The sequence below is a fragment of the Streptomyces sp. NPDC104202 genome, from assembly GCF_055584185.1.
This window is the reverse complement of the sequence record NZ_JBVJMN010000068.1, coordinates 1-43,171: the sequence shown is the minus strand read 5'-3', so window position 1 is coordinate 43,171 and position 43,171 is coordinate 1. Positions and strand designations below refer to the sequence as shown.

At 72.1% G+C, this 43,171-nt stretch carries 39 protein-coding genes and 1 riboswitch; of the genes, 10 read left to right on the top strand and 29 right to left on the bottom strand.

The features are described from left to right. Window positions 1-161: 161 nt before the first annotated feature. The 6 genes from ACZ60W_RS31890 to ACZ60W_RS31865 form a co-directional block, all read right to left on the bottom strand. Window positions 162-908: an endonuclease/exonuclease/phosphatase family protein gene (locus tag ACZ60W_RS31890; RefSeq protein ID WP_469758875.1), complete on the bottom strand. Its 747-nt coding sequence runs from the start codon at window positions 906-908 to the stop codon at window positions 162-164. 77 nt (window positions 909-985) lie between these two features. Beyond that, entirely contained in the window at window positions 986-1,927 is a 942-nt protein-coding gene (locus ACZ60W_RS31885; RefSeq protein WP_366302397.1) for an ROK family glucokinase, read from the bottom strand. A 66-nt stretch (window positions 1,928-1,993) separates the two neighbouring features. Next, the gene (locus ACZ60W_RS31880; protein WP_469758874.1) at window positions 1,994-2,434 is read right to left on the bottom strand and encodes a DUF5304 domain-containing protein; all 441 of its coding nucleotides are present in this window, start codon (window positions 2,432-2,434) and stop codon (window positions 1,994-1,996) included. Between the two features lie 41 nt (window positions 2,435-2,475). Continuing rightward, on the bottom strand, window positions 2,476-3,609 hold the full coding sequence (locus ACZ60W_RS31875) for an ArsA family ATPase (protein ID WP_469758873.1): 1,134 nt from the start codon (window positions 3,607-3,609) through the stop codon (window positions 2,476-2,478). A 31-nt stretch (window positions 3,610-3,640) separates the two neighbouring features. Beyond that, a complete protein-coding gene (locus ACZ60W_RS31870) occupies window positions 3,641-4,081 on the bottom strand; it encodes an SRPBCC family protein (RefSeq protein ID WP_469758872.1) in 441 nt (146 codons plus the stop codon). A gap of 89 nt (window positions 4,082-4,170) precedes the next feature. Further along, entirely contained in the window at window positions 4,171-4,938 is a 768-nt protein-coding gene (locus ACZ60W_RS31865) for a metallophosphoesterase family protein (protein ID WP_469758871.1), read from the bottom strand. Window positions 4,939-5,193: 255 nt separating this feature from the next. Here ACZ60W_RS31865 and ACZ60W_RS31860 point away from each other — a divergent pair, with 255 nt between their 5' ends. Continuing rightward, window positions 5,194-6,990 (top strand): AMP-dependent synthetase/ligase, encoded by a 1,797-nt coding sequence (locus ACZ60W_RS31860; RefSeq protein ID WP_469758870.1) that lies wholly within the window; start codon window positions 5,194-5,196, stop codon window positions 6,988-6,990. Between the two features lie 78 nt (window positions 6,991-7,068). Here ACZ60W_RS31860 and ACZ60W_RS31855 read toward each other — a convergent pair whose 3' ends face one another. Next, window positions 7,069-8,211 (bottom strand): glycosyltransferase family 4 protein, encoded by a 1,143-nt coding sequence (locus ACZ60W_RS31855; RefSeq protein ID WP_469758869.1) that lies wholly within the window; start codon window positions 8,209-8,211, stop codon window positions 7,069-7,071. An 85-nt stretch (window positions 8,212-8,296) separates the two neighbouring features. Here ACZ60W_RS31855 and ACZ60W_RS31850 point away from each other — a divergent pair, with 85 nt between their 5' ends. Further along, window positions 8,297-9,571, top strand: a complete 1,275-nt coding sequence (locus tag ACZ60W_RS31850) for a glycosyltransferase 87 family protein (RefSeq protein WP_469758868.1) — start codon at window positions 8,297-8,299, stop codon at window positions 9,569-9,571. Here the strand turns inward: ACZ60W_RS31850 and ACZ60W_RS31845 are convergent. Then, a complete protein-coding gene (locus tag ACZ60W_RS31845; RefSeq protein ID WP_469758867.1) occupies window positions 9,532-10,860 on the bottom strand; it encodes an MATE family efflux transporter in 1,329 nt (442 codons plus the stop codon). The genes ACZ60W_RS31850 and ACZ60W_RS31845 overlap by 40 nt on opposite strands. Window positions 10,861-10,961: 101 nt before the next feature. Here ACZ60W_RS31845 and ACZ60W_RS31840 point away from each other — a divergent pair, with 101 nt between their 5' ends. Continuing rightward, on the top strand, window positions 10,962-11,513 hold the full coding sequence (locus tag ACZ60W_RS31840) for a PadR family transcriptional regulator (RefSeq protein WP_469758876.1): 552 nt from the start codon (window positions 10,962-10,964) through the stop codon (window positions 11,511-11,513). 59 nt (window positions 11,514-11,572) lie between these two features. Here the strand turns inward: ACZ60W_RS31840 and ACZ60W_RS31835 are convergent, their stop codons facing one another. From ACZ60W_RS31835 to ACZ60W_RS31815, 5 genes are all read right to left on the bottom strand, one after another. After that, the gene (locus ACZ60W_RS31835) at window positions 11,573-12,799 is read right to left on the bottom strand and encodes a hypothetical protein (protein ID WP_469758866.1); all 1,227 of its coding nucleotides are present in this window, start codon (window positions 12,797-12,799) and stop codon (window positions 11,573-11,575) included. 35 nt (window positions 12,800-12,834) lie between these two features. Further along, entirely contained in the window at window positions 12,835-13,860 is a 1,026-nt protein-coding gene (locus ACZ60W_RS31830; protein ID WP_469758865.1) for a C40 family peptidase, read from the bottom strand. A 197-nt stretch (window positions 13,861-14,057) separates the two neighbouring features. Further along, window positions 14,058-15,095, bottom strand: a complete 1,038-nt coding sequence (locus tag ACZ60W_RS31825) for a C40 family peptidase (RefSeq protein ID WP_469758864.1) — start codon at window positions 15,093-15,095, stop codon at window positions 14,058-14,060. Between the two features lie 257 nt (window positions 15,096-15,352). Then, window positions 15,353-16,717 (bottom strand): NYN domain-containing protein, encoded by a 1,365-nt coding sequence (locus tag ACZ60W_RS31820; RefSeq protein WP_469758863.1) that lies wholly within the window; start codon window positions 16,715-16,717, stop codon window positions 15,353-15,355. A 33-nt stretch (window positions 16,718-16,750) separates the two neighbouring features. Beyond that, the gene (locus tag ACZ60W_RS31815; RefSeq protein ID WP_017238847.1) at window positions 16,751-16,993 is read right to left on the bottom strand and encodes a hypothetical protein; all 243 of its coding nucleotides are present in this window, start codon (window positions 16,991-16,993) and stop codon (window positions 16,751-16,753) included. A 158-nt stretch (window positions 16,994-17,151) separates the two neighbouring features. Between ACZ60W_RS31815 and ACZ60W_RS31810 the strand changes: the two genes are divergently transcribed. Both ACZ60W_RS31810 and ACZ60W_RS31805 read left to right on the top strand, forming a co-directional pair. Further along, window positions 17,152-17,886: a rhomboid family intramembrane serine protease gene (locus ACZ60W_RS31810; protein WP_469758862.1), complete on the top strand. Its 735-nt coding sequence runs from the start codon at window positions 17,152-17,154 to the stop codon at window positions 17,884-17,886. Beyond that, the gene (locus ACZ60W_RS31805; protein ID WP_017238849.1) at window positions 17,883-18,164 is read left to right on the top strand and encodes an Lrp/AsnC family transcriptional regulator; all 282 of its coding nucleotides are present in this window, start codon (window positions 17,883-17,885) and stop codon (window positions 18,162-18,164) included. The genes ACZ60W_RS31810 and ACZ60W_RS31805 overlap by 4 nt, the downstream gene beginning before the upstream one ends. A 72-nt stretch (window positions 18,165-18,236) precedes the next feature. On the opposite strand, the gene ACZ60W_RS31800 is transcribed toward ACZ60W_RS31805, so the two are convergent. The 6 genes from ACZ60W_RS31800 to ctaE all read right to left on the bottom strand — a co-directional run bounded on the left by ACZ60W_RS31800 (window position 18,237) and on the right by ctaE (window position 25,431). Further along, on the bottom strand, window positions 18,237-19,634 hold the full coding sequence (locus ACZ60W_RS31800) for an aminotransferase class V-fold PLP-dependent enzyme (RefSeq protein ID WP_469758861.1): 1,398 nt from the start codon (window positions 19,632-19,634) through the stop codon (window positions 18,237-18,239). 226 nt (window positions 19,635-19,860) lie between these two features. Further along, a riboswitch (SAM riboswitch) is annotated at window positions 19,861-19,977 on the bottom strand. A gap of 86 nt (window positions 19,978-20,063) precedes the next feature. Then, entirely contained in the window at window positions 20,064-21,128 is a 1,065-nt protein-coding gene (gene trpD, locus ACZ60W_RS31795) for an anthranilate phosphoribosyltransferase (RefSeq protein ID WP_469758860.1), read from the bottom strand. A gap of 130 nt (window positions 21,129-21,258) precedes the next feature. Then, on the bottom strand, window positions 21,259-22,881 hold the full coding sequence (qcrB, locus tag ACZ60W_RS31790) for a cytochrome bc1 complex cytochrome b subunit (protein WP_469758859.1): 1,623 nt from the start codon (window positions 22,879-22,881) through the stop codon (window positions 21,259-21,261). Next, window positions 22,878-23,930, bottom strand: a complete 1,053-nt coding sequence (qcrA, locus tag ACZ60W_RS31785; protein ID WP_469758858.1) for a cytochrome bc1 complex Rieske iron-sulfur subunit — start codon at window positions 23,928-23,930, stop codon at window positions 22,878-22,880. The genes qcrB and qcrA overlap by 4 nt, the downstream gene beginning before the upstream one ends. Further along, window positions 23,927-24,736 (bottom strand): cytochrome bc1 complex diheme cytochrome c subunit, encoded by an 810-nt coding sequence (gene qcrC, locus ACZ60W_RS31780; RefSeq protein WP_469758857.1) that lies wholly within the window; start codon window positions 24,734-24,736, stop codon window positions 23,927-23,929. The genes qcrA and qcrC overlap by 4 nt, the downstream gene beginning before the upstream one ends. A gap of 74 nt (window positions 24,737-24,810) precedes the next feature. Further along, window positions 24,811-25,431 carry an aa3-type cytochrome oxidase subunit III gene (gene ctaE, locus ACZ60W_RS31775; RefSeq protein WP_469758856.1) on the bottom strand — a complete coding sequence of 207 codons (621 nt, stop codon included), beginning with the start codon at window positions 25,429-25,431 and terminating at the stop codon, window positions 24,811-24,813. A 202-nt stretch (window positions 25,432-25,633) separates the two neighbouring features. Between ctaE and ACZ60W_RS31770 the strand changes: the two genes are divergently transcribed. Continuing rightward, a complete protein-coding gene (locus ACZ60W_RS31770) occupies window positions 25,634-26,035 on the top strand; it encodes a hypothetical protein (RefSeq protein ID WP_469758855.1) in 402 nt (133 codons plus the stop codon). Between the two features lie 5 nt (window positions 26,036-26,040). Here ACZ60W_RS31770 and ACZ60W_RS31765 read toward each other — a convergent pair whose 3' ends face one another. The 4 genes from ACZ60W_RS31765 to ctaC all read right to left on the bottom strand — a co-directional run bounded on the left by ACZ60W_RS31765 (window position 26,041) and on the right by ctaC (window position 30,510). Beyond that, window positions 26,041-27,294 carry a L,D-transpeptidase gene (locus tag ACZ60W_RS31765; RefSeq protein ID WP_469758854.1) on the bottom strand — a complete coding sequence of 418 codons (1,254 nt, stop codon included), beginning with the start codon at window positions 27,292-27,294 and terminating at the stop codon, window positions 26,041-26,043. A gap of 122 nt (window positions 27,295-27,416) precedes the next feature. After that, window positions 27,417-27,815, bottom strand: a complete 399-nt coding sequence (locus tag ACZ60W_RS31760) for a cytochrome c oxidase subunit 4 (RefSeq protein ID WP_366302420.1) — start codon at window positions 27,813-27,815, stop codon at window positions 27,417-27,419. Then, the gene (ctaD, locus tag ACZ60W_RS31755; protein ID WP_469758853.1) at window positions 27,812-29,548 is read right to left on the bottom strand and encodes an aa3-type cytochrome oxidase subunit I; all 1,737 of its coding nucleotides are present in this window, start codon (window positions 29,546-29,548) and stop codon (window positions 27,812-27,814) included. Before ctaD ends, ACZ60W_RS31760 begins: the two co-directional genes overlap by 4 nt. Then, complete coding sequence (ctaC, locus tag ACZ60W_RS31750; RefSeq protein ID WP_366302422.1) at window positions 29,545-30,510, bottom strand: aa3-type cytochrome oxidase subunit II; 966 nt, start codon at window positions 30,508-30,510, stop codon at window positions 29,545-29,547. The genes ctaD and ctaC overlap by 4 nt, the downstream gene beginning before the upstream one ends. Before the next feature lie 485 nt (window positions 30,511-30,995). Here ctaC and ACZ60W_RS31745 point away from each other — a divergent pair, with 485 nt between their 5' ends. Beyond that, window positions 30,996-32,384: an aminotransferase class V-fold PLP-dependent enzyme gene (locus ACZ60W_RS31745; protein ID WP_469758852.1), complete on the top strand. Its 1,389-nt coding sequence runs from the start codon at window positions 30,996-30,998 to the stop codon at window positions 32,382-32,384. Window positions 32,385-32,469: 85 nt separating this feature from the next. On the opposite strand, the gene ACZ60W_RS31740 is transcribed toward ACZ60W_RS31745, so the two are convergent. After that, the gene (locus ACZ60W_RS31740) at window positions 32,470-33,444 is read right to left on the bottom strand and encodes a carbohydrate kinase family protein (RefSeq protein ID WP_469758851.1); all 975 of its coding nucleotides are present in this window, start codon (window positions 33,442-33,444) and stop codon (window positions 32,470-32,472) included. Window positions 33,445-33,574: 130 nt separating this feature from the next. Between ACZ60W_RS31740 and ACZ60W_RS31735 the strand changes: the two genes are divergently transcribed. Further along, window positions 33,575-33,781 (top strand): hypothetical protein, encoded by a 207-nt coding sequence (locus tag ACZ60W_RS31735; protein WP_469758850.1) that lies wholly within the window; start codon window positions 33,575-33,577, stop codon window positions 33,779-33,781. 66 nt (window positions 33,782-33,847) lie between these two features. Next, complete coding sequence (locus tag ACZ60W_RS31730) at window positions 33,848-35,335, top strand: hypothetical protein (RefSeq protein ID WP_469758849.1); 1,488 nt, start codon at window positions 33,848-33,850, stop codon at window positions 35,333-35,335. Between the two features lie 113 nt (window positions 35,336-35,448). Here the strand turns inward: ACZ60W_RS31730 and ACZ60W_RS31725 are convergent, their stop codons facing one another. Next, window positions 35,449-35,805 (bottom strand): HesB/IscA family protein, encoded by a 357-nt coding sequence (locus ACZ60W_RS31725; protein WP_015033024.1) that lies wholly within the window; start codon window positions 35,803-35,805, stop codon window positions 35,449-35,451. 247 nt (window positions 35,806-36,052) lie between these two features. On the opposite strand from ACZ60W_RS31725, the gene nadA reads away from it, so the two are divergent. After that, complete coding sequence (gene nadA, locus ACZ60W_RS31720; protein WP_469758848.1) at window positions 36,053-37,231, top strand: quinolinate synthase NadA; 1,179 nt, start codon at window positions 36,053-36,055, stop codon at window positions 37,229-37,231. 73 nt (window positions 37,232-37,304) lie between these two features. Here the strand turns inward: nadA and ACZ60W_RS31715 are convergent, their stop codons facing one another. From ACZ60W_RS31715 to pspAA, 4 genes are all read right to left on the bottom strand, one after another. Next, window positions 37,305-40,454: an efflux RND transporter permease subunit gene (locus ACZ60W_RS31715; protein ID WP_469758847.1), complete on the bottom strand. Its 3,150-nt coding sequence runs from the start codon at window positions 40,452-40,454 to the stop codon at window positions 37,305-37,307. Between the two features lie 187 nt (window positions 40,455-40,641). Further along, window positions 40,642-41,337: a response regulator gene (locus tag ACZ60W_RS31710; protein WP_469758846.1), complete on the bottom strand. Its 696-nt coding sequence runs from the start codon at window positions 41,335-41,337 to the stop codon at window positions 40,642-40,644. Then, complete coding sequence (locus tag ACZ60W_RS31705) at window positions 41,334-42,572, bottom strand: sensor histidine kinase (RefSeq protein ID WP_469758845.1); 1,239 nt, start codon at window positions 42,570-42,572, stop codon at window positions 41,334-41,336. The genes ACZ60W_RS31710 and ACZ60W_RS31705 overlap by 4 nt, the downstream gene beginning before the upstream one ends. A gap of 153 nt (window positions 42,573-42,725) precedes the next feature. Next, on the bottom strand, window positions 42,726-43,004 hold the full coding sequence (gene pspAA / locus ACZ60W_RS31700) for a PspA-associated protein PspAA (protein WP_469758844.1): 279 nt from the start codon (window positions 43,002-43,004) through the stop codon (window positions 42,726-42,728). Window positions 43,005-43,171 lie beyond the last annotated feature (167 nt).

The following is a 43,171-nucleotide window of genomic DNA, read 5'->3' as shown; positions in this document are numbered from 1 at the left end:
CCCCCCACCCCCCCCCCCCCCCCCCCCCCCCCCCCCCCCCCCCCCCCCCCCCCCCCCCCCCCCCCCCCCCCCCCCCCCCCCCCCCCCCCCCCCCCGGTGGTGTTCCCCGCCTCGCTCGGGAGGCGGGGATGCCGGGTACGGCGGTGAGGGGCGTGCGGCGGTCAACCCGTCGCGGGGACGCGGACGGCGGCCAGCACCGGGAGGTGGTCGGTCGCGGCCCGCAGGTCCGCGGGGTCGAGCGCGAGGGGGACGCCGCAGCCGAGGAACCCGACGCCCGGGGTCGCGAGGATCGCGTCGATCCGCCCGTGCGGCGCGGCGGCGGGAAAGGTGTGCTCGCCGCCCCACGGGGCGGCCTCCCAGCCGTCCCGGAGCCGCTCGGTGAGCCGGGTGAAGGCGGGACCGCCGGGGCGTTCGTTGAGGTCGCCGGCGACCAGGGCGTACGGGGTGCCCAGGGCGGCGACACGGTCGAGGACCATCCCGGCCTGCGCGTACCGCTCGTCCGCGCGCAGGCCCAGGTGGCAGCTGATCAGTCCGACGCGGGCGCCCGCGAAGCGGACGACGGCGGTCGCCAGGCCGCGGCGGTGGAGGCCGGGGGTGAGCGGCAGCAGCACGTCCTCGGTGCGTTCGACGGTGGCGCGCAGGGAGCAGAGCAGCAGGGGCCCGGCGGCGGGGGCGCCGCCGCCGAGGACGACGAGTTCGCTGCGGGCCGCGAGCCGGGCGGCGTGCTTGCGCCAGCGGAAGAAGCGCGGGGCCTCCTGGACGAGGACGACGTCCGGGGCGCAGGCGCGGACGACCCGGGTCAGGGCGTCCTCGTCGTCGCGCATCGAGCGGACGTTGTAGCTCATGATCCGCAGGACGGCCGAACCGTCGTCCTCGGTGCGGGATGCGGGCAGCTCGCTGATCGCCATGCCGGGCAACATACGCCGACCGCCCGCCGGGTCCGGGTGGGACGCGGCGGGCGGTCGGCGGGTGCTTCGTGCGGCGGTCAGCCCTGGCGTGCCAGGTCCGCGGCGCCGACGAGACCGGCCTTGTTGCCGAGCTGGGCGGCGAGGACCTGGGCGTGCGGACGCCACTGTCCGCCGATCAGCCAGCGCCGGAAGGACTTGCGGATCGGGTCGAGGACGAGGTCGCCCTCGTCCGAGACGCCGCCGCCGACGATGAAGGCGGAGGGGTCGAAGAGCGAGGCGAGGTCGGCGAGACCGGCGCCCGCCCAGCGGGCCAGCTCGCGGAAGGAGTCGACGGCGACCGCGTCGCCGGCGCGGGCGGCCTGGCTGACGTGCTTGCCCTCGATGCCCTCCGGGGTGCCGTCGCCGAGGCCGAGCAGGATCTCCGCCCGCTCGGGGGTGGCGTTGGCGCGCTGCCGGGCGTACCGGACGAGCGCACGGCCGGAGGCGTACTGCTCCCAGCAGCCCTGGCTGCCGCAGCCGCACAGCAGGCCGTCCGGGACGACCCGGATGTGGCCGAACTCGGCGGCGACGCCGAAGCGACCGCGGCGCAGCTTGTTGCCGATGATGATGCCGCCGCCGAGGCCGGTGCCGAGGGTGATGCAGATGACGTCCTCGTGCCCCTGGCCGGCGCCGAAGCGGTACTCGCCCCAGGCCGCGGCGTTGGCGTCGTTCTCCACGACGACGGGGAGGCCGACGCGCTGCTCGACCTTGTCCTTGAGCGGCTCGTGCCGCCAGTCGATGTTCGGCGCGAAGAGGACGGTGGCGCGCTTGTCGTCGACGTAGCCCGCAGCGCCGATGCCGACGGCTTCGATCGAGTGCCCCTTGCCGGCCTCGGAGACGGCCGCGCTGATCGCGTCGACGATGCCCTCGGGGGTCGGCGGGGTGGGCACCTTGTGGGTGTCGAGGATCTTGCCCTCTTCGTCGACCACGCCGGCCGCGATCTTCGTGCCGCCGATGTCGACGCCGATGGTGAGTCCCATGTGTCCCTCAGTTTTCGGTCGAGCCCCGCTAAGGCCCACCGTACCCGAGGGGGAGGCGCCTACTGATCAGTCAAGGTCGATGTGCTGGCCGGATCCGGGCCCTTCGTCGTCCTTGCGGGGCTCGTCGGCGTCCCGGCGCGGGTCGTCCCCGGCGACCGGTCCGCCCCGGGTCCAGCGGCTCTCGTGGCCCTCGACGGCGGAGCGGTAGGCCGCGAGCAGTTCGCTGCCGGCGGCGGCGAGGTGGTCGAAGACCTGCGGGTTGCGCTCGATGACGGGCTCGACGGCGGCCTTCGCCTGGTTGACGAGGTGCTGGACGGTCTGCGCGGCCTGGCCCGCGAGGAGGGGGTTCCCGAGTCCGCCGGAGACCTTGTCGGCGACGGCCTCGAAGAGCTTGCGGAACTCCTCGGCGGGAGAGCCCGGCTCGGCCCCGCGCTGCGCCCGGCGGCGGGCCTTCTCCGCCTCCAGGTCCTCGGCGCAGGCCTTCGCCCAGGCGTCCGAATCGCTCATGGCGCACTCCTCACTGGCTGGTACTTCGACGGTACACGGCCTCAGGGGGTGCGGGGCCAGAGTCCGGGGTCGGGCGTGAAGCGGACGCGGAGGTCGCCGTCGACGAGCCCGGCGCCGGTCACGGTACAGCGGCGCAGGGCCCCGGGAAGGGGGATGTTCCGGCGGAACGGACCGACGGCCAGGAGCAGTTCGTCGCCGCGGCGGACGAGGGACAGCTCCTCCTTGACGGCGCCGGGCAGCGCGATGTGCCAGACGAGGACGCCGTCCTCCTCCCGCCGGTCCTCGACGGGCCAGCGGGGCGCGGGGACGGGATCGGTCCCGGGCCGGACGGGGGCGAGCAGGGCGAGGTCCTCGGTGCCGCGCGGGTCGCGGCCCAGGTGCGGCAGCTCGTACAGGACGCCGTCGGCGGCGGCGCGGAGCCCGGCCAGGTGCCGGTGCTGCTCGGCGGTGAGGCCGGCGAGCCAGGGGTCCGGCGAGTCGGCGGGAAGCAGCCGGTTGGCGACGACGGCGTCGAGGGCCAGGCCCTGGAGGGCGAGGCCGAGCCGTGCGGTGCGCAGGGCCCGTCCGGCGGCGGGGCCGGGGTCGAGGACGAGGCGGACGGTGGTGCCGGGGCCTTCGACGACGTCCTGGACGGCGGCGAGCTCGGCCTCCCACCGCGCGGTCGTCTCGTACAGCCACTGGGCGGGCATCGGGACGCCGGCGAGCTGGGCCAGCATCGGACGCAGGGCGCGGGCGGCCTGCCGTTCGGGCGGCAGGAGGCGGCGCAGGTAGCGGCGGAGCTGCTCGGGCAGGGCGAGGACGGCGAGGGCCTCGGTGAGCGGCGGAAGGTCGACGACGGCGAGGTCGTGGTCGCCCGCGGCCGCGTCGCGCAGGGCACGGAGCAGGGCGAAGGTGCGGCTGCCGGGCAGCTCGGTCAGCTCGGCGTCCTCGAACGGCGCGGCGCCGAGCAGGTCGAACGCGGTCGAGGAACGGTCCTGGAGGGCGAGGAACTCGCGGCGGAAGTCGCCGGCGGCGTCGGGGCGCAGCACGCGCAGGCCGTCGGCGTCCGGGAGCGGGCCGGTGTCCTCGGTGACGAGCAGGACCCGGCGGCCGGCCCGCGCCTCGGCGAGGGCGGTCGCGGCGGCGACGGTGGTGCGTCCGGCGCCGCCGGGGCCGGTGACAAGGATAATCCGCATGGCCAGGACGTTACCTCCGCCCCGGTCGGGCTCAGGCGCCGGATTCGACGCGCTTCTTCAGGCCGGCCAGGGCTCGGTCGATGATGACCTTCTCGGCCTTGCGCTTGATCATGCCGAGCATGGGGATCTTGACGTCGACGGTCAGCTGGTAGGTGACCTCGGTGCGGTCGCCGCCGAGCGGGGCGAGCCGGTAGGAGCCGTCGAGGGAGCGGAGCATCTGGGACTTGACCAGGGTCCAGCTGACCTCGTCGGCGCCGGTCCAGGTGTAGGCGAGGGTGTGGTCGTCCTTGATGGCGCCGGCGTCGAGGAGGAGCCGGACCTTCTCCGCGCGGCCGGAGTCGTCGGTCTCCAGGACCTCGGCCTCCTTCACCTCGCCCGTCCACTCGGGGTAGCGGGCGAAGTCGGCGATCACGCCCATGACGTCGGCCGGCGCCGCCTCGATGGTGATGCTCGAGCTGGTGTGTTCGGCCATCGCGGTGGCTCCTCCACGGTGCGTTCCGGCGGAAGTGGTCGGGCACGGACGTGCCGACGGAAGGCTATCGCGCCGCGGCTGCGCGCCCGTCACCACTCCAGGGCGAAGGGCTTGCCGGTCGAGGCGAAGTGGCCGACGTTCACGCACTCGGTCGAGCCGATCCGCATCCGGCGGACCAGCGGCTGGTGGACGTGGCCGAAGAGCGCGTAGCGCGGCCGGGTGCGGCGGATGGCGTCGAGGAGGGCCCGGCTGCCGCGCTCGAAGCGGCGGGCGACCGTGTCGTAGGTCAGGTCGGGGACGTCCGGCGGGATGTGGGAGCAGAGGACGTCGACCTCGCCGAGCGCCTCGACCTTCGCCGCGTACTCCTCGTCGGAGATCTCGTACGGGGTGCGCATGGGGGTGCGCAGGCCGCCGCCGACGAAGCCGACGGTGAGGCCGCCGAGCTCGATCCGGGCGCCGTCGAGGACGGTGGTGCCGGGTCGGGCGAACTCGGACCAGAGCCGGGGGATGTCGACGTTGCCGAAGGTGGCGTAGGTGGGGGTGGGGAAGGCGGCGAAGAGTTCGGCGTACTGGCGGCGCACGGCGGCCTCGATGGCGGTCTCGCGGTCGACGTCGAGTCCGGCCCAGAGGCGGCGCCCCAGCTCACGGGCCTCGTCGAAGCGGCGGGCGGTGCGCAGTTCGACCAGGCGGTCGGCGTTCTCGGTGCCGAAGAGGTCGGGGAAGATCCCCCGGCTGTGGTCGGCGTAGTCGAGGAAGAGGACCAGGTCCCCCAGGCATATCAGGGCGTCGGCGCCCTCTCCGGCGCGGGCGAGGTCGCCGGCGTTGCCGTGCACGTCACTGACCACATGGACTCGCATGAGCCCACCTTAGGGGGTGTCACCTGCGGTTACTTGGGAGTCGGGAAACCGGTGGATTACTGTGCGGAGAGCACCGTCATATATGTGTGACGCACGGAACATCTGGCCGGGACCCCCTATCGGGAACCGTGTACTGGTGGGTAACGTCCGGGCAGTCCAGTCGTGCTCATCCCCACTGAGCACCTGCCCGATCATGGACTTCACCGGTGCATCACACAGAGCCGTGGCGCCGGCGCCCGATGAGGAGCAGCAGTCTTGCGCGAGTTCAGCCTTCCGGCCCTGTACGAGGTCCCCGCGGACGGCAACCTGACGGATCTCATCCGCCGCAACGCCTCCCAGCACCCAGACGTCGCCGTCATGGGACGCAAGGTCGACGGCGTCTGGCAGGACGTGACCGCCACGCAGTTCCTCGCGGAGGTCCGCGGAGCCGCCAAGGGCCTGATCGCCGCGGGTGTCGAGCCGGGCGACCGGGTCGCCCTGCTCTCCCGCACCCGGTACGAGTGGGTCCTCCTCGACTTCGCGATCTGGAGCGCCGGCGGCGTGACCGTGCCGGTGTACGAGACCAGCTCGCCGGAGCAGATCCAGTGGATCCTCGGCGACTCGGGCGCGACGCTCGCGCTGGTCGAGAGCGCGGCGCACCAGGCGTCGGTGGAGTCCGTCCGCGCGAACCTGCCGGGGCTCAAGGGCCTCCGCCAGATCGAGGACGACGCCGTCGCGCGGCTCACGGCCGAGGGCGCGGACGTCTCGGACGAGGTGCTCGACCAGCGGATGTCGGCGGCGAACGCGGACGACCCGGCGACGATCGTCTACACCTCGGGCACCACCGGCCGCCCCAAGGGCTGCGTCCTGACCCACCGGGCGTTCTTCGCCGAGTGCGGCAACGTGGTCGAGCGGCTGAAGCCCCTCTTCCGCACCGGCGAGTGTTCGGTGCTCCTCTTCCTGCCGGCCGCGCACGTCTTCGGGCGGCTGGTCGAGGTCGCGTCCGTCATGGCGCCGATCCGGCTGGGCTGCGTCCCGGACATCAAGAACCTCACCGACGAGCTGGCCTCGTTCCGGCCGACCCTGATCCTGGGCGTGCCCCGGGTCTTCGAGAAGGTCTACAACTCCGCGCGGGCCAAGGCGCAGGCCGACGGCAAGGGCAAGATCTTCGACAAGGCCGCGCACACGGCGATCGCCTACAGCCGGGCGATCGGCACCCCGCAGGGCCCGTCCCTGGGCCTGCGGATCAAGCACAAGGTCTTCGACAAGCTGGTCTTCAGCAAGCTGCGGGCGGTGCTCGGCGGCCGCGGCGAGTACGCGATCTCGGGCGGCGCGCCCCTGGGCGAGCGCCTCGGCCACTTCTTCCGGGGCATCGGCTTCACGGTGCTGGAGGGGTACGGCCTGACGGAGTCGTGCGCGGCGACCGCGTTCAACCCGTGGGACCGGCAGAAGATCGGCACGGTCGGCCAGCCGCTGCCCGGCTCGGTGGTCCGGATCGCCGACGACGGCGAGGTGCTGCTGCACGGCGAGCACATCTTCTCCCGGTACTGGAACAACGAGGCGGCGACGGCCGAGGCGCTGGCGGACGGCTGGTTCCACACCGGCGACATCGGCACCCTCGACGAGGACGGCTACCTCGCGATCACCGGCCGCAAGAAGGAGATCCTGGTGACGGCGGGCGGCAAGAACGTCGCCCCGGCCGTCATCGAGGACCGGATCCGGGCGCACGCGCTGGTCGCGGAGTGCATGGTGGTCGGCGACGGGCGTCCCTTCGTGGGCGCGCTGGTCACCATCGACGAGGAGTTCCTGGGCCGCTGGGCCTCGGAGCACGGCAAGCCGGCGGGTTCGACGGCGGCCTCCCTGCGGGAGGACGCGGAGCTCGTGGCCGAGGTGCAGCGGGCGATCGACGACGGCAACGCGGCGGTCTCCAAGGCCGAGTCGGTGCGCAAGTTCCGCATCCTGCCCGCCCAGTTCACCGAGGAGGCGGGGCACATCACCCCGTCCCTGAAGCTGAAGCGGAACGTCGTGGCGAAGGACTTCGCGGACGAGATCGAGGCGATCTACCAGCACTGAGCCGCCGAGCGGCACGACGAAGGGCCCCGGGCGATCTCCTCGCCCGGGGCCCTTCGTCACGGCGCTCGCCGTGGTGTCTCAGAGCAGCTCGCGCAGCCGCTCGGCCAGAAGGTCCCAGCGCCACTTCTCCTCGACCCAGGCGCGGCCCCGCTCGCCCATGCGGGCCCGGAGCTCGGGGTCGAGCAGGAGGGTGGTGACGCGGTCGGCGGTGTCCTCGGCGGACTCGCCGCGGACGACCCAGCCGGTCTCGCCGTCGAGGACGGCGTCGGGGGCGCCCCCGGAGTCGCCGGCGACGACCGGGAGGCCGGTCGCGGAGGCCTCCAGGTAGACGATGCCGAGCCCCTCGACGTCGAGGCCGCCCCGGCGGGTGCGGCAGGGCATGGCGAAGACGTCGCCGGCCCCGTAGTGGGCGGGCAGCTCCGACCAGGGGACGGCGCCGGTGAAGCGCACGGATCCGGCCACGCCGGTCTCCGCGGCGAGACGGCGCAGGTCGTTCTCGTACGGGCCGCCGCCGACGATCAGGAGGACGGCGTCCGGCACCGTGCGCAGGATCCGCGGCATCGCCCTGATCAGGGTGTCCTGTCCCTTGCGGGGGACGAGCCGGGAGACGCAGACGACGACGGGCCGGTCGCTGAGCCCGAGACGGGCGCGGACCTCGGCGCCGCCGGAGTCGGGGTGGAAGGTCTTCTCGTCCACGCCGGGCGGGAGCTGGACCATCCGGCCCGCGGCGGCCGGCGTGAGGGCGGCCGCGATGCGGGAGCGGGTGTACTCGCCGAGGTAGGTGATCGTGTCCGTGCCCTCGCCGATGCGGCGCAGCAGCTGCCGGGAGGCGGGGAGCTGGGCCCAGCCGGCCTCGTGCCCGTGGGTGGTGGCGACGAGCCGCCGGGCACCCGCCCTGCGCAGCGCGGGAGCCATCAGGCCGAGCGGCGCGGCCGCCCCGAACCACACCGACGTGCAGCCGTGCTCGCGCAGCAGCGCGGTGGCACGGGCGGTGACCCGAGGAGTGGGCAGCAGCATGGTGGTGCGATCCCGGACGACCGTGAAAGGCTGCTCGGCGTCGAACGCGGCCGTCGCCTCGACGCCCTCGCGGCTGCGCTTCCACGTGGAGGCGTACACGACGATCCGGTCGGGGTCCAGGCGGAGCGCCATGTTGTGCAGGAAGGCCTGGATTCCGCCGGGACGCGGCGGGAAGTCGTTGGTTACGATCAGGGTCTTGTGCATCGTGGCCGACAGTACGCGATCGCCACCACCGCCCGGCAACACCACTCCCCCGCTCCCGCGGGCCCGACAGGACAAGGACGAGACAGTGACGACGGGTGCGGTGGGGAACTGGTCACGCGCGAGCCTGCGGCTTCCGCTGGGTCTCTGGGGTCTGACCCGGGTCCTGCTGCTGCTGTGCGTCTTCAAGGTCGTGGTCATCCCCGGCCCGGACATCACCTTCGACGTCTCGAACATCTACCAGGGCTGGTACGAGGTGCTGCGGACCGGCACCTACCCGCTGGACGACGTCACGTGGCAGTACCCGCCGGCGGCGGCGCTCGCGATCCTCTCCCCGGCCCTGCTGCCGTTCCTCGGCTACGCGTCCGCGTTCTTCGTCCTCGCCTTCCTCTGCGACGCGCTGGTCTTCGGGCTGCTGGTGTACACGGGACGCCGCGCGGGCCGCTCGTCGCACGGTGCCTGGCTGTGGCTCGCGGGCGTCCCGCTGCTCGGCCCGACCGCGTACGCCCGCTACGACGTGATGGTGACCGCCGTCGCGGTGGCGGCGCTGCTGGCGGCCGGTCGGAGTCCGCGCGTCCTGGGCGCCCTCGCCGGGTTCGGGGCGGTCCTGAAGGTGTGGCCCGTGCTGGTGCTGGCGGGCAGCCCGAAGGGACGGGCGACCTTCCGCTCCTGGACGACGGCGGCGGGCGCGGCGGCCGCCGTGCTGCTGCTGTGCGTGCTGTGGATGCCGGGGGCGCTGGCCTTCCTGGGCTTCCAGCGCGACCGGGGCACCGAGGTCGAGTCCCTGGGTTCGATGGTCTTCCACGTAGTCCGGCACTTCGGCTGGGAGGGCGAGGCGCGGATGAACTACGGCTCGATCGAGTTCCTCGGCCCGTACGTGTCCACGGTGTCGACGGCCGCGATGCTGCTCACGATCGCCGCCTTCGGCTGGCTGCTCGTGTGGCGGCTGAAGGCGCGCCTGTTCACCTCGTCCACGGTGGCGGACGCGGCCTTCGTGGCGGTGCTGCTGTTCACGGCGACGAGCCGGGTCCTCTCCCCGCAGTACATGCTGTGGCTGGTGGGTCTGGCCGCGGTCTGCATGGCGTTCCGGGCGAGCCGGATGCGGCGGCCCGCGCACCTGGTCATCTGGGCGACGGCGGTGACGCAGTTCGAGTTCCCGGTGTGGTTCTCGCACGTGACGCGGAGCGACCCGCTGGGCGTGGCGGTGCTGTTCACCCGGAACGGCCTGCTGATAGCCGCCGCGGTGATCGCCTGCCGCATCCTGTGGCGCCAGACGGTGACGGAGCCCCGGCTCGCGGAGATCGCGGCGGCGGAGGCGACCGCTCAGCCGGAGCGCGAGAAGGCCCTGTCGGGTTCCTTCTGACCGGTCGCGGCCGTCCGCGGGTGGAGCAGGGCGAGCGCCGCGCACTGGGCGGCCATGGCGAGGGCCATGGCCAGACAGATCCCGCCGAGCCCCCGTGCTGAGAACGTGAGGGCCAGCGGGAGCTGGACGAGGACGCCGGCGACGGTGATCCGGGCGAGCCGCGGGCTCGCCCCCGTGCCCTCGAAGACCCCCGCGACCGCGATGTACCCGGCCATGAGCAGCAGGTAGGGGCCGAGGCAGCGCAGGAAGAGCGCGCCTGCCGCGGCCACGTCGGGCTCGGCGCCGAAGGCGCGCATGACGGGGCCGGCGGCGACGAGCAGCAGGGCGGCGGCTCCCGCCCCGAGGGCGGAGCCGAGGAGCAGGGCCTCGCGGGCGACGGCCCGCCGCTCGTCCCGTCCGGCGCCGAGGAGGTGGGCGCTGTGGATGGCGGCGGCCTGCCGGACGGCGTAGAAGGCCATGGTGGCGACGTACATGGCCTTGGTGGCGATGCCGTAGGCGGCGATCTCGGTGACGCCGATCCGGGCGACGACCAGGACGAGTGCGAGGGCGCCGGCCATCCGGACGGTGAAGTCGGCGGACATGGGGAGTCCGGTGGCGGCGGTCCGGCGCAGGGCGGCGGCGGTGGGCAGAGCGGCGCGCGCGGCCCGCGCGGCCTTCAGGAGCGGGTCGCGGCGCAGGGCGAGCAGGCCGGCGGCGAGGGCGACGGAGCGTCCGGCGACGGTGGCGAGGGCGGCGCCCTCCACCCCGTGGGCGCGGATGAGCAGGGGGTCGAGGACGAGGACGAGTCCGTTGGCGAGGAAGGCGAGCCGCATGGGGGTGCGGGTGTCGCCGGCGCCCTTGAGGACGCCGTCGAGGACGTGCGTGGCGAAGAAGACGGCCGTGCCGGGGAGCGCGATCGCGAAGTAGGCGGTGGCCAGGGCGTGGGCGGGGTGGTCAGGGCCGCCGAGCAGGAGGGCGGCGAGCGGGTCGCGCAGCAGGTACCCGCCGACGGCGACGGGCGGTACGAGCAGCGCGCAGAGGGCGGCCCCGCCGCGGACGGCGGCGCGGACGGCTCCGGGGTCGTCGGCCCCGCGGGCCCGGGCGACCAGGACGGTGGTGCCGGAGCCGGCCATGAGGACGACGCCGAGGAGCAGGTTCTCGACGTTGGTGGCGACGGCGACGGCGGCGACGGCGTCCCCGCCGAGCCGGGCGACCCAGAGCATGTTGACGACGCCGGCGGCGACGCCCGCGAGGAGTTCGCAGTAGACCGGGCGGGCGAGCCGGACGAGCGTCCGGCGGTGTGAGGACATGCGACGGTTCCCCCTCTTTTCGAGATACCTCGATAAGAGGTATCTCGAAAAGAGGTAGCATGGCGAGCGCTCCCCCGACAAGCGAGAAGGAGACCCGCCCGGTGCTGGAACTGTCGATCCTGGGCTTCCTGTACGAGAAGCCCCTGCACGGGTACGAGCTGAAGGAGCGCATCCACGGACTGAGCGGGCACGTCCGCCCGGTCAGCGACGGAGCCCTCTACCCGGCCATCACCCGGCTGGTGCGCGACGGCCTGGTCGACAGCCGCACGGAGCCCGGCGCGAGCGCGGCCCCGCGCCGCACGCTCTCGCTCACCGCGGACGGCCGCCGGGAGCTGATGGCCCGGCTGCGCGCCCCCAAGGACGTCGAGATCAGCGACGGCCAGCGGTTCTTCACCCTGCTCGCCTTCCTCGGCCGGCTCCCCGACCCGGCCGACCAGGCGGCGGTCCTCCGCCGCCGCCAGGCGTTCCTCGACGCCCCCGCCAGCTTCTTCTACGAGGGCGGCAGCCCCGTCACCGTCGAGCGGGAGCCCGACCTCTTCCGGCAGGGCATGCTGCGGATCGCCCGCGCGACGGGCACGGCCGAGAAGGCCTGGCTGACGGAGGCCCTGCGTGAACTCGACGCGGCCGCGGGGCCCCGGGAGGGGACGGCCTAGCACCTGTCGTCACCATCCCCTCGTTGCCCGCAGGGCAGAGGGGATTTTGACGACAGGCCCTAACCCGCCAGCCGCTTCCCCAGGTAGGCGCGCCAGTCGGCGGTGAACCGCTCCGGGGTGGTGGCGAGGACGTCGTGGAGCGCCTTCTCCAGCGCGCCCTCGCGGGCCGGGTGGGCACCGACCGCCCGGTAGAACGCGGTCAGCGCCGGCGCGCCCCAGCGCTCCGCGATCAGCTCGCAGGCGAGCCAGCCGCCCTCGTAGGCCCGGGCCAGGGCGTCCGCGTCGCCGCCGAAGCGGAAGTCGGCGTCGTCCGGGAGCCGGGCCGGCAGGTCGCCCGCGCGGACCGCCCGCGCGAGCTCGGGCGCGGCCTGGCCGGCGGTGCGCCCGGAGCCCCGGTAGGCGACCCAGTCGGCGAAGCCCTCCGAGAGCCAGACCGGGGTGGCCTCCGTGGTCCGGACCCGTGTGGCGACGTGGGTGGTCTCGTGGGTGAGGACCATCTGCCGGCCGAACGTCCCGAGCACGGCGTACGCGTCCGGGTTCACGATCACGCGGTCGGCCGGGGCCTGCGGGCCGCCGCCCGCCACTCCCGTGGTGACGGCCGCGATGCCCCGGTAGGAGGCGGCCGGGCCGCCGAGGAGCCGGCCCATCGCCTCGACCGAGGCGGGCACGAGGACCACGATCCGGCCGGCCCAGCTCCCGTCCCACGCCTCGCCGACCGCGGGCACCGCCCGGTCCGCCGCCGCCGCGATCTCCCGCAGCCGCTCCGCGCTCTGCCCGACGCCGAGGACGAGACTGCGCCGGCCGGTCACCGACTCCACCTCACCCTGCTGCCACAGCTGCTGCGGGGCCCCCTCGGCGGCGCGGTCGCCGGTGACGTACCAGCGGCCGTCCCGCTCGGCGAGGTCCAGGACCCGTGCGGTGGTGGAGGGCCCGGAGTCGTAGCCCCTGATCCGGTAGCCCAGCTCGGCCTCGACGGTGGCCCGGCCCTCGCCGGCCGGGTCGACGTCGGTGACCCGGTAGTCGACCCCGCCCAGCGGGACGTCGGCGAGCCGGTCGAACTCGGTGCGGGCGGCCGGCGCGAGCGCGGGGTCCAGGTCGGCCAGGTACCCGGCCTCGTCCCGGTCCAGCAGCGCCCTGGCATGGCCGTCCAGCAGGTTCTGGACCTCCTTGGCCGACGGGCCCGCCCGCCCGTCCGGTCCGGCGGGCGCGCAGCCGGTGAGGGCCGTCAGGGCGGCCAGCAGGCACACGGCCGCGCCGCGCGCCACTCCACCGCTCCGACCTGCCACGCCCCCGATCGTACGGGCGCGGGGACCGGACCGCGTCAGACCCGGGTGACGGTCACGTGCGACATCATGTTCACCGGGTCGTAGCGGACCCGGGCGCCCGGATAGGGGGCGTGGATGACCTGTCCGTTGCCGGCGTAGATCGCGACGTGGCTGGCGTCACCGCGATAGGTGACCAGGTCGCCGGGCTGCGCCTGGGACAGCGGCACCCGGCGGCCGGCGTTGCGCTGGGCCGAGGAGGTGCGCGGCAGGCTGATGCCGGCCTGCCGGTACGACCAGACCATCAGGCCCGAGCAGTCGAAGGCGGACGGCCCGGTCGCCCCCCACACGTACGGCTTGCCGATCGCGCTGCGGGCGGCCATCACCGCGGCGGAGGCCCGCGAGGAGGCCGGGCCCAGGTCGCCGAGGGGCGGCAGCTCCTCCGCGGGGGAGCCGTCGCGTCCGCCGCCGCGGGACGCCCGGTCGAAGTCGGCGCGCTCCTCGGCGGTGAGCGAGGCCAGCACCCGGCGGGCCTCGGCGAGCTTGCGCTCGACGGTGCGCTTGTGGCGGGCGACCTCGGCCCGGCTGCGCTCCAGTTCGGCGAGGGCGGTCCTGGCCTCGGTCCGCTTCTGGTCCAGCCGGCGCTGCTCCCGCCGGAGCTCGCCGAGCGCGGCGCCCTGACGGACGGTGGCGCGGTCGAGAGCGGAGGCGCGGTCGAGGTAGCTGTCGGGGTCGGAGGAGAGCAGCAGCGCGAGGGCGGGGTCCATGCCGCCGGAGCGGTACTGGGCCCCGGCGACCGAGCCGAGCGCGCCCCGCATGCGGTTGATCCGCTCCTGGCCGCGGGCGAGGCCGTCCCGGGCCTCGGCGACCGTCCGGCGCAGGGCGTCCGCCTTCTCGTCCGCGCTGTTGTACCCCTCGGTGGCCTTCTCGGCCTCCTCGAAGAGGCGGTCGACGGTGGCACGGGTGGCGGCGGTTCCGGCGCCGGGGTCGGCGCTCGCGGGGACGGCCCCGAGGGACGCCGCCGCGGTGGCCGCGGCGGCGGCGGTGAGGACGGTGACCCTGGCGGGTCGGCGGTGGGACGCCACGAATCGCGCTCCGTTCGGCTCGACGCAGACTGGCGCGGCAGACAGTAGCCGCTGATCACTCCGCGTCCAACGAAGCCACCGGGCACACAAAGTGACGCCCCGCCGGAGAACACAGGTCACCGGCGGGGCGTCAGGTCAGCGCGCGTCGTGGCGAACCACCCGTTCGGGCGGCATGCCGCAGCGGGTCGCGGGGGGCGTCAGCCCGCCACGCGGACTCCGAACTGGAAGCTGCCCAGGGTGTTCATCGACTCGTAGCGGACGTAGGCGCCCGAGTAGGGGGCGTGCAGGACGGTGTTGTTGCCCGCGTACAGGCCGACGTGCTGCAGGCCGTTGAAGAAGACCAGGTCGCCCGGCTTGAGCTGGCTGCGGCCGATCTTCGTGCCGTCGTTCTGCTGGGTATACGTGGTGCGGGTGAGGTCGATGCCCGCCTTGCCGTAGGCCCACTGCGTCAGACCGGAGCAGTCGAACGAGCTGGGGCCCTCGTGGCCGGAGACGTACGGCATGCCCACGCGGGTGTCGGCGGCGGCGAGCGCGGCGGCGCCGAAGCCGTTCGCGGGGACCTCGTTGCCCAGGTCGACGCGCTCGCCGGCGTCACGGCTGGCCCGCTGCTCCTGCTCCGCCATCTTGGCCTTCTCGGCCGCGGTGAGGGTGTTGAGGAGCTTCTGGGCCTCCGCCAGCTTGCCCTGGAACTTCTTCTTCTTGGCGGCGAGCGTCTTGCGGACGTCCTCGAGGTCGGCCAGCTTCGTGGTGGCCTCGGTCCGCTGCTGCGCGAGGGTGCGCTGCTTGGCCTGGATCGAGGTGAGCACGTCGGCCTGCTGGGCGCTCAGCTGGTCGATCGCGGACGCCTTGTCGAGGTAGGTGTCCGGGTCGGCGGAGAGGAAGAGCTGGAGCGCCGGGTCGATACCGCCGGAGCGGTACTGGGCGCTGGCGACCGAACCGATCTGGTCGCGCAGGGCGTTGAGCTCCTGCTGACCGCGGGCCACCTTGTCCTGGAGGTTGCCGATCTCCGTCTGCAGCTTGCCGCGGCGCTCCTCGGCGAGGTTGTACTGCTCCGTGGCCTCTTCGGCCTCGTGGTGCAGCTTGTCGACCTTCGACTTGACCTCGTCGATCTTGGGCTGGGCAGGGGCCGCCTGGGCACCGGACTGGGCGGTGAACGCCACGGCGGCGGCCGCGGTCACGGTGAGCACGGTCACACGGGCGCGGCTCGGCTGCTTGGGTCGACGGTGGGACGCCACGAAGGCGATCTCCTTCTTCCTCAGAGCCGCCCAACCGGTCAGGGGCAGGCGGTTCCTCCGCCGCCACCCCGGATGGGTGATCAACCGCGCGAAGGTTCGATGCCTGACCCTAGTGACCAAGTTGTGATCAGTTCAAATCCCACCGGCAAAAATATCGCTCGCACGGCACTTTGTTCACACGCAGCACACGGGCAGTGATGGCCACTTGACGGCCCGTCCATCACAATTCGGTCATACGACCCATGAGTTGCGAGGCGCTACGAGAGACGCGAAAGCCGCTTCAGCAACAAGACGGACGCAACCGGACGCGCCCCCGCCTTGGCCACGCCGTCGGCCACCTCTCGGTCGGTGGAGACCACCACGACGGGCCGCCCCGGGGGCTCGGCCCGCACCAGCTGGCGGATCAACTCGTCGGCGGTGACACCGGGCTTGGAGAACAGCACCCGCACCCCGCGGGGGGGCGCGAGCAGCACCGGCGCCGCCAGCTCCGCCCCGTCGAAGACGCAGGTGACCTCGGCGCCCGAGCGCGCCGCGAGGGCCGAGAGGCCGCCCAGCAGCCGCAGCCGCTGCTTCTCCAGCGGCATCGTCGGATAGCCGGTCTTGGTGACGTTGTAGCCGTCCACGACCAGATGCGCCTGGGGCAGCGCGAGCAGCTGGTCGAGGAGGGCCGGATCGGTCTCCGACAGCGCCCGGGCCGCGATGTCCTTCGGCGACATGCGCCCCGGCTCCACCGCGTCGACGGTGTCGGCCGGATGCACCGACACGGGCGGCAGGGCCAGTTCGCGGCGCAGGCCCTGCGCGGCGTCCAGCACCGTGTCCAGGAGCAGCCGCAGCCGCATGTCCTCCACCGAACGTCCCTCGCGGGCGGTCCGGCGGCTCGCCTCCAGGGCCGCCTCGACCTCGCCGAGCCGGGCCTTGAGCCGCCGGCTCTCGCTCTCGGCCGCCGACACCTGGGCGGCCCCCTCGGCCCGTACGGCGTCGATCTCGCCCTGCACGCGCCGCAGCGCGGCCTCGCCGCGCTTCACGTCGCTCTGGGCGCTGCGCAGCTTGCGGTGAAGCGATTCCGCTTCCTTGCGGGCCGCCTCCAGGTCGTGGCGCAGCTGCTCGGTCTCGCCGCGGGAGCGGTCCCGGGCGGCGGCGAGCTCCTCGCGCAGCCGCTCCAGCTCGCGCCGGCCGGCCTCGTCGGCCCGCTCGGCGTCGGCCCGCTGGGCCTCCTCGCCCGCGGCGGCCACGAGCTTGACCCAGCCGGGCGGGCGCAGCACGTAGGCGGCCGCGGCCACGTCGACGGGGTCGGCGGCGGCGGGCGGGGTGCCGGTCTCCACGGCTCCCGCCAGCTCGGGCTCGGCCTGCTTGAACCGCTCGCCGATCCGCTGCCGGAACAGCGGGTCGCCCTCCAGGGCCGCGGCCATCGCGTTGCCGGCGAACTTGGCCCGCCGGCTCGCGGTGAAGCGGGCGTACTGCCGCAGGGGTGCGGGGAGCTCCGCGACGGTCAGCCCGCCGAAGGCGTCCGCGACCAGCGCGACGACCCTCCGCCGGACGCCTTCCGGCAGTGGGTGGTCGAGCGTCTCGGCAGCGTCACCTGCCGCGCCGGCCGGCTCTCCACCGTGCGCGGGCTGCTCCACGATCCGTCACCCCTATGTCGTCCGCGCCGTCCGTCAGGAGGCGGCGCCCGGCCTGTCCACCAGTTCGATCTGGTCCACCGCGTTGCACCAGCGGCAGCGGACCGACTCGATGGTCTCACTGACCACCTGCCGCTCCTCGACCGTCGGGTCGCCCGCGAGGTCCAGATGGACGTACTCGACGACCTTCGAGGAGCGCGTCACGTCGAAGCGGGTCAGGTTGCCGCAGAGGGTGCAGCGCCAGCGGGTCTCGGCGGTCGGCAGGGGAACCGTCGTCATCGAGCCGTCCTTCTTCCTGTTGCGTGATACCAGGTGCGGGAGCCGCGGTGCGCCGTCGAACTGCGGTCGTCGTGCCCGTAACACTACGGCCTTGCCGGTACCCGGGGGCACGGCGAGGCACTCTGTCCACTTCGACCCCGGTACGCCATGATCTGTCCATGATCGACTGGCGAGGAGCGGGTCGCGGCGCCTGGCGGGGCGCGCGCAGGGGACCCACGGTGACGTACGGACTGATCGCCGCCTGCGTCCTCCTCTTCGTGGTCAGCCCCGTCTCCGGACTCAATCCGGCGCACGGCACGGGGGACGAGCTCCTGGCGGCGCAGGGCGCCTACTTCCGCCGCTGGGGCGTCGTCCCCGCCGAGCTGACCGCCGGCGAGCCGCACGCCCTGCTCACCCCCCTGACCGCGCTGTTCGTCCACGGCAGCTGGCTCCACCTGCTGGGCAACATGCTGTTCCTGTACGTCTTCGGCGCCATGGCCGAGGAGCGCATGGGCCCGGCCGGGTTCGCCCTCTTCTACCTGAGCACGGGGTACCTGGCGCTGCTCGGGTACGCGGTGGCCCACGCGGACAGCGAGCAGACGCTGGTGGGGGCGTCGGGGGCGATCTCCGGGGTGCTCGGGGCCTTCCTCTTCCTCTTCCCGCGCGCCCGGGTCACCAGCCTCTTCCCCTTCCTCCTCTTCCTGCCGCTGCGCTTCCCCGCCTGGATCGTGCTGATCTTCTGGTTCGTGCTCCAGTGGCTGGCCGCGCGGGCGGCGGGACCGGGGCCGGGCGTCGCCTACCTCGCCCACGTCGTGGGCTTCTCGGCCGGCTTCCTCTACGCCTGGGGGTGCTACCGGGGTGGGGATAGAGTGAAGGCTCCAGCCGCGGCGACCGAGGGAGAAAGCCAGCCGTGATCACCGCGATCGTGCTCATCAAGACCAGCGTGGACCGCATCCCCGAGATCGCCGAGTCGATCGCCGCGCTCGACAGCGTCAGCGAGGTCTTCTCGGTGACCGGCACGTACGACCTCATCGCCATGGTCCGGGTGCCCCGCCACGACGACCTGGCGGACGTCATCCCCGGCCGGATCAGCAAGATCCCGGGCGTCGAGGCCACGGACACCCACGTGGCGTTCCGCACCTACTCCCAGCACGACCTGGAGGCGGCCTTCGCCATCGGTCTGGAGTCCTGAGACCGGGACCGCGCGACGACAGGAAGGGGGCCTCCCGCCGGGGAGGCCCCCTTCACCCGTACGAGTGACCGATCAGCCGCGGTCGGGGACGCAGCGGCCGTCCTCGGTGCGGTACTTCCACTGCGCGCCGTCCCGGACGAGCTCCTTCACCGCGCGGACGAACCGCTCGACGTGCTCGTCCGGCGTGCCGGCGCCGAAGCTCACCCGGATGGCGTTGAGGGAACGCTCGCCGGGCGCGGCCTCCGGGGCGCCGCACTCGCCCGGGTCCTGCGGGTCGCTGCCGAGCAGCGTGCGGACCAGCGGGTGGGCGCAGAAGAGGCCGTCGCGGACGCCGATGCCGTACTCGGCGGAGAGCGCGGCGGCGAAGTGGGAGCTGTTCCAGCCGTCCACGACGAAGGAGATGACGCCGACCCGGGGCGCGTCGTCGCCGAAGAGCGACAGCACCCGGACCTCGGGCACCTCGGCGAGGCCCGCGCGGACGGTGCCGACGAGGTGCTGCTCGCGGGCGACCAGTCCGTCGAAGCCCGCCTCGGTCAGGGCCTTGCAGGCGGAGGCGATGGAGTAGACGCCGATGACGTTCGGGGAACCGGCCTCGTGCCGGGCGGCCGTGGTGTGCCACTCGACGTCCACCCCGCCGTCGGCGCGGCGCGCGACCTTGCGGGAGGCGCCGCCGCCCGCGAGGTAGGGCTCGGCGTCCTGGAGCCAGTCGGCGCGGCCGGCGAGGACGCCGGAGCCGAAGGGCGCGTACAGCTTGTGGCCGGAGAAGGCGACCCAGTCCACGTCCAGCTCCCGCACGGAGACGGGGTGGTGGGGCGCGAGCTGGGCGGCGTCGAGGACGATCCGGGCGCCGTGGGCGTGGGCGGCGGCGGCGAGTTCCCTGACCGGCCACAGCTCGCCGGTGACGTTGGAGGCACCGGTGACGCAGACCAGCGCGGGACCGTGGGGGTCGCGGTCGGCGAGGGCGCGCTCCAGGGTGGCGACGGCCTCCGCGGGGGTGCGCGGCGCGTTGAGGTAGGTGACGCGGGCGTCCCGCCAGGGCAGCAGCGAGGCGTGGTGCTCGGTCTCGAAGACGAAGACCTCGCAGCCGGCGGGCACGGCCTGGGCGAGCAGGTTGAGCGAGTCGGTGGTGGAGCGGGTGAAGACGACCTGGTCGCCGGGGCGGCAGTCGAGGAACTCGGCGACGGTGACGCGGCTGTTCTCGAAGAGGTCCGTGGAGAGCTGGGAGAGGTAGCCGGCGCCGCGGTGGACGCTGCCGTAGTAGGGGGCGTACGCGGCGACGTCGTCCCAGACCCGCTGGAGGGCCGGCGCGCTGGCCGCGTAGTCGAGCGCCGCGTAGGTCACCTCGCCGCCGGTGACGAGCGGGACGGTGACGTCCCGGCCGAGCACGGGCAGCGGGGCGGCGCAGCAGGGGTCGGCGGACTCGTCGGCGACGGTGGCGGTGGCGGTGGCGGCGTTCGGGCGTGCGGACATGGCGGTATCTCCCGGCGGGCGGTGCGGATGGCTTCGGTGATCCCGTACGCGGCCGGACACGGCGGGGTACGGGTGATGCCTCGGAGGCGACGGGGGGCGTCCGCGGGTGTGCGGGTACGCCGAAGTGACCCTGATCCGAGGGTGAAGAAGGGGCGGATTCGCCCTATCGCATTCGCTTGCTCACGGAAAAAGCTCCTCGAGAGACCAGGACCCCTGGTGTTCGAGGGGTCCGCGCTTGCCGTAGACCTCGCTGCCTACGGCCTGGTCATCACCCGGGGCACCCCGCCACGGACGGAGGGTTGCCGGACAGCAAGCCGGGGCCAAAACGCTGTCACTCGTGACCTGTAGAGCATCCTGCCACATGATCGCCGAAGCGCAAGACCCCGGTCCGGATGGTGGACCGGGGCCGTGCTCGGGATCCGGTGGAGGTCAGGCGTTGCTGGCGGCGATCCAGGCGTCCAGGGACCGCAGGGCCGCGCCGGAGTCGAGGGACTCGGCCGCTCTCGCGATGCCCGCGGCCAGCTGCTCCGCGAGGGTGCCCGTGCCGGGCTCCAGGGCGGTCAGCGCCGCCGCCGCGTTGAGCAGCACCGCGTCCCGTACCGGACCGGTCTCCCCCGCGAGCAGCCGGCGGGCGACGTCGGCGTTGTACGAGGCGTCCGCGCCGCGCAGCGCTTCGAGGGGGACGAGGTCGATGCCGACGTCACGGGGGTCGAAGCGCTCCTCGGCGACCCGGCCGTCCCTGACCACCCACACCCGGGAGGTGGCGGTGGTCGTGAGCTCGTCGAGGCCGTCGTCGCCGCGGAAGACCAGGGCGGAGTTGCCCCGCTCGGCGAGCACGCCGGCCACGATCGGCGCCATGCGCGGATCGGCGACGCCGACGGCCTGGGCCTTCACCTTGGCCGGGTTGGTCAGCGGGCCCAGGACGTTGAAGGTGGTCCGGATGCCCAGCTGGCCGCGGGCCGCGGCGACGTGCCGCAGCGAGGGGTGGAACTTCACCGCGAAGCAGATGGTGATGCCGGCTTCCTCGGCGACCTCGGCGACCCTCCGCGGCGTCAGGTTCAGGTTGATGCCGAGCTTCTCCAGGACGTCGGAGGAGCCGGAGGCCGAGGAGGCGGCGCGGTTGCCGTGCTTGACGACCTTCGTGCCCGTTCCGGCGACCACGATCGACGCCATGGTGGAGATGTTGACCGTCTTCGCACCGTCGCCGCCGGTGCCGACGATGTCGACGGCGGGGCCCGGCACGTCGATCACGTTGGCGTGCGCGTACATGGTCCGCACGAGGCCGGCGATCTCCTGCACGGTCTCGCCCTTGGCCCGCAGCGCCACCATGAAGCCGGCGATCTGGGCGTCGGTCGCCTCGCCGCTCATGATCAGGTCCATCGCCCAGGCCGTGTCGTCGGCGGAGAGGTCCCGGCCGTCGAGCAGTCCGTTCAGCAGGACGGGCCAGGAGCGGCCCGCCGACGTAGGTCCTCCAGCGGGGGTCGCAGCGCTCATGGCAGCTCCTGGTGATCGTGACGGGTACGCACCCACCCTATCGACCCCGGGGGACGGCAAAGAGCCCCGTCCATCGAATGGACGGGGCTCTCACCGTGGCGACTCTCAGGAAATCAGGAGTTCGGGGTGATCAGTGGTGGCCGTGGCCGCTCTGGATCTCCTTGTACTCCTCGGCCGTCGGCTTGGCGATCTGGCTGTCGCCGCCGTAGTAGCCCTTGTTCAGCTTGACCCGGAGCTTCTCCAGGGCGCCGACCTTGCGCTCCACACCGTTCTCGTCGACGGCCGGCGGAAGCTCCGCGGCGTCGTACTGCTCGTGAGCGGTGAGGCGGTGCAGCTCGCCCTGGCTGAGCGGCTCGTGGACCTCGACGAACTCACCGTGCGGCAGGCGCTTGATGATGCCGGACTCGCGGCCGTGCAGCACCTTGTCCTTGTCACGGCGCTGGAGGCCGAGGCAGATCCGCTTGGTGGCGATGAACGCGATGACCGGGCCGACGAAGAAGAAGATCCGGACGAACCAGGTGATCGAGTTCAGCGACAGGTGGAAGTGGGTCGCCCAGAGGTCGTTTCCACCACCGATCAGCATGATCATGTACGCGGTGATCCAGGCGACGCCGAAGGCGGTGCGCGTCGGAGCGTTGCGCGGGCGCTGCGCGATGTGGTGCTCGCGCTTGTCGCCGGTGATCCAGGACTCGATGAACGGGTAGACACCCATCGCGACCAGGACGGCCGGGAAGAGCACCAGCGGGATCATCACGCCCAGGACGAGCGTGTGGCCCCAGAGGTTGATCTCCCAGCCCGGCATGACACGGATCAGACCCTCGGCGAAGCCCATGTACCAGTCGGGCTGGGCGCCGGTGGACACCTGGTCCGGGCGGTACGGGCCGATGGCCCAGATCGGGTTGATCGAGGCGATCGCCGCGATGACCGCGATGACGCCGAAGACCAGGAAGAAGAAGCCTCCGGCCTTGGCCATGTAGACCGGCAGCAGCGGCATGCCCACGACGTTCTTGTTCGTGCGGCCGGGGCCGGCGAACTGCGTGTGCTTGTGGAAGAACACCAGGATGAGGTGGGCCACCACGAGGCCGAGCATGATGCCGGGCAGCAGCAGCACGTGGGCCGAGTAGAACCGGGCCACGAAGTCGCCGCCGGGGAACTCGCCGCCGAACAGGAACATCGACAGGTACGTGCCGATGACCGGCACGGACAGGATCGCGCCCTGCATGAAGCGGACACCGGTGCCGGAGAGCAGGTCGTCCGGGAGCGAGTAACCGGTGAAGCCGGTGAACATGCCCAGGAAGAACAGCAGGAAGCCGAACAGCCAGTTGATCTCACGCGGCTTGCGGAAGGCGCCCGTGAAGAAGACGCGCATCATGTGCACGAACATGCCGGCGAGGAAGATCAGCGCCGCCCAGTGGTGGATCTGCCGGATGAGCAGACCGCCACGGACCTCGAACGAGATGTGCATCGTCGAGTTGAACGCCTCGGACATCAGCTGTCCCTGGAGCGGGACGTACGGTCCGACGTACTCCACCTCGTTCATCGACGGGTGGAAGAACAGCGTCAGGTAGACGCCCGTCAGGATGATGATGAGGAAGCTGTAGAGGCAGATCTCGCCCAGCATGAAGGACCAGTGGTCCGGGAAGATCTTCCGCATGTTGGCCTTGGCCAGCGTGTAGATCCCCAGGCGGCCGTCGGCCCAGTCGGCGACCCGCTCACCGGCGGGTGCTTTCTTCGTTTCGGTCACGGTGCTCATCCGCGCTCCCAGAAGGCAGGACCGACGGGCTCGTCGAAGTCGCCGAGCGCCTCCAGGTAGCCCTTGGCGTTCACGCCGATCCGCAGCTGCGGGAGGGCGTGACCGGCCGGGCCGAAGATGACGCGGGCGCCGTCGGAGAGGTCGAAGGTGGACTGGTGGCACGGGCAGAGCACGTGGTGCGTCTGCTGCTCGTACAGGGAGATCGGGCAGCCCACGTGGGTGCAGATCTTCGAGAAGGCGACGATGCCCTCGTGCGACCACTCCAGCTCGCGCTTGTCCTTGATGTCCTCCGGCTGGATCCGGACGATCATCAGGGCGGCCTTGGCGATCTGGGTCTGGAACTCGTGGTCGTGCACCGAGAGGCCCTCGGGCATCGCGAACGTGAGCGAACCGACGGCGACGTCCTCGGGACGCAGCGGCTCGTTCGTGTTCATGTTGATGAGCTGCAGCCCCTTGGCCCACATGGTGGACCGGAGCTTCTTCTCGGGCAGCGGGCCCATGTCGCGCAGCAGCACGAGGCCGGAGAGCGGGACCAGCGACAGCGCGCCGAACATCGTGTTGCGGATGAGCTTGCGGCGGCCCATGCCCGACTCGGCCGCACCGGCCGCGAAGTCCGACATGACCTTCGCCTTGGTCTCGGCGTCGGCCTCGATCGGGTGCCGCTCGTCCGCGATCTCGACGTCGGACATCAGGGTGCGGGCCCAGTGGACCGCGCCCGCGCCGATGAAGAAGAGCGCGAGGCCCAGGGACCAGCCCAGGGCGAAGTTGAGCGCGGACACCCGGCCGAAGGGCCAGATGTACACGATCTTGTCGACCGGGAAGATCACGTACGACGCGATGAAGCCGACCGTGGCCAGCATCGACAGCGTGAACATGAAGGCGACCGCACGCTCGGACCGACGGGCGGCCCGCTCGTCGATGTCCTGGATGCGCGGCTTGTGGGGCGGAAGGCCCGGGTCGGCGAACGGGTCGCCGGCGACCTTCACCGCGCCGTGCGCGGTGTCCTGCCCTGCCGGCAGGTTCTCTTCTGGAATCTCTTGGCTACTCATGACTTCTTGGCCTTAGCGGTGTGGGCCGCGACCCAGATGGCAACTGCGATCAGCGCACCCAGACCGAAGACCCAGGCGAACAGGCCCTCGCTGACGGGGCCGAGGCCACCGAGCTTGAGACCGCCCGGGTTGTCGGCCTTGTCGCTGTTGACGGCCTGGACGTACGCGATGATGTCCTTCTTCTCCTTCTCCGGCATGGTCGTGTCCGGGAAGGAGGGCATGTTCTGCGGGCCGGTCTGCATGGCCTCGTAGAGGTGCCTCGGGCTCACGCCTTCGAGGTTCGGGGCGTACTTGCCGTAGGTCAGCGCGCCACCCTCGCCGGTGAAGTTGTGGCACTGGGCACAGTTGGTGCGGAACAGCTCGCCACCCTTGGCGATGTCCGCACCCTCCGGGCTGTACTGGCCCTCGGTCGGCGTGATCGGGCCGGCACCGAGAGAGGCGACGTACGCCGCGAGCTGATCGATCTCAGCCTGCGAGTAGATGACCTTCTTCTTCGGGACCTGGGCGCCCGGCTGCTGGGCCGGCATGCGGCCCGTGCCGACCTGGAAGTCGACCGCGGCAGAGCCGACGCCGACGAGGGAGGGGCCGTCAGAGGTGCCCTGACCGCCGGTTCCGTGGCAGCTGGCGCAGCCGACGGAGTAGAGCTTCTTGCCCTCCTCGATGGCGAGGGACTGGGCGGTTTCATCGGCCTTCGCCGTGCCCGCGGGCGCGAACGCGGCGTACAGCCCCCCCGTGGCCGCCAGCGCGAGAAGTAGGACGACGACCGCCGCCAGCGGATGGCGTCGTCGTGCGGAGAGCTTTTTCACGGATTACCCCGGTGTCAGGATCTTCTGCGTCGATGCTTGCTGGATGTCTCGGTCCGCCGTGTCGGCGGGACCGATTACTTGATCATGTAGATCGTGGCGAAGAGGCCGATCCAGACGACATCGACGAAGTGCCAGTAGTAGGACACGACGATGGCGGCGGTTGCCTGCTCGTGAGTGAACCTCTTGGCGGCGTACGTCCGGCCGAGGACCAGCAGGAAGGCGATGAGACCGCCCGTCACGTGCAGGCCGTGGAAGCCGGTGGTCAGGTAGAACACGGAGCCGTACGGGTCCGACGAGAGCGAGAGGCCCTCGTGCTTCACCAGCTCGGTGTACTCGAAGACCTGGCCGCCGATGAAGATCGAACCCATCACGAACGTGATGATGAACCACGTCCGGAGCTTCTTCACGTCGCCCCGCTCGGCGGCGAACACGCCGAGCTGACAGGTGAGGGAGGAGAGCACCAGGATCGTGGTGTTGGTCGCCGAGAAGGGGAAGTTCAGGGCCGAAGCCTGTTCCGCCCAGTACTCGGCACCCGTCACCGATCGCAGGGTGAAGTACATCGCGAAGAGGGCCGCGAAGAACATCAGCTCGGAACTCAACCAGATGATGGTTCCGACGCTGGTGAGGTTCGGTCGATTGACCGACGGGTGCGCGTGCCCTGTTTCTACTGTCGTTACTGTCGCCACGACCGACATTATGTCGGTCGCTTATCCCGCCCTCACTCCGGGGGGTGCCGTTCGGAGTGTCCGGGGGCCGTGTCCAGCCCGAACGGCCCAGTGGAAGCGCCCCGGAGCACCCTTCGAACAGGTGTTGAACGGGTGTTGACGAGGTGTGGACCGGAGTAGCATCCGGCGCATCGATCGACGACCATCCCACGGACTTCCACGCGGAGGAACGATGCAGTCGAGTGCCACGGTCCTGCTCTACAGCGACGACGCGAACACCCGCGAGCAGGTACGCCTCGCGGCCGGGCGCAGGCCGGCGGCCGACGTTCCCCCGGTCGAGTTCGTGGAGTGCGCGACGCTGCCCGCCGTGCTGAAGCGCCTGGACGAGGGCGGCATCGACGTGTGCGTGCTCGACGGCGAGGCGGTGCCCGCCGGAGGCATGGGCGTCTGCCGCCAGATCAAGGACGAGGTCTTCCGCTGCCCGCCCGTGCTGCTGCTCATCGGGCGCCCGCAGGACGCCTGGCTGGCCACCTGGAGCCGCGCGGACGCCGCGATCACCCTTCCGGTGGAACCGGTGGAGTTCGCGGCGTCCCTGGCCTCGCTGCTGCGCGCCCGTCTGTCGATCGACGCGTGAGCTGATCAGATCGACGGCCTGAGGCGGGCCTTCTCGGTGGGGGCGACCGGGCTTCCGGCGGCCTCCACCAGGGCGCTCCCCTCGCGCCACTTGTCCCAGGACAGGTTCCAGTCGCCGAACCCGTTGCCGAAGGTGTCCATCGTGTCGCCGATGCTGTTGACGACGCGGACGATGTCGCCGGCGCGGACGGTCTCGTAGAACCAGGCCGCGTTCCCGGTCGACATGCCGACACAGCCGTGGCTGACGTTCGCCACGCCCTGCGAGCCCACCGACCAGGGCGCGGCGTGGACGTACTCACCGCTCCAGGTCACCCGGGTGGCGTAGTAGACGGGCAGGTCGTACGACTCGGAACTGCCCTCGGCTATGCCGATGCTGGTCCCCCGCATGCGGACGTAGTACTCCTTGCCGAGGATGACTTTGACACCGTTTCGGGTGGAGAAGCCCGGTTTGCCGGTGGTCACCGGAATGGTATTGATCACTTCTCCGTTGCGCTTCACGGTCATGTAGTGGGACCCGGCGTCGGCGACGGCCTCGATCCGGTCGCCGATGGTGAGCTTCAGGGGCTTCGAGGCGCCGCCGTAGAGCTTGTCGCCGACCTTGAGGCCGTCCAGGTTGCCGGTGACCGTGACGAGCGCGCCGGCGGGCCAGTACTCCTTCGGACGGAAGTGCAGCTTCTTGTCGTCCACCCAGTACCAGGACCCCTCGACGGCGGGGGTGGAGCGGACCTTGAGGGCCCGTTCGACGACGGAGCGGGCCTGCCGGTCCTTGACGGGGAGGCTGAGCTCCGCCGTGATGGGCTGCCCGACGCCGTAGGTGCCCGCCTCCGGCCCGAAGGTGGCGGTGAGCGCACGTTTGGCCGGAGCCGTCTCGAACGTGAACTCACGGGCCCCTGGAGCGCCGTCCTCGTCCTCGGTGGCCACCCGGACGGTGTAGCGGACGCCGGCCGCCAGGGCGGCCGTGGAGCGCCAGCGTCTGCCGTCCGCGGTGAGCTCGCCGGCGAGGTGGTGCCCGGCGGCGTCCGTGGCGGTGACGTCGGTGATCCGTCCGTCGTCGCCCTTGGCGGTGATCTCCAGCGGCTTCTCGGGGTCGACCCGTCCACCGTCGGCGGGGGCGCTGACCGCGAGCTGGTCCGCCGCGTCGTAGGCCTTCGCGGACAGCGGATGACCGTCGGAGCCCGCACACGACGTGGCGGCCGCGGTGACGGTGACGGCCAGAAGAGTGCAGCTCAGAACAGTCCGAATGCGCGGCGTGTCGTTCATGACTTCACGCTAAGGACACTCCTCGCCGACAGCGCGTCGAGTGCGGCAAAAGAGGGGCCCGGACACTTCGGTGACGAAGTGTCCGGGCCCCTCGGTGTGCTCCGGTGCGGAGCGGGGTACCGCTACTGGTTCTGGTTCTCGCCGCGGTAGAACTCGAAGACCCAGCCGAAGAGGCCGACCAGGATCAGCGGGGCGGAGAAGTACAGGATCCACCAGCCCATCGCGATGGCGAGGAAGGCGAGCGCGCCGCCGACCGCCAGCGAGAGCGGCTGCCAGCTGTGGGGGGCGAAGAAGCCCACCTCGCCGGCCTCGTCCGCGACGTCGGCCTCCTTGTCGTCCTGCGCCATCGCGTCGACACGCTTGGCCGTGAAGGCCAGGTAGTAGCCGATCATGATGGAGAGGCCGAAGGCCAGGAAGAGCGCCGTCGTGCCGACCGGCTCCTTGGACCAGACGCCGTAGAGGATCGCCATGCCAAGGATGAAGACGCTCAGCCAGATGAACATCTTGCCCTGGATCTTCACTTGCCGGCCTCCTTGCCGCCCGTGAGGGCCTCGGCCTCGTGGCCCTTGTTCTCGAGCTGGTCGAGAGCGGCGATCTCAGGGTGGTGCAGGTCGAACGCCGGGGATTCGGAACGGATCCGCGGCAGGGTGAGGAAGTTGTGCCGCGGCGGCGGGCAGGACGTCGCCCATTCGAGCGAACGGCCGTAGCCCCACGGGTCGTCGACCTCGATCTTCTTGCCGTACTTGGCGGTCTTCCAGACGTTGTAGAGGAACGGCAGGATCGACAGGCCGAGCAGGAAGGAGGAGATCGTCGAGATCGTGTTCAGCGCGGTGAAGCCGTCGGCGTCGAGGTAGTCCGCGTAACGACGCGGCATGCCCTCGGCACCGAGCCAGTGCTGCACCAGGAAGGTGCCGTGGAAGCCGATGAACAGCGTCCAGAACGTCATCTTGCCGAGCCGCTCGTCCAGCATCTTGCCCGTGAACTTCGGCCACCAGAAGTGGAAGCCGGCGAACATCGCGAAGACCACGGTGCCGAAGACGACGTAGTGGAAGTGCGCGACGACGAAGTACGAGTCGGAGACGTGGAAGTCCATCGGCGGCGAGGCCAGGATGACACCGGTCAGACCACCGAAGGTGAAGGTGATCAGGAAGCCGATCGTCCAGAGCATCGGTGTCTCGAAGGACAACGAGCCCTTCCACATCGTTCCGATCCAGTTGAAGAACTTCACGCCGGTCGGTACGGCGATGAGGAACGTCATGAAGGAGAAGAACGGCAGGAGGACGCCGCCCGTGACGTACATGTGGTGCGCCCACACCGTCACGGACAGACCGGCGATCGCGATGGTCGCGGCCACCAGGCCGATGTAGCCGAACATCGGCTTGCGGCTGAAGACCGGGATGACCTCGGACACGATGCCGAAGAACGGCAGGGCGATGATGTACACCTCTGGGTGTCCGAAGAACCAGAAGAGGTGTTGCCACAGCAAGGCGCCGCCGTTGGAGGCGTCGAACACGTGGGCACCGAACTTGCGGTCCGCCTCCAGGGCGAACAGCGCGGCCGCCAGGACCGGGAAGGCGAGCAGGACCAGGACACCGGTCAGCAGCACGTTCCAGGTGAAGATCGGCATGCGGAACATCGTCATGCCCGGAGCGCGCATGCAGATGATCGTGGTGATGAAGTTGACCGAACCGAGGATCGTGCCGAAGCCGGAGAAGGCCAGACCCATGATCCACATGTCGGCGCCGACACCCGGCGAGCGGACGGCGTCCGACAGCGGGGAGTAGGCGAACCAGCCGAAGTCGGCCGCACCCTGCGGGGTGAGGAAGCCGGCCACCGCGATGATCGAGCCGAACAGGTAGAGCCAGTAGGCGAACATGTTCAGCCGCGGGAACGCCACGTCGGGCGCGCCGATCTGCAGCGGCATGATCCAGTTCGCGAAACCGGCGAACAGCGGCGTCGCGAACATCAACAGCATGATCGTGCCGTGCATCGTGAACGCCTGGTTGAACTGCTCGTTCGACATGATCTGCGTACCCGGACGGGCCAGCTCGGCGCGCATGAAGAGCGCCATGAGTCCGCCGATGCAGAAGAAGACGAACGACGTGACCAGGTACATCGTCCCGATCGTCTTGTGGTCCGTGGTGGTCAGCCACTTGATCACGACGTTACCGGGCTGCTTGCGCCGTACGGGCAGCTCGTTCTCGTACGAGTCCTCAGCTGCGGCGGCACCCTGGGTTTCGTTGGGGATGCTCACAGTTGGTTCTTCTCCGCATTCCTGGCCGGGTCCGTCTGCTCGATGCCAGACGGGATGTAGCCGGTCTGCCCCTTCTCGGCCAGCTCCTTCAGGTGCTGCTGGTAGCGCTCCGGGGAGACCACCTTGACGTTGAAGAGCATCCGGGAGTGGTCGACACCGCACAGCTCGGCGCACTTGCCGAGGAAGGTGCCTTCCTGCGTCGGGATCACCTCGAAGGAGTTGGTGTGACCCGGGATGACGTCCTGCTTCATGAGGAACGGGACCACCCAGAAGGAGTGGATGACGTCACGGGAGGTCAGGACGAACCGGACCTTCTCGCCCTTCGGCAGCCACAGGGTCGGACCCGGGTTGCCGGTCTGCGGGTTACGGTCGCCGGGGATGCCGGCGTCGTAGACGCCACCCGCGTTCTCCGGGAAGTCCGCGAGGAACTTGTCCGGGATCGACGCGAGGTTCTTGTCCGTCTTGGCGTCACCCGTCACACCGGGCACGTTCTCGACGTAGTTGAAGCCCCAGCTCCACTGGTAGCCGACCACGTTGACCGTGTGCGCCGGCTTCGGGGTGAGCTCGAGGAGCTTCGACTCGTCACGCGCGGTGAAGTAGAAGAGCACCGAGACGATGATGAGCGGGGTGACCGTGTACAGCGCCTCGATGGGCATGTTGTAACGGGTCTGCGGAGGTACCTCGACCTTGGTCCGGCTGCGCCGGTGGAAGATGACGGCCCAGAGGATCAGGCCCCACACCAGGATTCCGGTGATGAGCGCGGCGGCCCAGGAGCCCTGCCACAGGGAGAGGATCCGAGGCGCCTCTTCCGTGACGGGGGTGGGCATGCCAAGGCGAGGGAAGTCTTCCCAGTTGTACGAGCAGCCCGTGGCTGTCGCCAGGATCAGGCCCGCAGTCAGCACCTGCGGCAGCTTCCGCCGCATCGGGCGCCGCGACGAGCGGTCGGAGCCGTTGGGACTCACGTAGCGCCTTCCCGAGAGTCTCGGCCCGCAGTGGTCGGCCACGGCCGTCCGTCTCGCTGGTCGGTCGCCGCCCCGGCCGCGGGCAGGGGTTTGGATGTTTATGCGGACCAAACCCTACTGGACGCTATTTGGGGTCGCGCGGGGAGGGTGCCCAACGCGCCGTCCGAGTCCCCGAAGGGGTGGACTCCGGGGTTCCGGAGGGGGGTCGCACACGCCCGTTCGGCCGTCTGCCCGTGTGCCGCGGCCCCTTCCTGACGCACCCTCACCGGCTCCGCGCCGGGGCCTCCCGGAGGGACGGCGCGAGATGTCGGGGAGGGGCTCCGCGGTGGCCCTCCGGGCGGGGTGGACGGAGCGGGCGGCGGGGCGGGGCGGCGGGCCGCCAAGTGGGGCGGGCGGCTGCCGGACGGGGCCGGCGGGGCGGACGCGGCCGGGTCGCGGGGCGGGCGGGGCGGGGCGAGGAAAGGGGCAGGGCCTACCGTGGGCGGATGCCGTACTTCGACGCCGCGTCCGCCGCTCCGCTGCACCCCGTCGCCCGCCAGGCGCTGCTGGCCTCCCTCGACGAGGGGTGGGCGGACCCGGCCCGGCTCTACCGCGAGGGGCGGCGGGCCCGGCTGCTGCTCGACGCGGCCCGGGAGGCGGCGGCGGAGGCCGTGGGCTGCCGTCCGGACGAACTCGTATTCACTCCTTCGGGGACACGCGCGGTTCACGCGGGGATCTCCGGCGCGCTCGCCGGCCGTCGGCGTGTCGGCGACCGGCTCGTGGTGTCCGCGGTCGAACACTCCTCCGTCCTGCACGCCGGCGAGGTCCACGCGGCCGCCGGCGGCACCGTCACGGAGGTGCCCGTGGACCGGTCGGGAGCGGTCGACCCCGCCGTCTACGCCGCCGCCCTCGGCTCCGGCACCGCCCTCGCCTGCCTCCAGTCGGCCAACCACGAGGTGGGGACCGCCCAGCCGGTGGCCGAGGTGGCCGACGCCTGCCGGGCCGCCGGCGTCCCCCTGCTCGTGGACGCCGCCCAGTCCCTCGGCTGGGGAGCCGTGGAAGGCGCCTGGTCCCTCCTCGCCGCGAGCGCGCACAAGTGGGGCGGACCCGCCGGCGTCGGGCTGCTCGCCGTCCGCAAGGGAGTCCGGTTCGCACCCCAAGGCCCCTCCGACGAACGGGAGTCGGGCCGGGCGCCGGGCTTCGAGAACCTCCCCGCCATCGTCGCGGCCGCCGCCTCGCTCCGGGCCGTCCGCGCCGAGGCCGCGGCCGAGGGCGCCCGCCTCCGCGGCCTCGTCGACCGCATCCGGGCGCGGGTGCCGGAGCTCGTCCCCGACGTCGAGGTCGTCGGCGACCCGGCCCGGCGCCTCCCCCACCTCGTCACCTTCTCCTGCCTCTACGTCGACGGCGAGACCCTGCTCCACGAACTCGACCGCGAGGGGTTCTCCGTCTCCTCCGGCTCCTCGTGCACCAGCTCGACGCTGACGCCCAGCCACGTGCTGCGCGCGATGGGCGTCCTGAGCGAGGGCAACGTCCGGGTCTCCCTCCCCACCGGCACGCCCTCCGACGACGTCGACCGGTTCCTCGACGTCCTGCCCCGCGTCGTCGCCGCCGTCCGCGACCGCCTCGGCGCCCCCGCCGCGCCCTCCCCCTCCTCCTCCCCCGCCGCCGGCCCCCTCGTCGTCGACGCGCTCGGCCGCCGCTGCCCCATCCCCGTCATCGAACTCGCCAAGATCTTCCCCACCGTCCCCCTCGGCTCCACCGTCACCGTCCTCTCCGACGACGAGGCCGCCCGCCTCGACATCCCCGCGTGGTGCGAGATGCGGGGACAGGAGTACGTGGGCGAGCGCGTCTCCCCCGCGGGCGGGGTGGCGTACGTGGTCCGCCGGGTGGCCTGAGCGGTACGGCGGCCCGGGCCGGGCAAGACGTCCCGCGCTCCTTGCGGGCGCCGGGTGCGGCACCAGGGCCGCACCCGGGGTGGGGTTACGGGAGGTGGGGGTGGATTTCGGTGGCGGCGGCGTGGCCGTAGGCCTTGGTGAAGCGGTCGAGGAAGTTGGCGCGGGCCAGCGCGTACTCCTGCGTGCCGAGCGTCTCGATGACGAGCGTGGCGAGCATGCAGCCGACCTGGGCGGCGCGCTCCAGGCCGACGCCCCAGGAGAGGCCGGTGAGGAAGCCGGCGCGGAAGGCGTCGCCGACGCCGGTGGGGTCGACCTTGGCGTTCTCCTCGGGGCAGCCGACCTCGACGGGGGTCTCGCCGACCCGCTCGATGAGGACGCCGCGCGAACCGAGGGTGGTGATGCGGTGGCCGACGCGGGAGAGGATCTCGGCGTCGGTCCAGCCGGTCTTGGACTCGATGAGCCCCTTCTCGTACTCGTTGGAGAAGAGGTAGGTGGCGCCGTCCAGGAGGGTGCGGATCTCCTCGCCGTCCATGCGGGCGATCTGCTGGGAGAAGTCGGCGGCGAAGGGGATGGAGCGGGTGCGGCACTCCTCGGTGTGGCGCAGCATCGCCTCGGGGTCGTCGGCGCCGATGAGGACCAGGTCGAGGCCGCCCACGCGGTCGGCGACGGCCTTGAGCTCGATCAGCCGGGCCTCGCTCATGGCGCCGGTGTAGAAGGAGCCGATCTGGTTGTGGTCCTTGTCGGTGGTGCAGACGAAGCGTGCGGTGTGCAGGACCTCGGAGATGCGGACCGAGGTGGTGTCGACGCCGTGCCGGTCGAGCCAGGCGCGGTACTCGTCGAAGTCGAAGCCGGCGGCGCCCACGAGGAGGGGGCGGCTGCCGAGCTGGCCCATGCCGAAGCAGATGTTGGCGGCGACGCCTCCCCGGCGCACGTCGAGGTTGTCCACGAGGAAGGAGAGGGACACCGTGTGGAGCTGGTCGGCCACGAGCTGGTCGGCGAACCGGCCGGGGAAGGTCATGAGGTGGTCGGTGGCGATGGAGCCGGTGACTGCGATACGCACGGCGGGGTGCTCCTGCGGGAAGGCGGTAATGACAGTTCACGCTACCCGCTGGGGCGGCGCCTGCCGAACAGTGGAAACTACCCCAGAGTAGGTCTTTTCTCCGGAGCGGTGCGGTGCATACGGTGCGCCCATGACCACGTACCCCGCTCCTCGCGAGCGACACGAGTCCGAGCTGAGCCTCGCGCAGCTGTGCGGAGACAGCGCCCGGATGGCCCCGCACTGGGTCGCCCCGGTCTCCCCCGTACCCGCGCCGGTCTCTCCCGCGTTGATCCACGGGGTGGTCGTTCCGGCCGCTTCGGCACGGCTGATCGCCGCCACCGCGGAGTACGGCGGCTGACGGACGGAACCGTCCGCGCGCCCGCTCCGTCCCACCCCTGTCCGATCGAGACGAGGGAGCGTTGCGGTGAGCGGTACGGAGAACGTACGGAGGCGACGGAACGTCCTCGCCGCCTCGGTGGCGGCGGGAGTGCTGGTCGCCGGTGGCGGCGGGGTCTACCTCGCGGTGGCCGCGACGGCGGACGGCGGGTCGTCGCCGGACGCCGTGGACAGCCGGTCCGGTGAGGCGGGCGCCCAGCCGCCGCCGCTGCGGCTGGACGGCGGCAGCGGCGGTACGGGCGGCGGTCCCGGCATCGCGCCCGGCGAGCCGGACCCGAGCGGCGGCCCGAACGGGACCGTCTACACAGCCAAGGGCCCCCTCCCCCAAGGGCCCTCCTCGGCCGCGGTCCACCGGCCCGAGGGCCTGGTCACCTCGGCGGAGGTGACCAGGCTGGCCGAAGCGCTGGGCCTCTCCGGCCGCCCCGCCCTGGAGGGCCAGGTGTGGACGATCCGGCCCGAGAAGGACGGTTCGGGCCCGCGGCTCGACGTGGCGCGGAAGGCGCCGGGGAACTGGACGTACTCCTGGTTCGACGGCGGTCCGGTGGGCGACTCCTGCCTGAAGGGCAAGGCCTGCCCGCCGCCCGGCGAGGCGAAGCCCCCGCGCGGCGGTACGCCCCTGAGCGAGGCGGCGGCGAAGGCGGCGGCCGCCCCGGTCCTGAAGGCCCTGGGCCAGGACGACGCGAAGCTGACCGCGACACAGGTGATGAACGGTGCGGTGCGGGTGGTGAACGCCGACCCGGTGGTCGGCGGGCTGCCGACGTACGGCTGGTCGACGGGGCTGCACATCGGGCCGGACGGGGTGCCGGTCGCGGGCAGCGGGATGCTCAAGGAGCCGGCCGAGGGCGCGACGTATCCGGTGGTGGGCGCGGAGAAGGCGCTCGCCCTGCTGAACGAGGACGCGAAGGGCACCGGTCCGGTCGGGATCGGCGGCTGCGCGACCGATCCGCCGGCCTCGGTCGACGGCAGCGGCCGGGTCGAGCCGCCGGCCGACGGGGGCGGGAAGCCCGGTCCGGCCGTGCCGTGCCAGACGATCGTGGAGCGGGCGGAGCCGGCGGAGGTCCCCGTGACCGGGGCGGTCTTCGGCCTGTCGGCCCGGGACGTGGCGGGCGAGCGGGTGCTCGTGCCGGCGTGGCTCTTCACGGCGGACCCGGTGGACGGGGCGCCGTACACGGTGGCGGAGGTGGCGGTGGCGCCGGAGCGGCTGGCGCCGCCGGTGCGGCCGTCGCCGCCGGAGGAGGGCACGGCGCCGGCCCGGCAGGTGGAGTCGTACCGGGCCGGGGACGGCGGCCAGAAGCTGACGGTCACCTTCTGGGGCGGGGTGTGCAGCACGTACACGGTGACGGCGGAGGAGTCCGCGGAGCGGGTCGCGGTCCGGATCGCGGAGGCGCCGGCCGATCCCGACCGGGTCTGCGTCGCCATGGCGGTCGAGGTCACGAAGACGGTGACGCTCGACTCCCCGCTGGGTGCGCGGCCGGTGGTGGACGCGGCGAGCGGGCAGCCGGTGCCGCGGCGCTGACGGGCCCTCGCCCCGGCGCCCGACGCGGGAGGCACGTACACAGGACGCACGTACGCCGGAGGGCGGCGGCCCGGGAGGTGATCCCGGGCCGCCGCCCTCCGGCGCGTACGGGTTTAGCTGAACGAGTCGCCGCAGGCGCAGGAGCCCGTGGCGTTCGGGTTGTCGATGGTGAAGCCCTGCTTCTCGATGGTGTCGACGAAGTCGATCGAGGCACCGCCGAGGTAGGGGGCGCTCATGCGGTCGGTGACGACCTTGACGCCGTCGAAGTCCTTCACGACATCGCCGTCGAGCGAACGCTCGTCGAAGAACAGCTGGTAACGCAGGCCGGAGCAGCCACCGGGCTGAACGGCGACGCGCAGGGCCAGGTCCTCGCGGCCTTCCTGGTCGAGGAGGGCCTTGACCTTGGCCGCGGCGGCGTCGGACAGGAGGATGCCGTCGCTGACAGTGGTCTTCTCGTCCGATACGGACATCTGCTTCTCTCCCGGTGTGTACGGAGACTGCTTGCCGACGGTTGCAACCGGCGGTGTCCCGGATTCATTCCGGGGCGAGCGTGGTCTTTCTCCTTTCATGCTCGCACACCCTGTCCACGAGTGCGGACGGCGAATTCGTCACATCGACACTATGGACATCGTCAACGTGACGTGAAGCGGTTATGATAGATAGCGTCATTTAGACGAAAAGGTTTCCCCCGAAGACCCGAATGAAAGGGTGCGTGACGTGACCACCGCCCAGCCCCTGGATGTGCAGCCGACGCCGCTCGCCCTGCTCCTGCTCGGCCGCGAGGCCGACCCGAAGAGCGAGCGCGGCGTGGAGTGTCCCGGCGATCTGCCGTCCCCCTCCGACCCCGACCTGGTGGAGCGCGCCCGCGCGGCCAAGGAGAAGCTCGGGGACAAGGTCTTCGTGCTCGGCCACCACTACCAGCGCGACGAGGTCATCCAGTTCGCCGACGTCACCGGCGACTCCTTCAAGCTCGCCCGCGACGCGGCCGCCAAGCCGGAGGCCGAGTACATCGTCTTCTGCGGCGTGCACTTCATGGCGGAGTCGGCCGACATCCTCACCGGCGACGACCAGAAGGTCGTCCTGCCCGACCTGGCCGCCGGCTGCTCCATGGCCGACATGGCCACCGCCGAGCAGGTCGCCGAGTGCTGGGACGTGCTGACCGAGGCCGGCGTGGCCGACCAGGTCGTGCCCGTCTCGTACATGAACTCCTCGGCCGACATCAAGGCCTTCACCGGCAAGCACGGGGGCACCATCTGCACCTCGTCCAACGCCGAGCGCGCCCTGGACTGGGCCTTCCAGCAAGGCGAGAAGGTGCTGTTCCTGCCGGACCAGCACCTCGGCCGCAACACCGCCGTCCGCGACATGGGCATGTCCCTGGACGACTGCGTGCTGTACAACCCGCACAAGCCGAACGGCGGCCTGACCGTCGAGGAGCTGCGCGCCGCCAAGATGATCCTGTGGCGCGGGCACTGCTCGGTGCACGGCCGGTTCTCGCTGGACTCGGTGAACGACGTCCGCGAGCGCATCCCGGGCGTGAACGTGCTGGTCCACCCCGAGTGCCGGCACGAGGTCGTCGCCGCCGCGGACTACGTGGGCTCGACCGAGTACATCATCAACACCCTGGAGGCGGCCCCGGCCGGTTCCAAGTGGGCCATCGGCACGGAGCTGAACCTCGTCCGGCGCCTGGCGAACCGGTTCGCCGACCAGGGCAAGGAGATCGTCTTCCTCGACAAGACGGTCTGCTTCTGCTCGACGATGAACCGCATCGACCTGCCGCACCTGGTCTGGACGCTGGAGTCCCTGGCCGAGGGCAACCTCGTCAACCAGATCCGGGTCGACGAGGAGACGGAGACCTTCGCCAAGCTGGCGCTGGAGCGGATGCTGGCGCTGCCGTAACGGTTCTCCCCCGCATGACGCCCGAAGGGCGCCCCGCACGGTCGCGGGGCGCCCTTCGGCGTACACGGCGCCGTCAGACGTCCAGGGCGTCCAGCAGCGAGGTGTCCGTGTCGGTGTTCGCCTCGGTCGGCTGCTCCGGGATCTCCGTCCCGGCCTTCTTCGCCGCCTTGCGCCGCGCGCGGCGCTCCTTGCGGAGCTCCACCATCGCGTAGAGCGTCGGGACGAGGAGCAGGGTCAGCAGCGTCGAGGTGATCAGACCGCCGATCACCACCACGGCCAGCGGCTGGGCGATGAAGCCGCCCTCGCCGGTGATGCCGAGGGCCATCGGCAGCAGGGCGAAGATGGTCGCCAGGGCGGTCATGAGGATCGGGCGCAGCCGGTGCCGGCCGCCCTCGACCACCGCCTCGACGACTCCGAGGCCCTGGGCCCGGTACTGGTTGATCAGGTCGATCAGGACGATCGCGTTGGTGACGACGATGCCGATGAGCATCAGCATGCCGATCATCGCCGGGACGCCCATCGCGGTGCCGGTGGCCACCAGCAGGCCGATCGCGCCGGTCGCCGCGAACGGGATCGAGACCAGCAGGATCAGCGGCTGGACCAGCGACCGGAAGGTCGCCACCAGCAGCATGAAGACGATCGCGACGGCCGCGAGCATCGCCAGGAACAGGTTGAGGAAGGCCTCGCTCTGGTCCTCGGAGACGCCGCCGATGGTGGCGGTGGCGCCCTCGGGCAGGTCCAGCGCACCGATCTTCGACTGGAGCGAGGCGCTCACGGCGCCGGTGTTGTCGCCGACCGGCTTGGCCGTGATCGTGGCGGCGCGCGCGCCGTCGATCCGGGTCATGGAGACCGGTCCGGGGACCAGCTCGACGGTGGCGATGTCGCCGAGCCTGACCGGGCCCAGCGGCAGCGCCTTCAGCTCGGCCAGCGTGGTGGCGGGCCTGGCGGAGGTGATGAGGACGTCCCGCTCGCTGTCGCCGAGGATCGCCTTGGCGGCCGGGGTGCCCCGGACGGCCTGGGCGACGATCATGCCGAGCGAACCGGAGTCGAAGCCGGCGTCGGCCGCCCGCGCGTCGGCCCGGACGGAGATGCGCGGCACCGACTGGGAGAGGTCGCTCTGGACGTCGGTGACGTCCTTCATGCCGGCGATCGCGGCGCGGACCTGCTCGGACGCCGTCTTGAGGACCTGCGGGTCGGCGGCCTTGACGACCACGCTCAGGTCCTGGCTGCCGAAGCCGTCGCCCGCGGCGATGGTGGTGTCGCCGATGCCGTCGAGGGCGCCGAGCGCCTTCTCCAGGGCGGCGCGGGTCTTCTCGTAGGAGTCGGCGTCCTCCAGGCTGACCTTGTACGAGGCCTGGTTGGCGCCGGTGCCGCCGCCGAAGGCGGCCATGAAGCCGGAGGAGCCGACGGTGACCTGGTAGTCCTTGACGCCCTCGGTCTCCGCGAGCACCTTCTCGATCTTCTTCGCGGCCTCGTCGGAGGCGCTCAGGCTCGTGCCGGGCGCCAGCTCCTGGCGGATGCTCAGCACCTCCTGCTCGCCCTGGTCGAAGAAGTTCGTCTTCAGGAGCGGGGCCATGCCGAAGGTGACGACCAGGACGGCGAACGCGATCGCCAGGCTGGTGAGGCGACGGCGGGTGGCGAAGCGCAGGACCGGCACGTACATCCGCTGCAGCCGGCTCTTCTCCTCCTTCTCCTCGGCCAGCCTGCGGGCCTCCGCCAGATCGTCGGGGGTGCCCTTGGGGGCGCGCAGGAACCAGTACGACAGCACCGGGACGACGGTCAGGGAGACGAGCAGGGAGGCGAGCAGGGCCGCCGTGACCGTCAGCGAGAAGGAACCGAACAGCTCGCCGATCATGCCGCCGGTCAGACCGATGGGCAGGAAGACGGCGACGGTGGTGAGGGTGGAGGAGGTGACGGCGCCCGCCACCTCGCGGACCGCGGTGATGATCGCGCTCTGGCGCTCCTCGCCGTAGCCCAGGTGCCGCTTGATGTTCTCCAGGACCACGATCGAGTCGTCGACGACCCGGCCGATGGCGATGGTGAGCGCGCCGAGCGTCAGCATGTTGAGCGAGAGGTCGCGGGTCCACAGCACGATCAGGGCCAGGACGACCGAGAGCGGGATGGAGACCGCGGTCACCAGCGTCGAGCGGATCGACGCGAGGAAGACGAGGATCACCAGGACGGCCATGACCAGGCCGAGCGCGCCCTCGGTGGTGAGGCCGGAGACGGCCTTGGCGACGGCCGGGCCCTGGTCGGAGACGACGGTCAGTTCGGCGCCGGCGCCGAGGTCGCGGCGCAGCTCGGGCAGCTTCTCCTCGACGGCGTCGGAGATGGTGACGGCGCTGCCGTCCTTGTCCATGGTGGCCATGACGGCCAGGCTGGGCTTGCCGTTGGTGCGGGTGAGGGAGACGCGGGGCGACTCCTCCTGGCGGACGGTGGCGACGTCGCCGAGGCGGACGGCCTTGCCCTTGCCGGGGACGGCGGCGGGGATGCGGAGGTCCTCGATCTGGCGCAGCGAGGTGTAGCCGCCGCCGACCTGGATCGTGCGGGACGTGCCGGCCTCGGAGAAGGAGCCGGCGGGCACCGTGGCGCCGCCGGTGCGCAGGGCCTCGGCGAGCTTCATCGAGGTCAGTCCGGCCGCGGCGAGCTTGCGCTCGTCCGGCGTGACGGAGACCTGGAGGTCCTGGACGCCGTCGATGGAGACCTGTCCGACGCCCTCGATGTCCTCCAGGGCGGGGACGACCGTCTTGCGCAGCTGGTCGGCGAGGGCCTGCGGGTCCTTGTCCGAGGAGGCGGCGAGGACGACGGTGGGGATGTCGTCCGTCGAGCCGGCGATCACCTGCGGGTCGACGGAGTCGGGCAGCTGCGCGCGGGCGCGGTTCACGGCCTGCTGGACGTCGGCCACGAGCTGCCTGGTCGACTCGTCGCCGTAGTCGAAGGAGGCCATGACGACGGCCATGCCCTCGGAGGCGGTGGAGGTGACCGACTTCAGGCCGTCGACGGCCTTGAGGTTGCTCTCCAGCGGCTCGACGACCTGCTTCTCCACCACATCGGGAGAGGCGCCCTGGTAGGGGGCGAGGACCGAGACCATGGGCAGCTCGATCGAGGGGAACAGCTGCTGCTTCAGCTGCGGGATCGCTATCGCGCCGAACACGATCGCGACGATGGACATCAGCCCGATCAGGGCCCTTTGCGCGAGGCTGAATCTCGACAGCCAGGACATGGGGTCTCTCTTCTGTGGCGTACTCGTCGTCGGGCGGGAGCCGCCGTGATCCCGGCCGGGATCCGCCGGAGCGGCCGGAGGCGCCCCCCGCCTATACGATCTGCCATCCGCGGCCGGAAGTCCTCGGCCCCCGGGTCCACATCCTTATGCCGCGCATACCGCGTCTGGAGTACGCCGGAGCGTCCGCTCACTCCACCCTCGGACGTACCAGTCCCGATTCGTAGGCCGTGACCACCAGCTGGGCCCGGTCGCGGGCGCCCAGCTTCGCCATGGCCCGGTTGACGTGGGTCTTCACGGTGAGCGGGCTGACGTCGAGCCGCTCGGCGATCTCGTCGTTCGACAGGCCGCCCGCGACGAGGACGAGGACCTCGCGCTCCCGGGCGGTCAGGGCGGCGAGGCGCTCGGAGCGGGCCCGGCCGCCCTCGCCGCCGGTCTCCGCGCCGATGCCCGCGCCCTGGGCGAGGAAGGTGGCGATGAGGCCCTTGGTGGCGGCCGGCGAGAGGAGGGCCTCGCCGGCGTGCGCGATCCGGATCGCGCCGAGGAGCTCCTCGGGCTCCGCGCCCTTGCCGAGGAAGCCCGAGGCGCCCGCGCGCAGCGACTGCACGACGTACTCGTCGACCTCGAAGGTGGTCAGCATGACGATCCGCACGTCGGCGAGGGCGGGATCGGCGGTGATCATGCGGGTGGCGGCGAGCCCGTCCGTCCCGGGCATGCGGATGTCCATCAGGACGACGTCGGCGCGTTCGGAGCGGGCGAGGTCGACCGCCTGCGCCCCGTCGGCGGCCTCACCGACGACCTCCATGTCCGGCTCGGAGTTCACCAGGACCTTGAAGGCGCTGCGCAGCAGGGCCTGGTCGTCGGCGAGCAGTACCCGGATCGTCATGTGTCCTCCCCCGTGCGGGACGTCACCGGCAGTATCGCCTGCACGCGGAAGCCGCCGCCGTACCGGGGTGCGGCGGTCAGGGTCCCGCCGAGCGCGCCGACCCGCTCGCGCATGCCGAGCAGGCCGTGGCCGCCGGAGGCGTCGGGGGTGCCGGAGGGCGGGGCGCCGTTGTCGAGGACGGTGATCTCGACCGTCCGGCCGACCCGGACGACGCTCACCTCGGCCGCGGCGTCGGGGCCCGCGTGCTTGCGCACGTTGGTCAGGGCCTCCTGGACGATCCGGTACGCGGCGAGGTCGACGGTGGCGGGCAGCGGCTTCTCGCCGTCGGCGCGGGCGAGGGCGACCGGGAGGCCCGCCTTGCGGAAGCTGTCGAGCAGCCCGTCGAGGACGGCGAGGCCCGGGGCGGGCTCGGTGGGCGCCTCGGGGTCGCCGGACTGGCGCAGGAGGCCGACGGTGGCGCGCAGCTCGTCGAGGGCGGAGCGGCTGGCCTCGCGGACGTAGGAGAGGGCCTCCTTGGCCTGGTCGGGGCGCTTGTCCATGACGTGGGCGGCGACGCCCGCCTGCACGTTCACCAGGGCGATGTGGTGGGCGACCACGTCGTGGAGGTCGCGGGCGATCCGCAGCCGCTCCTCGGCGACCCGCCGGCCCGCCTCCTCCTCGCGGGTGCGTTCGGCGCGCTCGGCCCGTTCCCGGATCGCGTCGACGAAGGCCCGGCGGCTGCGGACGGCGTCCCCGGCCGCGGCGGCCATCCCGGTCCAGGCGAAGACGCCCAGGTTGTCCTGGGCGTACCAGTGCGTCGGGCCGAAGGCCATCGCGGCGGCGGTGAGCACCGCCATGGTCACGAGGCCGACCCGCCAGGTGGTGGGCCGGTCGGTGCGGGCGGCGACGGTGAACAGCGCGACGACGACGCTCATGGCGATCGGCGCCGGCCGGTTGTCGCTGACCAGTTCGACGATGCTGATCGCGACGGTGAAGCAGAGCACGGCGAACGGGTTGCGGCGGCGCAGCACCAGCGAGGCGGCCCCGAAGACCATGATCAGGACGCTCCACCCGTCCGGCGAGTGGTCGCCGAAGGTCGGTCCGTCCGGGCTTCCGTGCGGGTCGGTGAACGATCCGGCGATCATGGAGACGAGCACGCCGAGGGCGAGCACGGCGTCGAAGGCCAGGGGGTGCGCGCGGAACCCGTCACGGACGCGGACGTACGGGGTCCCGGTGGCGGAGCCGGTGGGGGTCACGGGGCACCACGGTACGGGGCGCGCGGCGGCGGGGGTACGGGGCCCGGAGGCACGCGTGCGCGGGCGGGTGATCGTCCGGCGCAGGGAACGCGGCGGCCCCGCCACCTCGGAGGGTGGCGGGGCCGGCGGAGCGGAGGGCGGGGCGCGAAGGGGTCAGCCCGGGATGAGGCCGTCGTCGGAGAGCAACTCCCGGACCTCCTCCAGGCTCGCGTCCGGAGCCGGGAGGATGAGCTCCGAGGGTTCGAGGGCGTCGTCCGGGAGTGGCTCGCCGAGCCGCCGCACGGCGTCGAGCAGGGCCCCGAGCGTGCGCCGGAAACCCTCCTCGTCCCCCGACTGCACTTCGGCCAGCAGCTCGTCGTCGAGCTTGTTCAGCTCGGCGAGCCGGCCGTCGGCCAGCTGCCACTGGCCCTCCCCCATGATCCGTACGATCATGACGCGTCCTGTCTGTCGCCGTCGGCGGTCGCTACTTCTCGAAGCGCGGGTGGGACTGCTGGCTGCGGTCCTGGGGGGGGGGGGGGGGGGGGGGGGGGGGGGGGGGGGGGGGGGGGGGGGGGGGGGGGGGGGGGGGGGGGGGGGGGGGGGGGGGGTGGGGGGGGGGG

What these genes read in the sequence shown, in the direction of transcription:
- ACZ60W_RS31810 (WP_469758862.1), top strand. Translation starts at nt 17,152, where the DNA reads ATGATCGACTGGCGAGGAGCGGGTCGCGGCGCCTGGCGGGGCGCGCGC.
- ACZ60W_RS31735 (WP_469758850.1), top strand. Translation starts at nt 33,575, where the DNA reads ATGACCACGTACCCCGCTCCTCGCGAGCGACACGAGTCCGAGCTGAGC.
- ACZ60W_RS31875 (WP_469758873.1), bottom strand. Translation starts at nt 3,609, where the DNA reads ATGCGGATTATCCTTGTCACCGGCCCCGGCGGCGCCGGACGCACCACC.
- ACZ60W_RS31845 (WP_469758867.1), bottom strand. Translation starts at nt 10,860, where the DNA reads ATGTCCTCACACCGCCGGACGCTCGTCCGGCTCGCCCGCCCGGTCTAC.
- ACZ60W_RS31745 (WP_469758852.1), top strand. Translation starts at nt 30,996, where the DNA reads ATGCCGTACTTCGACGCCGCGTCCGCCGCTCCGCTGCACCCCGTCGCC.
- ctaE (WP_469758856.1), bottom strand. Translation starts at nt 25,431, where the DNA reads ATGTCGGTCGTGGCGACAGTAACGACAGTAGAAACAGGGCACGCGCAC.
- ACZ60W_RS31865 (WP_469758871.1), bottom strand. Translation starts at nt 4,938, where the DNA reads ATGCGAGTCCATGTGGTCAGTGACGTGCACGGCAACGCCGGCGACCTC.
- ACZ60W_RS31885 (WP_366302397.1), bottom strand. Translation starts at nt 1,927, where the DNA reads ATGGGACTCACCATCGGCGTCGACATCGGCGGCACGAAGATCGCGGCC.
- qcrA (WP_469758858.1), bottom strand. Translation starts at nt 23,930, where the DNA reads ATGAGTAGCCAAGAGATTCCAGAAGAGAACCTGCCGGCAGGGCAGGAC.
- ACZ60W_RS31800 (WP_469758861.1), bottom strand. Translation starts at nt 19,634, where the DNA reads ATGTCCGCACGCCCGAACGCCGCCACCGCCACCGCCACCGTCGCCGAC.
- pspAA (WP_469758844.1), bottom strand. Translation starts at nt 43,004, where the DNA reads ATGATCGTACGGATCATGGGGGAGGGCCAGTGGCAGCTGGCCGACGGC.
- ACZ60W_RS31725 (WP_015033024.1), bottom strand. Translation starts at nt 35,805, where the DNA reads ATGTCCGTATCGGACGAGAAGACCACTGTCAGCGACGGCATCCTCCTG.
- ACZ60W_RS31815 (WP_017238847.1), bottom strand. Translation starts at nt 16,993, where the DNA reads ATGACGACGGTTCCCCTGCCGACCGCCGAGACCCGCTGGCGCTGCACC.
- ACZ60W_RS31890 (WP_469758875.1), bottom strand. Translation starts at nt 908, where the DNA reads ATGGCGATCAGCGAGCTGCCCGCATCCCGCACCGAGGACGACGGTTCG.
- ACZ60W_RS31765 (WP_469758854.1), bottom strand. Translation starts at nt 27,294, where the DNA reads ATGAACGACACGCCGCGCATTCGGACTGTTCTGAGCTGCACTCTTCTG.
- ACZ60W_RS31715 (WP_469758847.1), bottom strand. Translation starts at nt 40,454, where the DNA reads ATGTCCTGGCTGTCGAGATTCAGCCTCGCGCAAAGGGCCCTGATCGGG.
- qcrB (WP_469758859.1), bottom strand. Translation starts at nt 22,881, where the DNA reads ATGAGCACCGTGACCGAAACGAAGAAAGCACCCGCCGGTGAGCGGGTC.
- ACZ60W_RS31880 (WP_469758874.1), bottom strand. Translation starts at nt 2,434, where the DNA reads ATGAGCGATTCGGACGCCTGGGCGAAGGCCTGCGCCGAGGACCTGGAG.
- trpD (WP_469758860.1), bottom strand. Translation starts at nt 21,128, where the DNA reads ATGAGCGCTGCGACCCCCGCTGGAGGACCTACGTCGGCGGGCCGCTCC.
- ACZ60W_RS31770 (WP_469758855.1), top strand. Translation starts at nt 25,634, where the DNA reads ATGCAGTCGAGTGCCACGGTCCTGCTCTACAGCGACGACGCGAACACC.
- ACZ60W_RS31855 (WP_469758869.1), bottom strand. Translation starts at nt 8,211, where the DNA reads ATGCACAAGACCCTGATCGTAACCAACGACTTCCCGCCGCGTCCCGGC.
- ACZ60W_RS31870 (WP_469758872.1), bottom strand. Translation starts at nt 4,081, where the DNA reads ATGGCCGAACACACCAGCTCGAGCATCACCATCGAGGCGGCGCCGGCC.
- ACZ60W_RS31710 (WP_469758846.1), bottom strand. Translation starts at nt 41,337, where the DNA reads ATGACGATCCGGGTACTGCTCGCCGACGACCAGGCCCTGCTGCGCAGC.